The sequence below is a fragment of the Actinocatenispora sera genome, assembly GCF_018324685.1.
Taxonomy (GTDB): Bacteria; Actinomycetota; Actinomycetes; order Mycobacteriales; family Micromonosporaceae; genus Actinocatenispora; species Actinocatenispora sera.
The window spans coordinates 5,749,755-5,806,407 of the sequence record NZ_AP023354.1; the positions used below are offsets into that span (position 1 = coordinate 5,749,755).

At 73.6% G+C, this 56,653-nt stretch carries 54 protein-coding genes, 1 tRNA gene and 3 pseudogenes (1 of these 58 running past the window's edge); 29 read left to right on the plus strand and 29 right to left on the minus strand.

From position 1 onward, the window contains the following. A protein-coding gene (gene ileS / locus Asera_RS27005; protein ID WP_211255467.1) for an isoleucine--tRNA ligase crosses the window boundary here: on the minus strand, positions 1-2,994 show its 5' portion. 132 nt of this gene lie to the left of the window's left edge; only the first 2,994 of its 3,126 coding nucleotides appear in the window; its start codon is at positions 2,992-2,994; its stop codon lies off the left edge, out of view. A 438-nt stretch (positions 2,995-3,432) separates the two neighbouring features. Between ileS and Asera_RS27010 the strand changes: the two genes are divergently transcribed. Together Asera_RS27010 and Asera_RS27015 are read left to right on the plus strand one after the other, a co-directional pair. Beyond that, entirely contained in the window at positions 3,433-4,551 is a 1,119-nt protein-coding gene (locus Asera_RS27010; RefSeq protein ID WP_035295119.1) for a sulfite oxidase, read from the plus strand. Further along, the gene (locus tag Asera_RS27015) at positions 4,548-5,912 is read left to right on the plus strand and encodes an FAD-binding oxidoreductase (RefSeq protein ID WP_030444383.1); all 1,365 of its coding nucleotides are present in this window, start codon (positions 4,548-4,550) and stop codon (positions 5,910-5,912) included. The genes Asera_RS27010 and Asera_RS27015 overlap by 4 nt, the downstream gene beginning before the upstream one ends. A gap of 99 nt (positions 5,913-6,011) precedes the next feature. On the opposite strand, the gene Asera_RS27020 is transcribed toward Asera_RS27015, so the two are convergent. Next, positions 6,012-6,434 carry a phosphatase domain-containing protein gene (locus Asera_RS27020; RefSeq protein ID WP_084130868.1) on the minus strand — a complete coding sequence of 141 codons (423 nt, stop codon included), beginning with the start codon at positions 6,432-6,434 and terminating at the stop codon, positions 6,012-6,014. Then, on the minus strand, positions 6,431-7,357 hold the full coding sequence (locus Asera_RS27025) for a nucleotidyltransferase domain-containing protein (protein ID WP_342344428.1): 927 nt from the start codon (positions 7,355-7,357) through the stop codon (positions 6,431-6,433). Before Asera_RS27025 ends, Asera_RS27020 begins: the two co-directional genes overlap by 4 nt. A gap of 40 nt (positions 7,358-7,397) precedes the next feature. Between Asera_RS27025 and Asera_RS27030 the strand changes: the two genes are divergently transcribed. The 3 genes from Asera_RS27030 (at position 7,398) to Asera_RS27040 (ending at position 9,098) form a co-directional block, all read left to right on the plus strand. Next, positions 7,398-7,682: a hypothetical protein gene (locus Asera_RS27030; protein ID WP_030444380.1), complete on the plus strand. Its 285-nt coding sequence runs from the start codon at positions 7,398-7,400 to the stop codon at positions 7,680-7,682. Beyond that, positions 7,679-7,969, plus strand: a complete 291-nt coding sequence (locus Asera_RS27035; RefSeq protein WP_030444379.1) for a hypothetical protein — start codon at positions 7,679-7,681, stop codon at positions 7,967-7,969. The genes Asera_RS27030 and Asera_RS27035 overlap by 4 nt, the downstream gene beginning before the upstream one ends. Before the next feature lie 280 nt (positions 7,970-8,249). Next, on the plus strand, positions 8,250-9,098 hold the full coding sequence (locus tag Asera_RS27040) for an SMP-30/gluconolactonase/LRE family protein (RefSeq protein WP_030444378.1): 849 nt from the start codon (positions 8,250-8,252) through the stop codon (positions 9,096-9,098). A gap of 63 nt (positions 9,099-9,161) precedes the next feature. Here the strand turns inward: Asera_RS27040 and Asera_RS27045 are convergent, their stop codons facing one another. Then, positions 9,162-10,910 carry a hypothetical protein gene (locus Asera_RS27045; protein ID WP_051801538.1) on the minus strand — a complete coding sequence of 583 codons (1,749 nt, stop codon included), beginning with the start codon at positions 10,908-10,910 and terminating at the stop codon, positions 9,162-9,164. Positions 10,911-11,139: 229 nt separating this feature from the next. Here Asera_RS27045 and Asera_RS27050 point away from each other — a divergent pair, with 229 nt between their 5' ends. Beyond that, on the plus strand, positions 11,140-11,649 hold the full coding sequence (locus Asera_RS27050) for a GNAT family N-acetyltransferase (protein WP_030444376.1): 510 nt from the start codon (positions 11,140-11,142) through the stop codon (positions 11,647-11,649). Positions 11,650-11,707: 58 nt separating this feature from the next. Here the strand turns inward: Asera_RS27050 and Asera_RS27055 are convergent, their stop codons facing one another. From Asera_RS27055 to Asera_RS27090, 8 genes are all read right to left on the minus strand, one after another. Then, positions 11,708-12,640 (minus strand): endonuclease/exonuclease/phosphatase family protein, encoded by a 933-nt coding sequence (locus tag Asera_RS27055; protein ID WP_157034603.1) that lies wholly within the window; start codon positions 12,638-12,640, stop codon positions 11,708-11,710. Positions 12,641-12,713: 73 nt separating this feature from the next. Continuing rightward, entirely contained in the window at positions 12,714-12,944 is a 231-nt protein-coding gene (locus Asera_RS27060; RefSeq protein WP_030444374.1) for a hypothetical protein, read from the minus strand. Between the two features lie 184 nt (positions 12,945-13,128). Beyond that, positions 13,129-13,203, minus strand: a tRNA-Val gene (locus Asera_RS27065). A gap of 39 nt (positions 13,204-13,242) precedes the next feature. Next, positions 13,243-13,704 (minus strand): peroxiredoxin, encoded by a 462-nt coding sequence (locus tag Asera_RS27070; protein ID WP_030444373.1) that lies wholly within the window; start codon positions 13,702-13,704, stop codon positions 13,243-13,245. A gap of 243 nt (positions 13,705-13,947) precedes the next feature. Continuing rightward, positions 13,948-14,382, minus strand: a complete 435-nt coding sequence (locus tag Asera_RS27075; protein WP_030444372.1) for a DUF3052 domain-containing protein — start codon at positions 14,380-14,382, stop codon at positions 13,948-13,950. Between the two features lie 206 nt (positions 14,383-14,588). Beyond that, on the minus strand, positions 14,589-15,383 hold the full coding sequence (locus tag Asera_RS27080) for a hypothetical protein (RefSeq protein ID WP_157034602.1): 795 nt from the start codon (positions 15,381-15,383) through the stop codon (positions 14,589-14,591). 175 nt (positions 15,384-15,558) lie between these two features. After that, the gene (locus Asera_RS27085; RefSeq protein WP_157034601.1) at positions 15,559-16,029 is read right to left on the minus strand and encodes a hypothetical protein; all 471 of its coding nucleotides are present in this window, start codon (positions 16,027-16,029) and stop codon (positions 15,559-15,561) included. A gap of 53 nt (positions 16,030-16,082) precedes the next feature. Then, entirely contained in the window at positions 16,083-16,493 is a 411-nt protein-coding gene (locus Asera_RS27090; RefSeq protein ID WP_030444369.1) for a secondary thiamine-phosphate synthase enzyme YjbQ, read from the minus strand. Between the two features lie 104 nt (positions 16,494-16,597). Between Asera_RS27090 and aceE the strand changes: the two genes are divergently transcribed. Further along, complete coding sequence (aceE, locus tag Asera_RS27095; RefSeq protein WP_030444368.1) at positions 16,598-19,327, plus strand: pyruvate dehydrogenase (acetyl-transferring), homodimeric type; 2,730 nt, start codon at positions 16,598-16,600, stop codon at positions 19,325-19,327. A 113-nt stretch (positions 19,328-19,440) separates the two neighbouring features. Here aceE and Asera_RS27100 read toward each other — a convergent pair whose 3' ends face one another. The 7 genes from Asera_RS27100 to Asera_RS27130 form a co-directional block, all read right to left on the minus strand. Then, positions 19,441-20,316: an NAD-dependent epimerase/dehydratase family protein gene (locus Asera_RS27100; protein WP_030444367.1), complete on the minus strand. Its 876-nt coding sequence runs from the start codon at positions 20,314-20,316 to the stop codon at positions 19,441-19,443. Between the two features lie 154 nt (positions 20,317-20,470). Beyond that, positions 20,471-21,220 (minus strand): SDR family NAD(P)-dependent oxidoreductase, encoded by a 750-nt coding sequence (locus Asera_RS27105; protein ID WP_030444366.1) that lies wholly within the window; start codon positions 21,218-21,220, stop codon positions 20,471-20,473. Positions 21,221-21,232: 12 nt separating this feature from the next. Then, complete coding sequence (locus tag Asera_RS27110; protein WP_169745787.1) at positions 21,233-23,101, minus strand: aldehyde ferredoxin oxidoreductase C-terminal domain-containing protein; 1,869 nt, start codon at positions 23,099-23,101, stop codon at positions 21,233-21,235. A gap of 305 nt (positions 23,102-23,406) precedes the next feature. Beyond that, on the minus strand, positions 23,407-24,702 hold the full coding sequence (locus Asera_RS27115) for an L-fuconate dehydratase (protein ID WP_030444364.1): 1,296 nt from the start codon (positions 24,700-24,702) through the stop codon (positions 23,407-23,409). Between the two features lie 9 nt (positions 24,703-24,711). After that, positions 24,712-25,569 (minus strand): fumarylacetoacetate hydrolase family protein, encoded by an 858-nt coding sequence (locus tag Asera_RS27120; RefSeq protein WP_425305959.1) that lies wholly within the window; start codon positions 25,567-25,569, stop codon positions 24,712-24,714. Then, a complete protein-coding gene (locus Asera_RS27125) occupies positions 25,566-26,417 on the minus strand; it encodes an amidohydrolase family protein (RefSeq protein ID WP_030444362.1) in 852 nt (283 codons plus the stop codon). The genes Asera_RS27120 and Asera_RS27125 overlap by 4 nt, the downstream gene beginning before the upstream one ends. A 47-nt stretch (positions 26,418-26,464) precedes the next feature. Beyond that, on the minus strand, positions 26,465-27,454 hold the full coding sequence (locus Asera_RS27130) for an aldo/keto reductase (protein WP_030444361.1): 990 nt from the start codon (positions 27,452-27,454) through the stop codon (positions 26,465-26,467). 72 nt (positions 27,455-27,526) lie between these two features. Between Asera_RS27130 and Asera_RS27135 the strand changes: the two genes are divergently transcribed. From Asera_RS27135 to Asera_RS27150, 5 genes are all read left to right on the plus strand, one after another. Then, positions 27,527-28,204 carry a GntR family transcriptional regulator gene (locus tag Asera_RS27135; protein ID WP_030444360.1) on the plus strand — a complete coding sequence of 226 codons (678 nt, stop codon included), beginning with the start codon at positions 27,527-27,529 and terminating at the stop codon, positions 28,202-28,204. Between the two features lie 4 nt (positions 28,205-28,208). Next, positions 28,209-28,571, plus strand: coding sequence for a heterodisulfide reductase-related iron-sulfur binding cluster (locus tag Asera_RS34060; RefSeq protein WP_425305960.1), 363 nt, complete (start codon positions 28,209-28,211; stop codon positions 28,569-28,571). Beyond that, on the plus strand, positions 28,529-28,939 hold the full coding sequence (locus Asera_RS34065) for a (Fe-S)-binding protein (RefSeq protein ID WP_425305961.1): 411 nt from the start codon (positions 28,529-28,531) through the stop codon (positions 28,937-28,939). The genes Asera_RS34060 and Asera_RS34065 overlap by 43 nt, the downstream gene beginning before the upstream one ends. 61 nt (positions 28,940-29,000) lie before the next feature. Then, positions 29,001-30,803 (plus strand): LUD domain-containing protein, encoded by a 1,803-nt coding sequence (locus Asera_RS27145; protein WP_084130865.1) that lies wholly within the window; start codon positions 29,001-29,003, stop codon positions 30,801-30,803. Continuing rightward, entirely contained in the window at positions 30,796-31,455 is a 660-nt protein-coding gene (locus Asera_RS27150; protein ID WP_030444357.1) for a LutC/YkgG family protein, read from the plus strand. The genes Asera_RS27145 and Asera_RS27150 overlap by 8 nt, the downstream gene beginning before the upstream one ends. 77 nt (positions 31,456-31,532) lie before the next feature. Here Asera_RS27150 and Asera_RS27155 read toward each other — a convergent pair whose 3' ends face one another. Next, positions 31,533-32,159, minus strand: a complete 627-nt coding sequence (locus tag Asera_RS27155; protein ID WP_030444356.1) for a TetR/AcrR family transcriptional regulator — start codon at positions 32,157-32,159, stop codon at positions 31,533-31,535. 99 nt (positions 32,160-32,258) lie between these two features. On the opposite strand from Asera_RS27155, the gene Asera_RS27160 reads away from it, so the two are divergent. Both Asera_RS27160 and Asera_RS27165 read left to right on the plus strand, forming a co-directional pair. After that, positions 32,259-33,122, plus strand: coding sequence for an ABC transporter ATP-binding protein (locus Asera_RS27160; protein ID WP_030444355.1), 864 nt, complete (start codon positions 32,259-32,261; stop codon positions 33,120-33,122). Beyond that, a complete protein-coding gene (locus Asera_RS27165) occupies positions 33,109-33,873 on the plus strand; it encodes an ABC transporter permease (protein WP_030444354.1) in 765 nt (254 codons plus the stop codon). Before Asera_RS27160 ends, Asera_RS27165 begins: the two co-directional genes overlap by 14 nt. A gap of 47 nt (positions 33,874-33,920) precedes the next feature. Here the strand turns inward: Asera_RS27165 and Asera_RS27170 are convergent, their stop codons facing one another. Next, a complete protein-coding gene (locus tag Asera_RS27170; RefSeq protein ID WP_030444353.1) occupies positions 33,921-34,298 on the minus strand; it encodes a MerR family transcriptional regulator in 378 nt (125 codons plus the stop codon). A gap of 217 nt (positions 34,299-34,515) precedes the next feature. Here Asera_RS27170 and Asera_RS27175 point away from each other — a divergent pair, with 217 nt between their 5' ends. Continuing rightward, positions 34,516-35,034, plus strand: coding sequence for a SigE family RNA polymerase sigma factor (locus Asera_RS27175; protein ID WP_244844042.1), 519 nt, complete (start codon positions 34,516-34,518; stop codon positions 35,032-35,034). Further along, a complete protein-coding gene (locus Asera_RS27180; RefSeq protein ID WP_030444351.1) occupies positions 35,027-35,839 on the plus strand; it encodes a COG1361 family protein in 813 nt (270 codons plus the stop codon). Before Asera_RS27175 ends, Asera_RS27180 begins: the two co-directional genes overlap by 8 nt. A gap of 128 nt (positions 35,840-35,967) precedes the next feature. Here the strand turns inward: Asera_RS27180 and Asera_RS27185 are convergent, their stop codons facing one another. Next, positions 35,968-36,579 (minus strand): alpha/beta fold hydrolase, encoded by a 612-nt coding sequence (locus Asera_RS27185; protein ID WP_030444350.1) that lies wholly within the window; start codon positions 36,577-36,579, stop codon positions 35,968-35,970. A 483-nt stretch (positions 36,580-37,062) separates the two neighbouring features. On the opposite strand from Asera_RS27185, the pseudogene Asera_RS27190 reads away from it, so the two are divergent. The 6 genes and pseudogenes from Asera_RS27190 to Asera_RS27215 all read left to right on the plus strand — a co-directional run. Further along, a pseudogene (locus Asera_RS27190) lies at positions 37,063-38,211 on the plus strand (PucR family transcriptional regulator); the annotation flags it as partial. A gap of 246 nt (positions 38,212-38,457) precedes the next feature. Then, positions 38,458-39,381 (plus strand): annotated as a pseudogene (locus Asera_RS27195) (ACP S-malonyltransferase); the annotation flags it as partial. A gap of 26 nt (positions 39,382-39,407) precedes the next feature. After that, on the plus strand, positions 39,408-40,373 hold the full coding sequence (locus Asera_RS27200; RefSeq protein WP_030444348.1) for a beta-ketoacyl-ACP synthase III: 966 nt from the start codon (positions 39,408-39,410) through the stop codon (positions 40,371-40,373). 108 nt (positions 40,374-40,481) lie between these two features. After that, positions 40,482-40,724, plus strand: a complete 243-nt coding sequence (locus Asera_RS27205; RefSeq protein ID WP_030444347.1) for an acyl carrier protein — start codon at positions 40,482-40,484, stop codon at positions 40,722-40,724. Between the two features lie 194 nt (positions 40,725-40,918). Next, on the plus strand, positions 40,919-42,154 hold the full coding sequence (fabF, locus tag Asera_RS27210) for a beta-ketoacyl-ACP synthase II (protein ID WP_030444346.1): 1,236 nt from the start codon (positions 40,919-40,921) through the stop codon (positions 42,152-42,154). 70 nt (positions 42,155-42,224) lie between these two features. Beyond that, a complete protein-coding gene (locus Asera_RS27215; protein WP_030444345.1) occupies positions 42,225-42,986 on the plus strand; it encodes a class I SAM-dependent methyltransferase in 762 nt (253 codons plus the stop codon). Between the two features lie 56 nt (positions 42,987-43,042). Here Asera_RS27215 and Asera_RS27220 read toward each other — a convergent pair whose 3' ends face one another. Continuing rightward, a complete protein-coding gene (locus Asera_RS27220; protein WP_030444344.1) occupies positions 43,043-44,551 on the minus strand; it encodes a sodium:solute symporter family protein in 1,509 nt (502 codons plus the stop codon). A gap of 161 nt (positions 44,552-44,712) precedes the next feature. Between Asera_RS27220 and Asera_RS27225 the strand changes: the two genes are divergently transcribed. Next, positions 44,713-45,543, plus strand: coding sequence for an IclR family transcriptional regulator (locus Asera_RS27225; RefSeq protein WP_084130863.1), 831 nt, complete (start codon positions 44,713-44,715; stop codon positions 45,541-45,543). A 70-nt stretch (positions 45,544-45,613) separates the two neighbouring features. After that, entirely contained in the window at positions 45,614-46,426 is an 813-nt protein-coding gene (locus tag Asera_RS33330; RefSeq protein WP_030444342.1) for an NAD-dependent epimerase/dehydratase family protein, read from the plus strand. A gap of 35 nt (positions 46,427-46,461) precedes the next feature. Here the strand turns inward: Asera_RS33330 and Asera_RS33335 are convergent. After that, positions 46,462-47,646, minus strand: a pseudogene (locus Asera_RS33335) (LysR family transcriptional regulator); the annotation flags it as partial. 83 nt (positions 47,647-47,729) lie between these two features. On the opposite strand from Asera_RS33335, the gene Asera_RS27240 reads away from it, so the two are divergent. Beyond that, on the plus strand, positions 47,730-48,674 hold the full coding sequence (locus Asera_RS27240; protein WP_030444340.1) for a threonine ammonia-lyase: 945 nt from the start codon (positions 47,730-47,732) through the stop codon (positions 48,672-48,674). Positions 48,675-48,725: 51 nt separating this feature from the next. Here Asera_RS27240 and Asera_RS27245 read toward each other — a convergent pair whose 3' ends face one another. Together Asera_RS27245 and Asera_RS27250 are read right to left on the minus strand one after the other, a co-directional pair. Further along, the gene (locus tag Asera_RS27245) at positions 48,726-50,441 is read right to left on the minus strand and encodes a glycoside hydrolase family 3 protein (RefSeq protein WP_030444339.1); all 1,716 of its coding nucleotides are present in this window, start codon (positions 50,439-50,441) and stop codon (positions 48,726-48,728) included. Between the two features lie 233 nt (positions 50,442-50,674). Continuing rightward, the gene (locus tag Asera_RS27250) at positions 50,675-51,166 is read right to left on the minus strand and encodes a DUF3145 domain-containing protein (RefSeq protein WP_030444338.1); all 492 of its coding nucleotides are present in this window, start codon (positions 51,164-51,166) and stop codon (positions 50,675-50,677) included. A 395-nt stretch (positions 51,167-51,561) separates the two neighbouring features. Here Asera_RS27250 and Asera_RS27255 point away from each other — a divergent pair, with 395 nt between their 5' ends. Both Asera_RS27255 and Asera_RS27260 read left to right on the plus strand, forming a co-directional pair. After that, entirely contained in the window at positions 51,562-51,885 is a 324-nt protein-coding gene (locus Asera_RS27255) for a hypothetical protein (protein WP_030444337.1), read from the plus strand. A gap of 230 nt (positions 51,886-52,115) precedes the next feature. Then, positions 52,116-52,670: a hypothetical protein gene (locus Asera_RS27260; RefSeq protein ID WP_244844044.1), complete on the plus strand. Its 555-nt coding sequence runs from the start codon at positions 52,116-52,118 to the stop codon at positions 52,668-52,670. 130 nt (positions 52,671-52,800) lie between these two features. On the opposite strand, the gene Asera_RS27265 is transcribed toward Asera_RS27260, so the two are convergent. The 3 genes from Asera_RS27265 to Asera_RS27275 all read right to left on the minus strand — a co-directional run bounded on the left by Asera_RS27265 (position 52,801) and on the right by Asera_RS27275 (position 55,345). Further along, complete coding sequence (locus Asera_RS27265) at positions 52,801-53,304, minus strand: hypothetical protein (protein ID WP_030444335.1); 504 nt, start codon at positions 53,302-53,304, stop codon at positions 52,801-52,803. Between the two features lie 182 nt (positions 53,305-53,486). Next, positions 53,487-54,143, minus strand: a complete 657-nt coding sequence (locus Asera_RS27270; protein WP_030444334.1) for a response regulator — start codon at positions 54,141-54,143, stop codon at positions 53,487-53,489. Beyond that, on the minus strand, positions 54,140-55,345 hold the full coding sequence (locus Asera_RS27275) for a sensor histidine kinase (protein WP_030444333.1): 1,206 nt from the start codon (positions 55,343-55,345) through the stop codon (positions 54,140-54,142). Before Asera_RS27275 ends, Asera_RS27270 begins: the two co-directional genes overlap by 4 nt. 121 nt (positions 55,346-55,466) lie before the next feature. On the opposite strand from Asera_RS27275, the gene Asera_RS27280 reads away from it, so the two are divergent. Next, entirely contained in the window at positions 55,467-56,090 is a 624-nt protein-coding gene (locus tag Asera_RS27280) for a hypothetical protein (protein ID WP_244844047.1), read from the plus strand. 210 nt (positions 56,091-56,300) lie between these two features. Further along, positions 56,301-56,567 (plus strand): hypothetical protein, encoded by a 267-nt coding sequence (locus tag Asera_RS27285; protein ID WP_051801633.1) that lies wholly within the window; start codon positions 56,301-56,303, stop codon positions 56,565-56,567. The last annotated feature ends 86 nt before the right edge of the window (positions 56,568-56,653 follow it).

The following is a 56,653-nucleotide window of genomic DNA, read 5'->3' on the forward strand; positions in this document are numbered from 1 at the left end:
GGTCAGCGCGTCGGCGGTCTCCGCCTCCGCCGCGTCCCAGCGCACCGCGATCCGGTCGGACACCTGCAGCCCGCTCGACTTGCGCGCCTCCTGGATCAGCCGGATCGCCTCCCGGGCCAGCCCGGCCCGGCGCAGCTCCGGCGTGACCTCGAGATCCAGCGCGACCGTCGCGCCGGACTCGGCGGCGACCGCCCAGCCCTCCCGCGGGGTCTCGGTGACGACCACCTCGTCGGCGGACAGCTCGATGCGCTCCCCGTCGACCTCGACCGCGGCGGTACCGGCGCGCAGCGCCGCGGACAGCTCCGCCGCGTCGGCCGCCGCGATCGCCGCGGCCACCGGCTGGGTGCGCCTGCCGAACCGCTTGCCCAGGGCACGGAAGTTCGCCTTGGCGGCCACGTCCACCAGCGAGCCGCCGACCGCGGCGAGCGAACCGAGCTCGGTGACGTTCAGCTCGGCACACACCTCCGCCGCCAGCTCGGCCGGCAGCTCGTCGGCACCGGCGGCGGCGACCAGCGCCCGCGACAGCGGCTGGCGGGTCTTCACCTTCGCCTCGGCGCGGGCGCTGCGACCCAGCTCCACCAGCCGGCGAACCAGCGCCATCTGCGCCGACAGCCGCGGGTCGATCAGCGCCTCGTCCGGCTCCGGGAACGACGTGAGGTGCACCGACTGCGGCGCCTCCGGGGTCACCGGCCGGACCAGGTCCTGCCAGACCCGCTCGGTGATGAACGGGACGATCGGCGCGAGCAGCCGGGTCACCGTCTCGATCGCGGTGTGCAGGGTGGCGAGCGCCGCCGGGTCACCCTGCCAGCAGCGACGCCGCGACCGGCGCACGTACCAGTTGGACAGGTCGTCGACGAACGCGGCGAGCAGCCGCCCGGCGCGCTGGGTGTCGAACCCGTCCAGCGCCGCGTCCACGTCCCGGACCAGCGTGTTGAGCTCGGACAGCAGCCACCGGTCGAGCAGCGTGCGCTGCGCCGGCGCCGGATCGGCCGCCGACGGCGACCAGTTCGCCAGCCGCGCGTACAGCGCCTGGAACGACACGGTGTTCCAGTAGGTCAGCAGCGTCTTGCGGACGACCTCCTGGATGGTGCCGTGGCCGACCCGCCGCGCCGCCCACGGCGAACCGCCGGCCGCCATGAACCAGCGCACCGCGTCCGCGCCGTTGGCCTCCAGCAGCTCGATCGGGTCCAGCATGTTGCCCAGGTGCTTGGACATCTTGCGGCCGTCCTCGGCGAGGATGTGCCCCAGGCACACCACCGTCTCGTACGAGGAACGGTCGAACACCAGGGTGCCGACCGCCATCAGCGTGTAGAACCAGCCGCGGGTCTGGTCGATCGCCTCGCAGATGAACTGCGCCGGGTAGGTCGACTCGAACTGCTCGACGTTGCGGTGCGGGTAGCCCCACTGCGCGAACGGCATCGACCCCGAGTCGTACCAGGCGTCGATCACCTCCGGTACCCGCCGGGCCTCGTCGCCGCACTGCGGGCAGGTGATCGTCACCTCGTCGATGTACGGCCGGTGCGGGTCCAGGCCGGTCAGGTCGCGCCCGGCCAGCTCGGCCAGTTCGGCCAGCGACCCGACGCAGGTCAGGTGGTCGGACTCGCAGCGCCAGATCGGCAGCGGCGTGCCCCAGTAGCGGGTCCGGGACAGCGCCCAGTCGATGTTGTTGTCGAGCCAGTCGCCGTAGCGGCCGTGCTTGACCGTCTCCGGGTGCCAGGTGGTGCGCTCGTTCTCCCGCAGCAGCGCGTCCTTGACCTGCGTGGTGCGGATGTACCAGGACGGCTGCGCGTAGTACAGCAGCGGGGTGTGGCAGCGCCAGCAGTGCGGGTAGGAGTGCTCGTAGGCCACGTGCTTGAACAGCAGGCCACGGGCGGCGAGGTCGTTGGTCAGCGCCTCGTCGGCGGTCTTGAAGAACACCCCGCCGACCAGGCCCACCTCCGGCGCGAACGTGCCGTCCGGGCGCACCGGGTTCACCACCGGCAGCCCGTAGCTGCGGGCCACCTGCATGTCCTCGGCGCCGAACGCCGGCGACTGGTGCACCAGGCCGGTGCCGTCCTCGACCGTCACGTAGTCGGCGTTGACCACGTAGTGCGCGTCCGGGATGTCCACCAGCTCGAACGGACGCTGGTAGCTCCAGCGCAGCATCTCGCGGCCGGTGAACCGTTCACCGGTGAGCGTCCAGCCCTCCCCCAGCGCCGAGCCGACCAGCGGCTCGGCCACCACCAGCCGCTCGGTACCGTCGGTCGCCACCACGTAGTCCACCTCGGGGTGCGCGGCGACGGCGGTGTTGGACACCAGCGTCCACGGCGTGGTCGTCCAGACCAGCAGCGCCGCGTTGCCGGCCAGCGGGCCGGAGGTCAGCGGGAACCGGACGTAGACCGACGGGTCGACGACCGTCTCGTACCCCTGCGCCAGCTCGTGGTCGCTGAGCCCGGTGCCGCACCGCGGGCACCAGGGCGCCACCCGGTGGTCCTGGGTCAGCCGGCCGTCGTCGAAGATCTTCTTCAGCGACCACCACACCGACTCGATGTAGCTCGGGTCCATCGTCCAGTAGGCCTCGGACAGGTCGACCCAGTAGCCCATCCGTTCGGTGAGCTTGGTGAACGCGTCCACGTGCCGCCGCACCGAGGCCCGGCACTTCTCGTTGAACTCGGCCACCCCGTACGCCTCGATGTCGGGCTTGCCGCGGAACCCCAGCTCCTTCTCCACCGCCAGCTCGACCGGCAGGCCGTGGCAGTCCCAGCCCGCCCTGCGGCCGACATGGAACCCCTTCATCGTCTTGTACCGCGGGAAGACGTCCTTGAACACCCGCGCCTCGATGTGGTGCGCGCCGGGCATTCCGTTCGCGGTCGGCGGGCCCTCGTAGAACACCCACTCCGGGCGACCCTCGGTGTGCGCCATCGACTGGGCGAAGATCTTGTTGTCCCGCCACAGCGCGAGCACCTCGTGCTCCAGCGCCGGCAGGTCGACCTGCGCGGGCACCTCGTTGTACAGCGGCGTGTCGGTCATCGACGCTTCCTCCGGCGGGCGTGTGTGCGACTCCGTCGAAGGGACGAGGACCAGGCCCCGCGGTACCACCCTCCTTGGCCGCGCCGGGCGCGACCCACTCTTGTGGTGCGATGTCGGTTCTACTCACCGGTGACCGGTTTTCTTCCGACGGCTCCGGGGTGATCTCACCGCGCGCGCACCCACCGGGCTCCCACCGCCCCCGGCTCGCTGGGCCAGCAACGACCCGGACCGCCAGCGCCGCTACCTGTCCCCATCACGGCCGACCACAAGTCTAGCCACCGGCCCGCGCCGGGTCGAACCGGATGAGGCGGGGTGGACCAACGGCCGGCTCGCCCCGTCCGGACGGTCGGTCCGCGCCGCCGTTCGACTCCCTCGGCGCCGGGCCGGCCGCGCGGGCCGTCGCGCTGGTTCACCCTGAGGAGGGTGGACACCGCACCCGGCACGCCGGCCCGAGTGGCCGGGCCGGCCGAGCTGATCGGACTGGACGAACTGCGGTTGGCCGCCCGCAACCACGGGATGCCGCTGGAGGCGCTGCGGTACGACGTGACGCCGCCCGGGCTGCACTACGTGCTCACCCACTACGACATCCCCGACGTCGACCCGCAGCGCTGGGAACTGACCGTCGACGGCGCCGTTGGCCGGCCGCGCCGCTACTCCGCCGCCGACCTGCGGGCCGGTCCCCGCCAGACGGTGCGGGTGACGCTGGAGTGCGCCGGGAACGGGCGGGCCCGCCTCGTTCCGCGGCCGGTGAGCCAGCCCTGGCTGGACGAGGCGGTCGGTACCGCCGACTGGACCGGGACACCGCTCGCCGCGCTGCTGTCCGAGGTGGCGCCGGCGGACGCGGCGGCCACCGTCGTGTTCACCGGCGCCGACCACGGCACCGAACGCGGCGTCGAACAGGACTACCAGCGAGCGCTGCCGCTGGCCGAGGCGATGCGCCCGGAGGTCCTGCTCGCCGACGAGATGAACGGCGCTCCGCTGCCACCGCAGCACGGCTTCCCGCTACGCCTGGTCGTGCCCGGGTGGTACGGGATGGCGCACGTGAAGTGGTTGCGTGCGATCACGGTGCTGACCGGCGGGTTCGACGGCTTCCAGAACACCGTGGCGTACCGGCTGAAGCAGGCCGCCGGCGAGGACGGCGAGCCCGTCACCCGGATCCGGCCGCGCGCCCTGCTGGTGCCGCCCGGCCATCCCGACTTCATGTCCCGCACCCGGTTCCTGCCCGCCGGCGAGCACGTGTTGACCGGGCGCGCCTGGGCGGGGGCGGGCCCGGTACGCCGGGTCGAGTTCTCCGCCGGGGGCGACTGGGTCGACGCCGACCTGGGATCGGCACCCGGGCGCTGGGCATGGCGGCCGTTCACCGTGCGGTGGCGGGCGGCCCCCGGCCGGTACGTGCTGAGCGTGCGGGCCACCGACGCGACCGGCGTGGCCCAACCGGTCGACCCGGCCTGGAACGTGCAGGGCATGGCGAACAACGCGGCCCAGCGAGTACCGGTGGTGGTGACGCCGGTCGGCGAGCCCGGAGAGCAAGGTGCGAGATGACGACGCTGGACGAGCTTCGCGGACAGGTACGTGGAGCGGTGGTGACCGAGCAGGACGACGGGTACGACCAGGCCCGGCGGGTCTACAACGCCATGATCGACCGGCACCCCGCCGTCGTGGTGCGGTGCGCGGACGACACCGACGTGCTGGCCACCGTCGGGTACGCCCGGGACAACGACCTCGACCTCGCCGTGCGGGGCGGCGCGCACAGCGTGCCCGGCTTCGGCACGAACGACGGGGGCGTGGTCTGCGACCTGTCGGCGATGACCGGCGTGTGGGTCGACCCGGCGGGACAGACCGCCTGGGCCCAGGGCGGCAACACGTGGGGCAGCTTCAACCACGCCACCTACGGCTACGGGCTCGCCACCACGGGCGGGATCATCGGCAGTACGGGCATCGGCGGGCTCACCCTCGGCGGCGGGATCGGGTACCTGACCCGCAGGTACGGGCTGACCATCGACAACCTGCTGGCTGCCCGGGTGGTCCTCGCCGACGGGCGGGCGGTGACCGCCAGTGCGGACAGCGAACCCGACCTGTTCTGGGCGCTGCGCGGCGGTGGCGGCAACTTCGGGGTGGTCACCGGGTTCCGGTACCGGATGCATCCGGTGCGCGACATCATGGCCGGGATCTTCTTCTACCCGCTCGACCGGGCCGCCGACGTGCTCGCGGCGTACGACTCCTACATCGCCGACGCGCCCGCCGAACTCGGCGCCTTCCCGGCGTTCCAGATCGCGCCGCCGCTGCCGTTCATCCCGCCACAGGAGCACGGCAAGCCGTTCGTGATCACGGTGGCCTGCTGGTCCGGACCGCCCGAGGACGGCGAGAAGGTGTTCGCGCCGCTGCGCGACGCCGCGCCGATCGTGGCCGAGATGGTCGCCCCGATGCCCTATCCGATGCTCAACTCGCTGTTCGACGAGCTGCTGCCGGCCGGACTCCAGCACTACTGGAAGACGGTGTTCTCGCCGCCGCTGAGCCCGGAGGTGATCGCGGTGCACGCCGAGCACGGACCACGGGTACCGGCGTTGCAGTCCACGATGCACATCTACCCGATCAACGGCGCCAGCCACGACGTCGCCGCCGACGCGACCGCCTTCACCCACCGCGACGCCAAGTACGCCACGGTGATCGCCGGGATGTGGCCGGACGCCGCCGACAACGACGCCAACATCGCCTGGGTACGGGACTACTACGCGGCGCTGCGACCGCTGTCGCAGGCCGGCGAGTACGTCAACTTCATGGCCGGCGACGACCAGGAGAAGCTGCGGGACTCCTACGGCGTCAACTACGACCGCCTCGTCGACGTGAAGCGCCGCTACGACCCCGGGAACCTGTTCCACGACAACCAGAACATCGCGCCGTAGCGTACCGGCGGATCGCCGGCGCGGATGCCGCCGCGCCGGCGCCCCGCGGTGAACTCGCCCTCGGCGGGCCGGGTCAGAAGTCGCCCTCGGCGACCTGGGTCAGAAGTCGCCTTCGGCGACCTGGAAGACGGTGAGGCCGAGCTCGCGCCAGGCGCGTACCACCTGGTCGCGGTCGTCGAGCACGAGCAGCACCTGGTAGCACGGCTCGATGTGCTCGCGGTACAGCTCCGACTTGACGACCCAGTCCTTGCGCCGGTCGCCGGCGCGGCGCATGTGCAGCCCCTCGTGCGCCACCGCGACGTGCTCGCCGAGCCAGCGCTCGGTGGCGGCCCGGCAGCCGTCGGTGCGCCCGGAGCAGAACACGATCCGCTGCCCCGCCGCGTGCAACGCTCGCACCGCCGTGATCACCGGCAGGTTGGGCGTGTCCAGGTGGACCCGGCTCTCGTCGTACGGCGAGCGGTCGCCGCGCAATGCCACCGTCCCGTCCACGTCGACCAGCACCGCGCTCGGCCGCTTCGTCACGCCACGCCCTCCGTCCATCGTGCCGCCCGCACCGATCGCAGCCAGCGCTCCACCGCCGGCTCGTCCGGCCGGTCCGGTAGCGCGCTGCGCGCGGTGTCCAGCGTCTCGCGGGCCCGGTCGACGAGCCGCCGCGCCGCGGCACGGTCGCCGTCGGCCACCCGCTCGCCGAAGGCCCGGACCCCGGCCGGGTCGGCCAGCCGGATCCGCACGGTACCGGTCCGGTACAACTCCTCGCCCTGCGCCACCGGCCGGGCCAGGTGCCGGGCGTGCTTGGCCTCGCGGCGCCGCACCCGCCCGCGGTCGGCGGCCGGCACCGGGCCGGCACCGGACAGCGCCCGCAGCCGGCGGGTCGCATAGCCCAGGTACGCATCGCGCACCCGCGGCGCGGACAGGAACGCGGCGCGGATCGCGATCAGCCGCTCGCCCAGCTCGGTGCGCACCTCGTACAGCTCGGCGGGCAGCCAGAGCAGTTCGGTGGCGGTCGGGTTGGCGTTCAGCGCCAGCCGGCACCACTTCGCCGCCTCGTGCATCGTCACGTCCGGCGCCGTGGTCACCACCGACTCGGTCGGCCGGCGCAGGCCGTGCAGTTCGACCGTCGGTACCGCGAAGACGCCGAGCCGGTCGATGTCGGAGCCGGGGCCGGCCAGGCCGTACGCGGTGGAGCCGACCACACCGGACAGCAGCACGTGCATCGGCTTCTCCTCCCGGTGCCGTTCGAGCGGCAGGCTATGCGGCGGCCGGACCGGGTACAACCGGGTTGCCGGGCGGTTCGGTGGAGACCGGGACGGCCCACCCAGTCGGCCGGAAATGTCACACCCGGCGGCTAGCGTCGGTACCGAATCCCGCACCGGTCCGGCGCGACGGTCGTGCCCCGGCACGAGCGCCGGGTGGCCGGCCCTGTCGTCGGCGACATTCCGGGCCACCGATCGGGTGCCTCGCCGTTTACGTTCGTATACAGTGGAGATGGTCGTGGACGAGACCTACCGGTTCGACGACGAGAGCTACCGCCACCTCGGCGCGGCGGGCGTCGGCTGGCAGTCGGTGCTCGACGTGCTGCACGCCCGGCCGCGGCTGCGACAGCACCTCGGCGGCGTGCTGCGGGTCGCCGCCGCCGACCGGGACGGCCGGTGGCTGACCGTGGCGCTCATCGAGGAGGGCGACGACGGTTACCTGGTGGTCTCGGCCCGCGACCTGTCCGACCCGGAGCAGGCCACGGTGCGCCGGCTGATCGAGGGAGGCTCGGCATGACAGGTAACCGGGACGACGCGATCAAGGCGATGGCGTCCGACGACTGGTCCGGCGCGCAGGTGGAGCGCTCGCCTCGGCGCGCCTCCACGGTGTTCTCGGTGCGGCTGCCGGCCGAGCTGGCCGACTGGCTCGCCGGCGAGGCCGACCACCGGCACGGCACCCCCAGCACGGTGCTGCGCGACCTGGTCGCCGCCGCGGCGCGGGCCGCGCACTCCGACAGCACCGTCACCCTGCGGCTGTCCGACCTGCACCGGGCCATCGACGCGCTCGCCCACCCCGCCGCCTGATCCGGGACCGGGCCCCGCGCGGACCGGGCCCGACGCCCTGTGGCGCGCTCGCCGCCGCCGCACGTGACCGACGGGTACCCGCTCGGCCGGGTCGGCACGCCCGCGGACGTAGCGGGCGGTGCACTACCTTGCCTCGGCGGCCGCCGGGTTCGTCACCGCGCCGTACTGCCGGTGGACGACGGGCTGTCCATCGCCTCCCCGGCCGCGTACCTGCGCCCCGACCCGCGGTCGCGATTTCTGCCAGACTGACGCGGGCGATGGGGCGACGCGGGAGGGCGCGATGGTGGAGCAGCTCGGTGCACCGGTGGCCGGACACGGCGAGGGTCCGTGCTGGGACCCGGCGGCCGGCCTGGTGCGCTGGGTCGACCTGGAGCGGGGCGACCTGCTCGCGACGCCGCCCGGCGGCGGCCCGGTCACCCGGCACCACGTCGGTACCGTCACCGCCGCGCTGCGCCCGCGCGCCGCCGGCGGCCTGGTGGTCGCGGTGGAACGCGGCTTCGCCCTGCTGGACGCGCCGGACGCGCAGCCCCGGCCGCTGCCGGAGCTGTGGACCGACCCGACGGTACGAATGAACGACGGCGGCTGCGACCCCGCCGGCCGGTTCTACTGCGGCTCGATGGGCTACGACAGCCGGCCCGGCGCCGGCGCGCTGCACCGGCTCGACCCGGACGGCAGCACGCACACCGTGCTGACCGGTGTCACCATCTCCAACGGGCTGGCGTTCACCCCGGACGGCGCCACCGCCTACTACGTCGACACGGCGACCGGCCGGATCGACGCCTTCGACGCGCACGACGGCGCGCTCTCGCACCGGCGACCGCTGGCGACCGTACCGCCCGGCGACGGCGCACCGGACGGGCTCACCCTCGACGCGCAGGGGCACCTGTGGGTGGCGCTGTGGGGCGGCGGCGCGATCCGCCGTTACTCCCCCGCCGGCGAGCTGGAGGAGCACGTTGCGGTACCGGTCCGGCACGTCACCGCGTGCACCTTCGGCGGCGCCGACCTTGCCACCCTCTACATCACCACCTCGACCGTGGACGCCACCGACGACGAGCACCGGTACGCCGGCGCGCTGTTCACCCACCGCCCCGCCGTCGGCGGCCTGCCACCCCTCCCGTACGCGGGCTGACCCGGGCTCCAGAGCTTCCCCGAAGTTTCAGAGCTGACCCGGCGTCTCAGGTTGACCAAGGGGTCAGGACTGGCGCGGCTCGGTGTACCAGGAGGGCACGTCTACGACGGCCAGCGGTCGCGCCGCGACGGTCGGCGAGTCACCGAGCCACCAGCCCAGCGCCACCGACGCGGCCAACGAGTCCACGGTGGCGACGCAAGCCAACAGCGACGCGGCGGACAGGTTCACCGGCAGCCCGAGCGACCAGCCGAGGTACGGCAGCGCGTAGCCGGCGCCGACCACGAACGGCACCAGGATCAGCAGCCAGGCACGACGGCGTGGCACCGCGGACTGGCCCAGCACGGCCGCCACCGTCCCAGCAAGGACGAGCACACCCAACGCGATCGTCGGCTGCCACGCCTGCACGAGGTCGCCGGCGACAGCGAACATGACGCCGACCGGTAGGCCCACGACCGCACCCACCGTGACCGCGGAGAACTCGCCATTCGATACCGACCACCAGGCGGCACGGCGGCACCGGACGAACGTCGCCAGTATCGCCGCAACGGCGCCCATGAGTGCCAGCAGCGGCGCCGCGGCCAGCCGACCGGTGACGCCCACCGCGAAGCCCGACAAGGGCAGCGGGGTGATCGCGCTGGTCTCCGGCAGCCGCACCGCGACGCGTCGCCACCGGCCTCCCGGGTCCCGTACCGCGAGCCCCTCCACTCCGTTCGCGACGACGACCTGGTAGCCGCCGGCGACCGGCCGGACCACGATGTCGGTGCTGGCCAGCAGGCCGTCGTCGCGGCCGGGCAGCAGATCGTGCGCCCGCCTCAGGTACTCCCAGCGCCCCGGTGGCAGCCGCCACGCCGGGTGCCAGCTGGCTCCACCGTCGGTACTCTCCTGCACCCACAACGCGGCAGCACCCCACGGAGGTTCGGCGGAGCCGGGATCCTCGACCGCACCGGGGATCCGGAAGCAGTGCCCGGTGACGCCGGGTACGCAGGCGAGCGTGTGCGCGGGCGGCAGTTCGGCGCCGCTGCGGTCGATGCCGAGCCGGCGCGCGTCGGCGCGGTCGAGACGCCGCCACCCACGGTCCGGGGTTCCGATCGCCGGCCGGATCGTGCCGGCCACGACGACCTGGTCCCCGTCGGCGAGCACCCTGGTCACCGCCGGCTGCTGCGGCAACGCCGAGGTGCCGGCCAACGCCACCAGGACGAGGGGCCCGCCCAGCAGAGCGCCGACCCACCGCGCCGCGGGCCGCCCCGAACCGGACCGGCGCCACCGTCCGAACCGGCCGACGCCCCCACCGGAAGACTCCGTGGCACGTCGAACAACCACACCGCCCGTAGCGGCCCGACGAACGACGGCGCTCCCGGTGGTACGGCGGCGGGCGGGCCGGGCAGGCACCGGGCCGGCGGCGAGGGTACGACGGGCGACGGTGCGGCAGACGAGGGCGGCGAGCAGCAGAGCCGGCAGCGCGACCAGATCGGTCGGGTCGCGGACCACCTGGGCGCTCCCCGCCAGCTGCTCCCACCCGGCGACGGCCACCGCGTTGCCCGCCGCGGTCACCTTGGCCAGCACGAAGCCGGTACCGGTCGCCGTCAGCGCCACGCCGCCGACCAGCCGCACCGATCCCTGCGGTACCAGCAGGGCCACCAGCACCGACAGCGCGGCGGGCGCGACGACCAGACCGGCGACATCGCTGGCCTTGCCGGTGACCAGACCCGGCCACAGCGCTTTGCCGACCCGATCGTTGAGCAGCAGGATGTCGGCGGCGGCCACCGTCACCGGATGCGCCACCCACCGCGCCGCGACACCGACGGTTCGCATCCGGTCAGCATCGCGGCGCTCGGTCACGACCGGGCCGCGGAGCGATACCGAGTCCGCCCGGGCTCGCTGTTCTCTCGCCTCCCGCACACCCCGGTCCGGCGCCGCCGGCTGGCTGCGGATCGACCGCCCTGCCACTCCGAGCCGCTGGCGCGAGCCTGTTCGGATACCGCGACCGGGGTCCGACCAATCCCGGGTGCGCGGCGGCGGCGCGGCGTGGTTGGGTCGTCGGATGACGCAGATCAGGGCAGCGGAGGCGGGCGACGTCGGTGCCCTCGCGGAGATCCAGGTCGCCGCGGGCGCGGCGTTTCGTACCGTCGGGCTGGGCTGGATCGCCGACAACCCGGTGCCGACCGACGAGCAGTACCTGGGGTACGTCCGGGACGGCCGCGCGTTCGTCCTCGCCGACGGCGCGGTACCGGTCGGGTTCGTGCTCGTGGACCTGGTCGACGGCGCGGCGCACGTCGAGCAGCTCAGCGTCGCCCCGAGCCACGCCCGGCGCGGGCTCGGCGCCCGGCTGATCGATCACGTGGACGGGTGGGCAGCCGCCCGTCGCCTGCCCGCGCTGACCCTGTGCACCTTCCGCGACGTGCCGTGGAACGCGCCGTACTACGCCCGGCTCGGCTTCGTCGAGATCGGCACGCCCGGTCCCGGCCTCGCGGCGCTGTTGCGCGCCGAGGCGGCCTTCGGCCTCGATCCGGCGACCCGGGTCGCGATGCGCCGCCCGGTCCGCCCGGCCTGACCGGCAGCGACGCACGCCTCGCCCGACCGTGGTCGGTGGTGGGCGGCCCGCGGGCCGGTCAGGTGACGATGAGGGTGGCGAGCACCGCGCGGTGGTCGGTGCCGGCGACCCGGCGCACCTGGTACGCGTGCACGGCAAGGCGGCGGTCGGCCAGCACGTGGTCGAGGGTGACCGCCGGGAACGGGTCGTCCGGCCAGGTCGGCCGCAGCCCGGAGCCGGTGACGTCCGCCGCGTCGCGGTAGCCGGTACCGATCAACCGGCGCAGCGGCGGGTGGTCCAGCGTGGCGTTGAAGTCGCCGAGCAGTACCCGCCGCACGCCGTGCGGGGTCGCCGCGGGTTCCGCCGCGATACCCCGGGACCAGCAGCTCTGGTGGTCGGCGGTGTACGGCGAGCACGGATGCACCGAACGCAGCGCGATCCGGTCACCGCCGGGCAACGTCACCGTCGCCGACGCCTGCACGAACCCGCCGATCCCGGTCGGCGTCCGCTCGCCCGAGAGCGGAAACCGGGAGTACAGCGCCGAACCCGCGGCGTACGGCTCGGGATCGGTGACGTGGTGCGGCAGCCGCCGGTCGAGCCCGGCCCGGGCCAGCCGCTGCTGCGCGGCCGCCGTGTACTCCTGCAGCGCCAGCACGTCGACCCTTCCCGCGTCGACCTGCCGTACCACGTCGGCGGCATCTGCCTCGCCGAGTCGCAGGTTCACCGTCATCACCCGCAGCTGATGGCCGGCGCGCTCCTCGCCGGATCCCCACACCCGCGGGAACACCATCGCGACCAGCGCCAGCATCGCCACCGCGGCCACCAGCCCGCCCCACACGGCCCGCGCGAGCAGGGCGAGCACGCAGGTCACCGCGGCAGCGAGCACCGACCACGGCGTCAGCGCCAGCACCGCGACACCCGGCCACGGCGGCAGCACCCCGGCGACCCGCACCGCCGCCCACGCCAGCACGACGAGCGTCAGCAGCCACAACCCGCCCCGTACCACCCGCACCGCGTCACCCCAACCGGTCAGGCGGCGCCGGCACGGCTCGAGCGGACCGTGCCGGTGGCACCGGGCGATCCGCTCAGTGTTGGGCTCGGCGCTGGACTCGGCGACGCTCGGCACCGGCCATGATGATCATGACCAGCGCGGCCATCAGCGACACCCACGCACCGGCCCGGTTGTGCTGCACCAGCGCGGTGATCACCGCACAGACCAGAGCCACCGCCGTCGAGGCCCAGATGATCGCCTCGCACCCGCTCACCGGCTTCGCCACGACCACTCCCTCGTCCGCCAGTCCCTCGTCCGCCAGCATCCACCACGATTGTGGCATGCCCGCGCACGTGACTCACTCGTAGACGCCCGCCGCAGCCAGCGCCCGCGCGAAGAAGGTCCAGTCACCCGACTCGGGCATCGACTGCCCGACGTTCTCGTACCGATCGGGCACGACTGTGACTCCGCACGTCAAGCGCGGCTCGAAGCTACCGGCAGGGGCCGGGTGGTGGGCGCGGCAGGGTTCGAACCTGCGACCCCTCGCTTGTAAGGCGAGTGCTCTTCCGCTGAGCTACGCGCCCGGGCTGGCGACGAGGGTACCCGTCGCCAGTCGAGGACGATCAGGCAACCTCGACCAGGGCCTTGCGCCAGGCCGTCTGGTCGCGGGCGTCGCCGGGCAGGTTCATCTCGGCGAAGCGCACCACGCCCTGCTTGTCGATCAGGAACGTGCCACGGTTGGCGATGCCGGCCGCGTCGTTGAACACCCCGTACGCGGTGGCCACGGCGCCGTGCGGCCAGAAGTCGGCGAGGATCGGGAAGTCGTAGCCCTCCCGGTCGGCCCACACCTTGTGCGCGTACGGCGAGTCGACGCTGACCGCGAGCACCTGCGCGTCGTCGGTCTGGTACTGCGTCAGGTTCTCCTGCAGCTCGCACAGCTCACCCTGGCAGACGCCGGTGAACGTCAGCGGGTAGAACACCAGCAGGACGTTCTTGTCGCCGCGGAAGTCCGACAGCGCCACGTCCTGGTTGTTCTGGTTCTTCAGCGTGAAATCCGGCGCCTGCGCGCCCACCTCGATCGGCATGTGCTCTCGAACGCTCCTCGTCTGTTGCCCGACGGCGGCCGGCGCGGTGGTGTCGTGCCGGCGCGGGCGCCGACGGTCCGCCGCCACGGCGCCGATGGTCGTGCCCAGCATGCCACCGGGCGGGGCCGACCCGACCGGCAGCCCGCCGGCGGGCAGGACCCAGTCACCGTCGGCGGGCGCGGTGCCCACCGACGGCTGCGCACCCCCGAGACCCGGGCCGCCGGTCAGCGACGGCCCCGACGGTCAGCGCTTGCCGCGACCCGCCTTCGGCGTGACCAGCCGGGCGCCGGACCAGTCCCGCGCCGCGTTGATGTTGCTGGTCTGCTGGAACCCGACCGTGCGCACGGCCTCGGAGATCTCGCTGGGCTCGACATGGCCGTCCCGCCCCGGCTTCGGGGTCAGGAGCCAGATCATCCCGGTGTCGGCCAGTGGGCTCCGGGCGTCCATCAGGGTTTCGACCAGGTCGCCGTCGTCCTCCCGCCACCACAGCAGGACCACGTCGACGACCTCGTCGGTGTCCTCATCGACGATCTCCCCACAACGGTCGATGACCGCCTCGCGGAGTTGTTCATCGACGTCCTCGTCATAGCCGATCTCCGTGACGATGCTGCTCGGCTCGATCCCGAGCCGTTCCGCCACGTTCGTCACGCCGTCGGCCTGACCAGCCGTCGCGCTCACTGTCGAGTGCCTCCTCGTCGTCGCCCCCGTGGCACCCGATCGGGCGCCGCAGCGGATAGTCCCATACGCCACCGCAATGGTGCCGCACCGACCAAGTTACGTTCCCCGAGCCGTCCCGGCGCGGCGAATCCCGGCACCGGGCCGGAGCGGGACACACGGGCTGGCGGGAGACTAACCTGTCTCGGGCCGTCCGGGGAGCCCCACCCTTACCGAGTCGGGTACCCGCCCGGGGACGGCGGGTAACCACCGGCCGGCGGCGCCGCGGTCGGGTCGGCCCGCGGGCCGCCCGGGCCGTACTGACCCGGCGGGGGCGGCGCCCCGTACTGCGGGGGCACCGGCGGTTGACCGTACTGGGGCGCGCCCGGCTGGCTGTACTGGCTGTACTGGCCGTACTGGCCGGGCTGGCCGGCGCTCGGTGGGAATCCACCCGGCGGTCCGTACTGGGGGGCGCCCTGCGCTCCGTACTGCTGCCCGTACGGCGGGGGCGGCGGATACGGGGCCGACGGCTGGCCGAACGGCGGGGGCGGCGGGCCGTACTGGGTGGGCGGGCGGCGGAACCGGGCGAGGCCGCCGACGAACGAGCCACCGCCGGACCGGCGCCGGGCCCTGCGCACCGCGAAGCCGGCGGCGATCGACAGCACCACGCCCAGCGCGGCGACCCCCAGCGGCCAGAGTGCGCCCAGCGTGCTGTCCTCGACGACGTCGTCGCCGAGCGCCCGCAGCTGCACGTCCTTGCCCTCGTCGGAGTAGCTGTCGGCGCCGGGGATCTCTCCGTCGTGCTGGTTGCCGTCGGCGGTCTTCCAGGTGCCGTAGCAGTCCGTCTCGTTGTGGCTGCCGTGGCGCGAGTAGACCCGGTGGGTCTCGCACCGGTCGACGTGCGCGGTGACGGTCTCACCGGAGAAGTAGGTGTGCGCCTGGAAGATGCCGACACCGGTGAAGATGACGGTCATCAGGATGGCGATGACCAGCCAACCGATGGTCCGCACGGGGGTCATGAACACGCCGCCCACTGTAAGTGGCCGTCACAAAATGAACTGTCGGCGCCCACCGGACCGGCCAGCCGACCGACCGCGGCCGGACTTCTGCGACACCGGGGCACGTTTCCGGCGGTACCCCGGAGCGCGGCCACCGGTTGGCCCGCGCCGCTGCGCGCCCGTACCGGCGGCACCGGACCGGTCAGGGTGAGCTGACCGGTCGGACAGTGCCGCCCGGGTCCCGCCGAGACTCCCGCGCCTGTAGCCGGCGCACCCGACGCCGGATGATCAGGATGGCCACGACCGCGGCCAGCCCGCCGAGGGACAGCGCGAACGGCCACAGCGCACCGAACACGTTGTTGGACACCACCCGGTCGCCGAGCGCGCGCAGCGTCACCTGATGGCCCTCGTCGGCCAGCCCGGCGTTGGGGATCTTCCCGTCGTGCCGCGTCCCATCCGCGGTCGCCCAGTGGCCGTAGCAGGTGGTTTCGTCGTGGCGGTCGCCACCCGAGTACTCCTGGTGCGACTCGCAGTAACCGACAGTCCCGGTAACCTTCTCACCGCGGACGTAGGTGCGCGCCTGGAAACCACCGACGATGCCGGAGATGATCACCAGCAGCGCCAGGACGCCGAGCCAGATCGCGAGGATGGGGTTGATCCGGGGCCGGGACACCGGCACACCGTAGGGCATCGTCGCCGGCCAGCGCGGGCGGCCTCGGCGCACGGTCAGGCGGGCAGCAGGGAGAACCGTACGGTACGGACCGGGTTGTCGATGTTGGTGTCGACCAGGCAGATCGACTGCCAGGTGCCGAGCGCGAGCCGGCCGTCCAGCACCGGGACCGTCGCGTACGGGGGAACGAGCGCGGGTAGTACGTGGTCGCGGCCGTGGCCGGGGCTGCCGTGCCGGTGCCGCCAGCGGTCGTCGCGGGGCAGCAACTCGTCGAGGGCGGCGAGCAGGTCGTCGTCGGAGCCGGCGCCGGTCTCCAGGATCGCCACGCCGGCGGTGGCATGCGGGACGAACACGTGCAGCAACCCGTCGACACGCCCGGCACCGGCCAGGAATCGCTGCGCGGAATCGGTCAGGTCGGCGACGGTGGGGCTGTCCCCGGTGCGGACGGTGATCTCCTGGGAGTACATGCGCCGATCCTCGCCCACCGATCGGGCCCGCGTGACGCGACCCGGCGATCCGGGGCAGGATGGCAGCAGTACATCACTCCACGAGAGACGACGAGGGACGACCCGTGGCCACGGAACGCAAGCGCCCGGTGATCAGCGACGGGCTCCCGAGCCAGATTCCGGACATCGACCCGGAGGAAACCACCGAATGGGTCGAGTCGCTGGACGCGGTCGTGGACAACCGCGGCCGGCAGCGTGCGCGCTACGTGATGCTGCGCATGTTGGAGCGGGCTCGGGAGCGCCAGGTGGGTGTTCCCGCGCTGACCAGCACCGACTACATCAACACGATCTCGCCGGAGCAGGAGCCCTGGTTCCCGGGTGACGAGTACATCGAGCGGCGGATCCGGGCGTACATCCGGTGGAACGCGGCGATCCAGGTGCACCGGGCGCAGCGGCCGGGTGTCGAGGTCGGCGGGCACATCTCCACCTACGCCTCGGCGGCCAGCCTGTACGAGGTGGGGTTCAACCACTTCTTCCGCGGCAAGAACCACCCGGGTGGCGGCGACCAGGTCTACTTCCAGGGGCACGCCTCCCCGGGGATGTACGCGCGGGCGTTCCTGGAGGGCCGGCTGAGCGAGCGGCAGCTGGACGGGTTCCGGCAGGAGTTCAGCAGCCCGGGCGGCGGGCTGCCGTCCTACCCGCACCCCCGACTGCTGCCCGACTTCTGGGAGTTCCCGACCGTCTCGATGGGTCTGGGCCCGTTGGGGGCGATCTACCAGGCGCGGTTCAACCGGTACCTGCACAACCGGGGCCTCAGGGACACCAGCCAGCAGCGGGTGTGGGCGTTCCTCGGCGACGGGGAGATGGACGAGCCGGAGACGCTCGGCGCGCTCACCCTCGCCGCCCGGGAGGAGCTGGACAACCTGACCTTCGTGGTCAACTGCAACCTGCAGCGCCTCGACGGTCCGGTGCGCGGCAACGGCAAGATCATCCAGGAGATGGAGAGCCTGTTCCGCGGCGCCGGCTGGAACGTGATCAAGGTGATCTGGGGCCGGGAGTGGGACCCGCTGCTCGCCGCCGACGCGGACGGCGCGCTGGTCAACCTGATGAACTCCACGCCGGACGGTGACTACCAGACCTACAAGGCCGAGGACGGCGCGTACGTCCGGGAGCACTTCTTCGGGCGCGACCCGCGCACCCGCAAGATGGTGGAGAACTACACCGACGACGAGATCTGGAACCTCAAGCGGGGCGGCCACGACTACCGCAAGCTGTACGCGGCGTACCGGGCGGCGACCTCGCACACCGGGCAGCCGACGGTGATCCTGGCCAAGACCATCAAGGGCTGGACGCTGGGCAGCCACTTCGAGGCCCGCAACGCCACCCACCAGATGAAGAAGCTCAAGGCCGACGACCTGAAGAGCTTCCGCGACCGGCTCTACCTCGACATCCCGGACTCGGCGCTGGACCCGGTGCTGCCGCCGTACTTCCACCCCGGCGAGGACTCCGACGAGTGGCAGTACATGATGGAGCGCCGCAAGCAGCTCGGCGGGCCGCTGCCGGAGCGCCGGCACCCGGTGATCGCGATGCCGCAGCCGAAGCCGGAGCGGTACGACATGTTCGCGGCCGGCTCCGGCAAGCAGAAGGTCGCCACCACGATGGCGATCGTGCGGCTGTTCAAGGAGCTGATGAAGGACAAGGAGTTCGGCGCGCACGTGGTGCCGATCATCCCGGACGAGGCGCGCACGTTCGGGATGGACTCGCTGTTTCCGACGGCGAAGATCTACTCGCCGCACGGGCAGACCTACACGCCGGTCGACCGGGAGCTGTTCCTCGCCTACCGGGAGGCGACCAACGGCCAGATCCTGCACGAGGGCATCACCGAGGCCGGCTCGGTCGCCTCGTTCACCGCCGCCGGTACGTCGTACGCGACGCACGGCGTGCCGATGATCCCGCTGTACATCTTCTATTCGATGTTCGGGTTCCAGCGCACCGGCGACGGGTTCTGGGCGGCGTCGGACCAGATGGCGCGCGGGTTCGTGCTCGGCGCGACGGCCGGGCGGACCACGCTCAACGGCGAGGGGCTGCAGCACCAGGACGGCCAGTCGCCGCTGCTGGCGTACGCCAACCCGGCGGTGGTCGGCTACGACCCGGCGTTCGCGTACGAGATCGCGCACCTGGTCAAGGACGGCCTGCGCCGGATGTACGGCGAGCACCCGGAGGACGTCTACTACTACTTCACCGTCTACAACGAGCCGATCGTCCAGCCGGCGCAGCCGGAGAACCTGGACGTGGACGGGCTGCTGCGCGGCATGTACCGGTACTCGCAGGGTGCCGGTGACGGGCCGAAGGTGCAGTTGCTCGCCTCGGGCGTGGCGATGCCGTGGGCCCTGCGGGCGCAGCAGCTGCTCGCCGACGACTGGGGTGTGTCGGCCGACGTGTGGTCGGTGACCTCGTGGACCGAGCTGCGCCGCGACGCCGACCGGGTCGAGGAGCAGAACCTGCTGCATCCCGAGCGGGAGGCGGCCACCCCGTACGTGACGACCAAACTCGCCGGGGCGGCCGGCCCGGCGGTGGCGGTCAGCGATTTCATGCGGGCGGTGCCGGACCTGATCTCGCGGTACGTGCCGACCGACTTCACCGCGCTGGGCACCGACGGGTTCGGCCACTCCGACACCCGCGGCGCGCTGCGCCGGCACTACCACGTCGACGCCGAGTCGATCGCGGTGGCGGCGCTGCGCCAGCTCGCCCGGCGCGGTGAGGTGGATGCGCAGGTACCGGCGCAGGCGTTCAAGAAGTACCAGCTGGACGACGTGAACGCGGCACCGCAGGCCGAGGCCGGCGGCGACAGCTGACGTACTGTCCACAGTGGACGGCCCGGCACCGCTGCGGTGCCGGGCCTTTCCTGGCACCGGCCGCGCGTCGGTGGGCGTCGGGCTGTTCGAGCGGCGGCTGTGACGGGCGCGGGTCAGGTGTGCTCGCCGGTGATGCGGGCGATGTAGTCGGGCAGGTCGACGGTGGGCTGCCAGCCCAGCGCGCGGGCCTTGGAGGTGTCGGCCTGGCCCTGGGTGCGCTCCCCGCGCCGGGCCGGGATCAGCACGTACGGTGCACCGAACATCTGGGCGACCGACAGCAGGCTGCGCTCCTTGCCGTACCCGAGCAGGTAGCCGTCACCGCTGCCGTGCCGGTAGCAGGTGATGATGCCCGAGACGATGTCGTCGACGTGGGTGAAGTCGCGGGTCTGGGTGCCGGGCTCGACCACGGTCAGCGGCTCGCCCTTGGCGTACTGCCGCTCGAAGATCCCGATCACCGTGGCGTAGGGGCCGTCGGTGATCTGACCCGGCCCGTACACGTTGTAGAAGTAGGTGACGACGTAGTCCAGGCCGTACCAGTCGGACACGTTGCGGATGTACTCGACGTTCTTGGCCTTGATCCACGCGTACGGGTTGAGGTTCTCGTCCTGCCCGCCGTTGCCGAACTTCGAGCTGGAGCCCGCGTACACCAGCTTGGCGCCGTGCTCCTGGGCGAGCGCGACGACCTCCTTGGTGCCGTACATGTTGTATTCCCAGACCCGGTCCGGCTCGTCGAACGACTGCGGGATGCGGGAGTACTCACCCAGGTGGAAGACCGCGTCCAGGTCGCCGCCCCGGTCGGCCCACAGCTTGCGCACGTTGACCGTACTGTCGTGCAGGTACTCGACCCGCTCGTCGTCGACGTGGTTGGCGAGGGTTCCGGTGAAGTAGTTGTCCACCGACACGATGTGGATGTCGCCGAACTCGGCCAGCAGCCCGCGGATGAGCCGGCTGCCGACAAACCCGGCACCGCCGGTCACCAACACCTGCATGCGTTCTCTCCTGTCATCGGTGCCGGCGAGCGGCGCTGCGGCGCCCACCCCCGGTACGACCGGGCAACACGCTAGCACGCAGGCCCGATCGTCCCCGGCGCCCAGCGCCGGGCGTCGCCGGGCGGGGCGATCCCGGCGCGGCGGCGCTGCGTGCTCAGGCGCGGGGCAGGCGGAGGCCGACCATGCCGCCGTCGACCGGCAGCGCGGTCGCGGTGGTCGAGCCGGACGCCGGCGAGGCGAGGTAGCGGATCGCCCGCGCCACCTCGTCGGCGGTGACCAGCCGGCCGATCGGCTGCCGGGCCTGCAGCCGGGCCCGCTCCCCCGCCGGGTCGTCGGTACGCGCCAGCAGCCGCGCCACCCACGGCGTGTCCACGGTGCCCGGTTCCACGCAGTTGACCCGGATCCCGTCGGCGACGAAGTCGGCGGCCATCGCCAGCGTCATCGCGTGCACCGCCCCCTTGGTCGCCGAGTACAGCACGCGTTGCGGCAGGCCGGCGGTGGCGGCGATCGAGGACGTGTTGACGATCGCGGCGCGTTCGCTGCGCCGCAGGTACGGCAGCGCGGCCCGGGTGGCGCGGGCCACCCCGACCACGTTGACGTCCAGGTTGCGGTGCCATTCGGCGTCGTCGTTGTCCGCGACGGTGCCGACCGAGCTGATGCCGGCGTTGTTGACCAGGATGTCGATGCCGCCGAAGGCGTCCGCGACCGCCGCCATCGCCGCGTCGAGCGCCGCCCCGTCGGTCACGTCCGCAGCCACCGGCAGCACGCCGTCCGCCGGTGCACCGGGGTGCACGTCGAGCGCGCCGACCCGGGCACCGGCGGCGACGAACGCCTCCGCGCACGCCTTGCCGATGCCGGAGCCGCCGCCGGTGACGACCGCGACGAGCCCGTCCAACTCACCCATGCATTCCTCCGTTCAGGACAGTCCGAGCCTTCTCCGCAGCCGCGTGAGGGCAGCGGCGAAGCTTTCGGGGTCGAGTACCGCGCCGGCATGCGCCCCGGTCGCCACCGGCTCGGCGTGCATCCGGTACGGCAGCCCGTCGGGCTCGGCGACGCCGAGCGCGGCGTTGATCCGGTGCTGCCGGCGCAGCCGCTCGGCACCCAGCTCCAGCAGCGCGGCGGTGTCCGGCCGGTACCCGGTGCCGGCGGCGACCAGCTCGCCGAGCAGCGCCAGGGACAGCGGCCGGGTCGGCGTCGACGCGTACGGGCAGATTCCGTACGCATCCAGCGCGGACCACAGCGCGAGCAGCACCGCGGTGCGGTCGGCCCGACCGGCGTCCAGCCGCTGCGCCGGTTCCGGTGCGGTCAGGCCGAGTTCGCGCAGCTGCGGCCAGCAGTGCGGGGCGCCGTGCACCGGGTCGAAGTCGAGGTCGTGCTCGACCGCGTCGTAGCGCGGCCCGGTCGGCGCGGCGGCGTAGGCGAGCGCGAGGCCGGGCTGCAGCCGCGGGTCGAACGGCGGCAGCTCGACGTCTCGTACGGTCATCGCGGCGTCCGCGACGCCGAGGCGGCGGGCGAGCCGGGCGGCGCCGTCGCGCAGCGCCGTGGCGAACTCGTCGTCGCCGTGCGCGGCGGCGGCGACGAACGGCGCGGGGTCGGTACCGAAGCCGCAGCGCGGCCAGCCGGCCGGGAGCCGACCTCGTTCCGCGGCCTCGTACAGGCAGCCGAGGGTGCCACCGACCGACACCGGGTCCAGACCGGCGTCGAGGCAGGCCGCGACCGCGGCGAGCACCGTGCCGGCGTCGTCGACGCCGAGGTTGGGGCCGAGCGCCGCAACCGCCTCCTGGTGCAGCGCGACCGGCGGGCCGGCCGGCGGCGCGAAGACCTTCAGGCAGTCGGTCGGGCAGTCGGGGCACGGTGCGGCGTCGCGGTAGCGGTCCAGGAACCGCTCCGGGGCGAGGCCGTCGCCGGCCGCGGTGGCGGTGTCGGCGAAGTTGCGGCGCGCGCCGTACCCGGGTGCCGCCTCGTACGGCCAGACGCCGAAGCCGGGCGGCTCGTGCTGCCAGGCGGTGAGCGGGTTGTCCGGCTGCTCGGCCCGGTAGCGCGCGGCGATCGCGGCCAGCCCGGCCGGATCCGGGGCCGGCGGTGGCGTGCCGGGCAGGCACACGATCGCGGTGAGGTTGCGGTCGCCCAGGATCGCACCGAAGCCGAGCCGCGCCAGCGGGAAGTACCGGTCGGTGAGGATCGTCGCGGCCCGGGCGCGGCGCCGGCCGGCCGGACCGATCACCGCGATCCCGGCCCGCACGCCGTACCGGGCCCGCAGCGTCTCGGTGGCCGCGACCGTACCGGCGTCGGCCAGCTCGGCGGCATGCGGTTGGGCGGCCCCGTGCGCTTGGGCGGCCCCGTGGAATTTGGCGGCCTCGTGCGGTTCGGCGGCCCCGTGCAGTTCGGCGGACTCGTGCAGTTCGGCGGAGCCGTTGTGCAGCACCAGGATCGACGGCCGGGCGGCGCGCCCGGTCAGTACCAGGGTGGCGGCGCCGGCCGATCGCAGCGCGGCGCCGAACGGCCCCTCGGCGCGCGTCTCACCGACCGCACCGGACAGCGGGGACAGCCCGATCGCGGCGACCCGCGCGGTACCGGGTGCGCCGCTGCCGGCGAGCGGGCCGGCGGCGAGGATCAGCGGTACGGCGGGGTCGAACGGGTCACGGTGACCGGCGGCGACCGCGTCGGCGAGGATGCGCAGGGCGGCGAGCGGCGCCGGCTCACCCGCCGGGTCAGGGGGCCCGGCAGCGGCTGGACCCGCGGTCCCGGGCGGGCCAGGTAGCGCGGCGATGCCGGGAGCGTCCACCCTGTCCACAGCCCCCCGGGGTTGTCCACAGCCGGCCCGCGATCCGCTGCCACGAACCGAATCGCGGGCTATCGTTGTGCCGGGGTCGCCCCCCGGGAGGGTGGGGGAAGGTGTGTCGCGCGATCCACCCCCGGCCGCCCCACAGGCCGCCGGCGCCGCCTCAACCGGCACACCCGCACCGGCCGTCCCGGCCGACAGCACGACCGACTCGGCCGTCCCGGCCGACAGCACGACCGACTCGGCCGTCCCGGCCGACAGCACGACCGACTCGGCCGTCCCGGCCGACAGGGCGGCCAGGTCGACTCTCAGCGCCACGCCGGCCCGTCCGGGTAGCGGTAGCGGGCGATCGACTCCGGCTTGATCTCGGTGGAGAACCCGGGTACGGCCGGCGGGACGTAACGGCCGCGGTCGATCACGGCGGGATCGACGAAGTGCTCGTGCAGGTGATCGACGTACTCGATGACCCGCCCGGTCAGCGATCCGGACACGGCGACGTAGTCGAACATCGACAGGTGCCGGACCAGCTCGCACAGTCCGACGCCGCCGGCGTGCGGGCAGACGGGTACCTCGAACTTCGCCGCAAGCAGCAGGATCGCCACGTTCTCGTTGACGCCGCCGACCCGGGCGGCGTCGATCTGCACGATGTCGACCGCCTGCGCCTGCAGCAGTTGCTTGAACATCACCCGGTTGTGTACGTGTTCGCCGGTGGCGACGAGCGTCGGTGCCACCGCGCGCCGGATCGCGGCGTGGCCGAGCACGTCGTCGGGGCTGGTCGGTTCCTCGATCCAGTACGGCTTGAACGGCGCGAGGGCCGCCATCCACTCGATCGCGGCGGGTACGTCCCAGCGCTGGTTGGCGTCGACGGCGATGGGCAGGTCGGGGCCGACGGCGGCGCGGGCGGCGGCGAACCGGCGCAGGTCGTCGTCGAGGTCGGCGCCGACCTTCAGCTTGATCTGTCCGAACCCGTCGGCGACCGCCTGCTTCGCCAGCCGGACCACCTTGTCGTCGGAGTAGCCGAGCCAGCCGGGCGAGGTGGTGTAGGCCGGGTACCCGCCGGCAAGCAGCTGGGCGGCCCGTTCCGACCGGCCGGATACCTTGTCCCGCAACAGGTCCAGCGCTTCGTCCGGGGTCAGCGCGTCGGTCAGGTAGCGCCAGTCGACGAGGTCGACGAGCTGTTCGGGGGTCATCTCGGCGAGCAGCCGCCACACCGGCTTGCCGGCACGCTTGCCGGCGAGGTCCCAGGCGGCGTTGAGGATGCCGGCCGCGGCGAGGTGCATGACACCCTTCTCCGGGCCGAGCCAGCGAAACTGCGAGTCGTGCGTCAGCCGCCGGCCGAACTCGCCGAGGTCGGCGCACAGCGCGTCGACGTCGGTACCGATCACCAGCGGCGCCAGCGCACCGATCGCCGCGCACACCACGTCGTTGCCGCGGCCGATGGTGAACGTGAACCCGTGCCCGTCGGGTACCGCCGGATCGTCGGTGCGCAGCACCACGTACGCGGCGGAGTAGTCGGGGTCGGGGTTCATCGCGTCGGAGCCGTCCAGCTCCCGCGAGGTGGGGAACCGGATGTCCACGGTGTCCACCGCGGTGATCGTCGCCATGGTGCCGCCTTACGCGTTGATGAGGAGCTGGCGCTGCTCGCCGAGCCCGTCGATGGACAGCCGCATCGTGTCGCCCGCCGCCAGGTACGGGAAGCGGCCGGACAGCGCGACCCCCTGCGGCGTGCCGGTGTTGATCAGGTCGCCGGGCTCGAGCACCAGGTACTGCGACAGGTGCCAGACGAGGTAGCCGACGGTGAAGATCATGTCCGCGGTGCTGGAGTCCTGCCGCGGCTCGTCGTTGACGTACGAGCGCAGCCCGAGCTGCTGCGGGTCGCCGACCTCGTCGGCGGTGACCAGCCACGGGCCGAGCGGGTTGAACGTGGCGCAGCTCTTGCCCTTGGACCACTGGCCGCCGGACTGCTCGTTCTGGAACGCGCGCTCGGACACGTCGTTGGACACCGCGTACCCGGCGACGCACGCCAGCGCCTGCTCGGGCGAGTCCAGGTAGGACGCCGTGCGCCCGATCACCACGCCGAGCTCGACCTCCCAGTCGGTCTTGACGCTGGTGCGCGGGATCGCCACCTCGTCGTACGGGCCGACGACGGTGTTGCTGCCCTTGTAGAACAGGATCGGCACGCTCGGCGGCGCGGAGCCGGACTCGGCGGCGTGCGCGGCGTAGTTCTGCCCGATACACAGCACCGCGCCGGGCCGGGCGATCGGCGCGCCGACCCGCTGCCCGGCGATGTCCACGTCGGGCAGTTCGCCGGCGGCGTGCGCGGCACGCACCCGCTCGACGCCGCCGCCGGCAAGGAACGCGCCGTCGATGTCGGCGGTGACCGGCGTCAGGTCGAGGTGGCGCTCGTCGTCGGTGCGCAGCACCGGGCGCTCGGCGCCGGGCGCGCCGACCCGCATCAGCTTCACGTTCATGCCTCCAGTCGGTAGGTGGTCCGCGCGGTGGTGCCGAAGATGGCTTCGCGCTCGGTGTCGGTCGTGCCGTCGGGCAGCGCGTCGCGCAGTGCGGCGAGTACCCGGCCGTAGTCGGCGGCGGTGGTGCACACCGGCCAGTCGGAGCCGAACATCAGCCGGTCGGCGCCGAACGCCTCGATCGCGGCGGCCACGTACGGGCGCAGGTCGTCGACGCTCCAGCTGGCCCAGTTGGCCTCGGTGACCAGCCCGGACAGCTTCGCGGTGGCGTTGGGGCAGGCGGCGAGCGGCGCGATCGCGGTACGCCACTGTGCCAAGCCGGCGGCGCCGGCGGTGATGCGCGGTTTGCCCAGGTGGTCGAGTACGAACCGCAGGTCGGGGTGGGCGGTGGCGGCGCGGGCGGCGGCCGGCAGCTGGTCGACCCGGACGACGAGGTCGAAGGCGAGGCCGCTGTCGGCCACGGCGGCGAGGCCGGCGTGCGCGGCGTCGGTGTCCAGGAAGTCGGCGTCGACGCGGCCCTGGACCTGGTCGCGGATGCCGACGAGCTTGGCGGCGCCGGCCAGCGTGCGGTAGCCGGCGAGGGTGCCCGCGAGGTCGGGGTCGGTGAGGTCGGCCCAGGCCACGACGCCGGCGATCTCCGGCGTGGCGGCGGTGATGGCGAGGTGTCGGGGTACCTCCTCGGCCCGGCAGCACCCACCCTCGACCAGCACGGTACGAGAGACGCCGTGTGCGGTGAGTTCCGCGCGCAGGTCGTCGGCGGTGAACGGGCGGCGGATCGGGGCGAGTTCCGGCGCGTCGAGCCAGCCGTACCCCTGGTCGAGATCCCAGAGGTGGTGGTGGGCGTCGATCACGACGTACCCGAACTCTGCCGCAGGGTGATCGGATGTATCGGCCGGCGTCACGGCGTCGGTACCCCTTCCCGCAGCAGATTCTCCGCCTTCAGCTCGGACCATAGCGCGGAAGGGATCGGATGTGTGAACATGGCTGCGTTCTCTTCGATCTCCGCCACACTGCGCGCACCGATCGCCACGGAGGCCACCGCCGGATGCCCGAACGGGAACTGGATCGCCGCGGCGGCAAGCGGCACCTGGTGCCGGGCGCACACCGCGCCGATTCGCCGGGCCCGCGCCACCAGCTCGGCCGACGCCGGCACGTAGTCGAACGTGGCGCCCGGCCGCGGGTCGGCCAGCAGCCCGGAGTTGTACACCCCGCCGGCGATGATCGCGATGCCCTTCGCCGCGGCGACCGGCAGCAGGTCGGCCAGGCCGCCCTGGTCGAGCAGGCTGTAGCGGCCGGCCAGCAGGAAGCAGTCGAAGTCGCCGTCGCGCGCGAAGTCGGTCAGCATCGCCGACTGGTTCATCCCGGCACTGACCGCGCCGATCACCCCCTGCTCGCGCAGGTCGTGCAGGGCCCGGTACGCACCGTCCAGCGCGGCCGGGTAGTGGTCGTCCGGGTCGTGGATGTGTGCGATGTCGATCCGGTCCACGCCGAGCCGGCGCAGGCTGTCGTCGATGCTGCGCAGCGTCGCGTCGTAGGAGAAGTCGAACACCGGCTCCATCCCCGAGTCCTCGACGTAGAAGTCCTGCGCCACGGCGTTGGCAGCGGTACCGCGCGGCACCAGCATCCGGCCGACCTTGGTGGCGAGCACGTACCCGTCGCGGTCGAGCCCGGCGAGTCCGCGACCGAGGCGGCGTTCGGCCAGGCCGGCGCCGTACAGCGGGGCGGTGTCGAACAGCCGCAGGCCCAGGTCGAAGGCCCGGCGGACGGTGTCGACGGCGGCCTCGTCGCCGACCGCGTCGTACAGCCCGCCGAGCGGTGCCGTGCCCAGCCCGAGCCGGGTGACCTGCAGGTTCGTGCGGCCGAGCCGGATGGTGCCGGTCGGGTCCATGCTTTCCTCCTCGTGCCGGTGCCGGCAGATCCTATAGGATTTTGCCGTGACGACCATCCTGGACCGGCCCCGGTGAGCCCGCCGGCGCGGCGCACCACGCTGGTCGACGACGTGTACGAGTCGGTCAAGGCCCAGCTGATGGACCTGGTGATCGAGCCGGGCGCCCGGGTCAACATCGAAGCGCTGGCGCGCGACCTGGCGGTCTCCCCCACCCCGGTCCGCGAGGCGCTGGCGCGGCTGGAGTCCGACGGGCTGGTGCGCAAGCGGGCCATGTCCGGCTACACCGCGAGCCCGTTGCTGACCGCGGCGGAGTTCGAGCAGCTGTGCCAGCTGCGCGCGCTGCTGGAGGTGCCGGCGGCGCGGTTGGCGGCGGACCACCCCCACGCGGCGGCGCGGGCGGCGCTGACCGCGGCGGTGACACCGCCGTCGGCCGAGATCGACCCGAGCAACTACCGCCGGTACGCGCCGTTCACCGCGCACGACGCCGCCTTCCACGACCGGCTCGCCCGGCTGTCCGGCAACCCGATGCTCGCCGATGCCATCGGCCGGCTGCATGCCCACCTGCACCTGCACCGGCTGTACCTGCCGGCCGGGCCGGCCACCGACACGGTCGCCGAGCACCGCGCGGTGGCGGCCGCGATCGCCGCCGGTGAGCCGGCCGCGGCGGCCGCCGCGATGACCGAACACCTGACCGCGACCCGCGCGCGGCATATCGTCGCGTTCAGCACCACCGAGACCGGCAAGGAGTGAGCCAGTGCGGATCGGTCTGTTCGTCACCTGCGTCAACGACCTGATGTACCCGGGCACCGGGCAGGCGGTGGTCTCCATCCTGCGGCGGCTCGGGCACGACGTCGACTTCCCGGCCGCGCAGACCTGCTGCGGCCAGATGCACGCCAACTCCGGCTACCGGGCCGAGACGATGCCGCTGCTGCGCCGGTTCGTCGACGTCTTCGAGCCGTACCAGGCGATCGTCGCGCCGTCCGGCTCGTGCGCGGCGATGGTGCGCGAGTCGTACCCCCGGCTGGCCGCCGACGATCCCGCCCTCGCCGCACGCGTCGCCGCCCTCGCCCCCGGGTGTACGAGCTGTCCGAGCTGCTGGTCGACGTGCTCGGCGTGACCGAGCTGGGCGCCGAGTTCCCGCACCGGGTCACCTACCACCCGACCTGCCACGGGCTGCGGATGCTGGGGCTGGGCGACAAACCGCTGCGGCTGCTGCGCTCGGTGGCCGGCATCCGGCTGGTCGAGCTGGACGCGGCCGAGCAGTGCTGCGGCTTCGGCGGTACGTTCGCGCTGAAGAACCCGGACGTGTCGACCGCGATGCTCGCCGACAAGGCCCGGCACGTGCTCGACACCGACGCCGAGGTCCTCGCCGCCGCCGACAACTCCTGCCTGGCGCACATCGCCGGCGGCCTGACCCGGATGCGCACCGGGGTGCGCGCCATGCACTACGCCGAGATCCTCGCCACCACCGGAGGTACCCGATGAGGCGCACCGGCACGACCAGCACCGCACCGAGGTCCCGCCCGGTACCGAAGGGAGCACGCCGATGAGCGTCGATCCTCGAGGTAGGCGGCTGCTTCCGGTGCTGCCGCACGGATCCGGACACCTGGCGCCGCCGCAACCGTTCCCGCAGCGGGCCCGGGCCGCGGTGGCCGACCCGCAGTTGCGGGCCAACATCCGGCGCGCCACCCGCACCATCCGCGACAAGCGCGCCGCCGCGGTGTCCGAAGTGGACGACTGGGAGCAGTTGCGGGAGGCCGGCCGCACCATCAAACGCCGGGTCGCCCGGCACCTGCCGGAGCTGCTGGAGCGCTTCGAGCAGGCGGCGATCGCGGCCGGCGCCACCGTGCACTGGGCCCGCGACGCCGTCGAGGCCAACCGGATCGTCACCGACCTGGTCCGGGCCACCGGCAGCGACGAGGTGGTCAAGGTCAAGTCGATGGTCACCCAGGAGATCGAGCTCAACGACGCCCTGCAGCGCGCCGGCATCACCGCGTACGAAACGGATCTGGCCGAGCTGATCGTCCAGCTCGACGAGGGCGAGCAGTCGCACATCCTGGTCCCGGCCATCCACTACAACCGGGCCGAGATCCGGGAGATCTTCCGCCGCGAGATGCCCGACGCGCCGGCCGACCTCACCGACGAGCCGGCGGTACTAGCCGAGGCAGCGCGGCGCCACCTGCGGCGCAAGTTCCTGTCCACGAAGGTGGCGATCTCCGGCGCGAACTTCGCGGTCGCCGACACCGGCAGCCTGGTGGTGCTGGAGTCCGAGGGCAACGGCCGGATGTGCCTGACCCTGCCGGAGACGCTGATCAGCGTGGTCGGGATCGAGAAGCTGGTACCCAGCTTCGCCGACCTGGAGGTGTTCCTGCAGCTGCTGCCGCGCAGCTCGACCGCGGAGCGGATGAACCCGTACACCTCGGTGTGGACCGGCAGCACGCCCGGCGACGGGCCGAGCGACGTGCACGTCGTGCTGCTGGACAACGGCCGGTCGGCGACGCTCGCGGACACCGTGGGACGGCAGGCGCTCGCCTGCATCCGCTGTTCGGCCTGCCTCAACGTCTGCCCGGTGTACGAGCGGACCGGTGGGATCGCCTACGGCTCGGTCTATCCCGGCCCGATCGGCGCGATCATCTCGCCGCAGCTGACCGGCGTGGCCGCGAACAAGTCCCTGCCGTACGCCTCGTCGCTGTGCGGCGCCTGCTACGAGGTCTGCCCGGTCAAGATCGACATTCCGGAGGTGCTGGTCCACCTGCGGCAGTCCGGTGTGGACGGTGCCCGGGATCGCCCCTCGGCCGAGCGCACTGCGATGCGCACCCTGTCCTGGGTGATGTCCGACCAGCGCCGGTACGAGAACGCGCTGCGCGCGGCGCGCATCTCCACCGGCCCGATCGCCTCGGTCACCGGCCGCGGCCGGCGCCGGCGCCCGGGCGGCCCCGCCGGCAGCCTCGCGCACCTGCCGTGGCCGCTGTCGGCCTGGACCACCTCCCGGGACGCGCCGCTACCGGCCCGCCAGTCGTTCCGGGACTGGTGGCGCGGCCAGGCCAGCGGACCAGGACGTCCGACACCAGACGCCGCGGGCGCGGCCCGACCGCAGGCGGACCCGGGCATCGACCGCGATCCCGGTGCCGCACGGCCGGGTCCCGGTGCCGCACCGCCTGATTCCGGTGCGGCACGACCGGATCCCGGTGCGGCACCGCCTGATTCCGGTGCGGCACGACCGGATCCCGGTGCGGCACCGCCTGATTCCGGTGCGGCACGACCGGATCCAGGTGCGGCACGGCCGGATTCCGGTGCGGCACGGCCGGATTCCGGTGCGGCACGGCCGAAGGAGGGCGGCGATGAGTGAGGCGCGCGCCGAGATCATGGCCCGGCTGCGGACGGCGCTGCGCGACGTGCCCGCCGACGAAGCGATCGAGGACGCACCGGTGGCCCGCGACTACCGGCGGGACGGCACCGGCGCCGACCCGGCGCGGCTGCGCGACCTGCTCGCCGACCGGGTCGCGGACTACCGCGCCACCGTGCACCGCTGTGGCGCCGACGAGCTGGCAACCACCGTCCGCACGATCCTCGCCGGGCACGAGACCGCGACCCTGCTCGTTCCGCACGACCTGCCGGACGACTGGCACGCCGGGTACACCGGCACGATCTACCGCGACTCGGCGAACTTCCCGTACCCGCTGGCCACCCTCGACGCGACCGACACCGTACTGACCGGCTGCGCGGTGGCGATCGCCGAGACCGGCACGCTGGTGCTGGACGCCGGGATGGCGCAGGGCCGACGCGCGATCACCCTGGTACCCGACCATCACGTCTGCGTGGTCGGCGCCGACCAGGTCGTCGGTACGGTGCCCGAGGCGCTGGCCCGGCTGGATCCGGTGCGGCCGTTGACGTTCGTCGCGGGCCCGTCGGCCACCAGCGACATCGAGTTCGACCGGGTCGAGGGCGTGCACGGGCCTCGCCACCTCGACGTGGTCCTGCTGCACGGAGCCCCGGGCTAGCCCGCGTCGCCGCGAACGCCGGGTCGCCACCGACACCCGGGCGGCGCTGGGCGCCGCCGTCGTACGGTCGTGCCGGCTCAGCGGGGTGCGGCGAGGACGTTCTCGATGAAGGCGATCAGGTCGGCGACGTCGGCGTCGAACTCGGCGTCGAGGTCGAGTGGGCGGTCCAGTTCGGCGCCGAGTTGGTGGTGCGCGGGCAGCTCGTCGGCGGGTAGCTGGGCGCGGCGGGCCGGCAGCGGGAGGCTGCCGCCGGCGAACCGGCCACCCTGCTCGCTGACCGCGAAGCCGAGCACGAACGTCGAGAGCATCCGTTCGGCGCGGGCGATCTCCGCGGGCGGCACCCCGGCGTCGAGCAGCAGCTGGTAGAGGAAGTCGATCACCTGGACCGAGTCGGCGGTGACCGCCGGGCGGTCGAACAGCAGCGCGAACGCGGTCGGGTGGCGCCGGGCACTCTCCCGGGCGGCCTGCGCGAACCCGGCGAACCGCTCCGGCCAGGACAGCCCGCCGGCCGGCATCGGCAGGTCGGTGACCAGCAGCTCGACCAGCCCGTCGAGCATGTCCTGCTTGCTGCCGACGTGTGGGTACAGCGCCATCGGCGTGACGCCGACGCGCTGCGCCACGGCCCGCATGGACACGGCGGCGAGGCCCCGCTCGTCGGCCAGGGCCAGCGCCTCGGTCAGGATCTCGCGCCGTCGATCGGTCATCTCGACACCGTAGATCATCATCTCTTCCCTTCCCGCCGGACTCGCTATACAGTGTAGATCATCGCCTTATACATCGTAGATCATTTACGGGAGACAGCCATGCTGCACGCCACCGGCCTGACCAAGCGGTACGGGTCGACCACCGCCCTGGCCGGCCTCGACCTGACGGTCGGTCCCGGCGAGATCGTCGGCCTGATCGGCCACAACGGGGCCGGCAAGACCACCTTCGTGGAGATCACCGCCGGCCTGACCCGGCCGGACGCCGGCACCGTCGAGATCGCCGGCATCGACGCCGTCCGGCACCCCGCCGCGGCCCGCCGGCACCTGGGTCTCGCCCCGCAGCACCTCGCGCTCTACCCGAGCGCCAGCGTGCGACAGAACCTCACCGTCTTCGGCGGCCTCGCCGGCCTGCGCCGCCGCGCGCTGCGTGCCGCGATCGACGAGGTCGCCACCGCCACCGAACTGACCGACGTGCTCGACCGGCCGGTCGGACTGCTGTCCGGAGGCCAGCAGCGGCGCACCCAGACCGCGACGGCGCTGCTGCACCGCCCCGCCGTGCTGCTGCTCGACGAGCCGACCGTCGGCGCCGACCCGCAAACCCGGCAGGCGATGCTCGCCGTGGTCCGGCAGCGCGCCGACGCCGGCGTCGCCGTCTGCTACACCACTCACTACCTGCCCGAACTCGACGAGCTGGGCGCCACCCTCGCGGTGCTGCGGGCCGGCCGCGTGATCGCCCGCGGCACCCGCGACGAGCTGCTCACCGGGCTGCCGGGCGAGCTGCTGCTCGGCTACACCGACGGCACCGAACGCCGCATCAGCAGTACCGATCCGCGCGCCGAGCTCGCCGCCGCCGTCACCGACCCGACCCGTACCGCCGGGCTGTCCACCGTGGACATCCGGCGCCCCTCGCTGGACGACCTCTACCACGCACTGAGCCAGGAGGCCCACCATGTCGCTGCCTGACCGCACATACCGCGTCGCCGTGCTGCTGCGTCACAACCTCGTCCTGGTCGCCCGCGACCCCGGCCACCTCATCGCCTACCTGGTGATGCCGATGGTGCTGATGGCGGTCCAGGCGCCGCTGTACCAGCGGGCGCTGCGCGGCGTCGCTGGTACCACCCAGGTGGTGTCCGGGATGCTGGTGATGTTCTCGCTGCTCGCGCTGTCGATCGTGGGCAACGCGGTGCTCGCCGAACGCACCTGGCGCACCTGGGACCGGCTGCGCGCCACTCCCGCCGGCGCCGGCGAGCTGATGGTCGGCAAGGCCGCCGCGGTCTTCGCCGTCCTGCTGCTGCAACAGCTGGTACTGCTCGGCTTCGGCGCCGGGGTGCTCCGGCTGCGGCTGGGCCCGCAGCCGGCGCTGCTCGCGGTACCGGTGCTGTGCTGGGGTGCCGCGCTGCTCGCCGGCGGCGCCGCGCTGGCCGTCGTGGTCCGCGGGCACGGGCAGCTGTCCGCGGCGTGTGACGTCGGCGGCCTCCTGCTGGCCGGGCTCGGTGGCGCGCTCGCCCCGCTGTCCGCGATGCCGGGCTGGGCGCGGGCGGTCGCGCCGGTCTCCCCCGGGTACTGGGCAATGGGCGGGCTGCACGCCGCGCTGGCCGGTGACGTCGCCGGCACCGTACGAGACGCCGCGGTACTGCTCGCCCTGGCGGTCGCGGCCGGCGCCGTCGTCGCGGTCCGGATGCGCCGCGGCTGGACCCGCACGGCGCTGCTGTGACGCAGGCGGCGCCGACCGCGGACGGCGGCGACGGGTCCGCGGGCCGCTCAGCCCGCGGACCCGTCGCGCAGCGAGCGGTAGTAGGCGATCTTGCCCTGGATGTGCCGGCGGCGGGCGGTGAGCACCTCGATCCGCTCACCGAGCTGGGCGTCGTGCTCGACCAGCAGGTCGATGCGCTCGTCCACGGTGCCCTCGCCGGCGCGGACCAGGTCGGCGAAGGTGCGCAGGGCGGCGATCGGCATCCCGGTCTCGCGCAGGCAGCGGACCAAGTCGAGCAGCTCGACGTCGGCACTGCGGTACCGCCGGTGCCCGCTCGTCGAGCGCTCGACCACGCCGAGCACGCCGGCGCGTTCGTAGTAGCGGAGGGTGTCGTGGCTGACGTCGAAACGCGCCGCCACCTCGCCGGGTGTCAGGTACTCGCTCACCCGCCGAGGATCCCACCTGGAGTGCACTCCAGGTCAACCCGCAACGCTCCGCGGGCACCGTGTGGCGCAGGCTACGCAACCGGCGATCGGACGGTGGCGTGTTGTGGCAGCAGCACCGCCACCCACACGGGAGCTCTACGGGATGAATGCGCCTGGAATCGCGGTACGTCCGACCTCGGCGTCGGCCGCACTGACGCGCACCCCTAGGCTACGGGTGGTGAGTGCCACGGATTCCGCGTCGAGTGCAGAGCGCAGCTTCGACGAGTTCTACGCGGCCAACGTTCGCGGCATAACGGTGCAGATCTACGCATACTTCGGCAACATCTCCGACGCCCAGGACGTGGTGCAGGAGGCGTTCTGCCGGGCGTACCCGCGCTGGGAGACGCTGCGCGGCTACGACGACCCGGTCGCCTGGGTGCGCCGGGTCGCCTGGAACCTCGCCACCAGCAAGTGGCGACGGATGCGGACCGCGATGAAGTTCGCCCGCAAGCAGCGCGAGGAGCACATCCCCGGCCCGGGCCCGGACCACGTCGCCCTCACCGAGGCGCTGCGTACCCTGCCCGACCGGCAGCGCCGTGCGGTGGTGTTGCATTATCTGGCCGATCAGAGCGTCGCGGAGATCGCCGAACGCGAGGGGGTCGCCCCCGGCACCGTCAAGTCCTGGCTGTACCGGGCCCGCAACGCACTCGCCGAACGACTCACCGACACACCCAGCGGGGAGGTGAACGATGCCTGACACAGACCCGGACGACGACCGCGAGCTGCGCGCCGCGTTCGACAGCCTCCGTACCGCCGCCCTGCACGACCTGCCCGCACCGAGCGCCGACGCGGTCCGGCAGGCGGCCCGACACCGCCGGCAGATGCACCGGGTCGTGGTCGCCGCGACCGCCGGCCTGGTGCTGGTCCTCGGCGGTGGCGGCGCGTTGCTCGCCACCCAGCAGGGCCGCCCTCCACAGCACGTGACCGCGGCGAGCTCGCCGTCGAGCGCGCATCGCACCACCGCCGCTCCCGGCGACACCGCGTCGCCCGGCGACACGACCCGGCCGAGCGAACCCACCGGCAGCACCGGACCCGGCGGTGTCCCCACGCCCGGCGCCGGGTCGATGGCCGTGTCGGTCGGTTCCGGCCCGGTCGCCGTGACCGGACCCGGCCACGACACGCAGGTGACCGTGACCATCCGCAACACCGGCACCGAGCCGATCGCGAACGCGGTCGTGTCGATCCTGCCGCAGGACGGGTGGTCGGTGCACGACGGCGGCGCCTGCACCGTCGACGGCTGCCAGCTCGGCACGCTGCACGACCTGGCCCCCGGCGCCCAGCGCACCGTCACCGGCACCCTGTCGTACCTGCGGACGTTCACCTCGGCGGAGCCGGCCGGCGGCACCGTCACCGTCACCGCGCAGGACGACCGCGGCGGCACGCTCGGTACCGTCTCCCAGCCGTTCCAGGTCGACACCGGCGCCTCGCCGACACCCAGCAGCGGTGTCACGCCGTCCGAGCCGTCCTCCTCCCCCAGCCCCACCCCCACCCCGAACGACTGAACGACCGCTGCGGCCGGAGCATCCTCGACACTGGAACACCCGCCACCGCGGCGCGGACGCCGAGCCGCCGGTGGCTGCATGACGGCAAACGGGTGACCGCCCGCTTCTGACAGTCGGCCGGGACACCGTCAGCCGGTGGGCCAGACGACGGTGTCGAGGAAGTGCTCGATCGCGGTGGCGACCACCGCGTGCGCGGCCAGGCTCGCGGCGAGCGGTCCGGGCAGCAGCATGCCGTGATCGGCGCCCGGGATCTCGGCGACGTGCGGGGTCAGCCGGCGCGCCTCGGCGCCGTCCCAGGCCTCGTCCTCGGTACCGCCGACGAGCAGGAACGGTGCCTCGCTGCGGCCCAGTTCGGCGACCACCCGCGGGGTGTGCAGCAGCGGGGTCAGCCAGATCGCCGGCAGCCCGCGGTCGGCCGCGACGGAGGCGGCACGGGTACCGAGCGACTTGCCGACCAGCACCGTGGCGGCGCCGGGCAGGCTCTTCTCCACCCGGGCGAGGGCGTCGCTGACCTGGCCGCACACCCAGGCCTCGGACTCTGCGCTGGTCAGCCACGCGCGGGTGCCGGCCTGGTCGAGTTCGGGGGCGGTCCAGCGGACCGGCTCCACGTACCCGTCGCGCACCTCGACCGCCTCCTGCGCGAAGTACAGCAGCGGTGACTCGACGGGGTAGCTGCGGCCGGGAACCAGGACAGCGGCCCGGGAAACGCCCCCGGAAGCCGAGTCGGACGTATCAGTCATAACTGGGAACCTATCGCCCGACCGAGCACCGCCGCGACCCCGATCCGCAGCGCACCCCCTCCGCACCGTCACCCAACCAGGGCCATCGCCCCGTTGATCAAGGGAACGCGACACAACGTCCCAGGGCTCCGCGAACCGATCCCTTGATCAACGCGGGCGGGCCTTGATCAACGACACCGGGCCTTGATCAACGACGCCGGGCGGGGCTTGATCGACGCGGGCGGGCGCGTGATCGACGCGGGCGGGCGCGTGATCGACGCGGGCGGGCGCGTGATCGACGCGGGCGGGGCTTGATCGACGCGGGCGGGTGCGTGATCGACAGGACGGGAGGCGGGCTGCGCGGCGGCGGCCTCGGTACGACGTGGCAGGCTGCACGGTGTGAGCAGTACAGCGGACCGGCCAGACGAGGCGCAGCCCCGCGACGGGGACGCCGCCGACCCGCCGACCCGCGCGACCGGCAGGGCGAGGCCAGGCGGCGTCGCGCTGGAGGCGACCCTGCGCCGGATCGAACGGGCGGCCGGCGGGCTCGCCGCCGAGAGCGTCGCCCGGATGGACGCGACGCTGCCGTGGTTCCGCGAGCTCAGCGCCGACCGGCGCAGCTGGGTGATGCTGATCTGCCAGTCCGGCGTCAACTCGTTCGCCGCCTGGACCCGGGATCCGGCCAAGCCGCCGGAGTTCGGCGACGAGGTGTTCGCCGGCGCGCCGCGCGAGCTGGCCCGGTCCATCTCGCTGCAGCACACGGTCGCGCTGATCAAGGTGACCATCGACGTGGTCGAGGAGCGGGTACCGGAGCTCGCCGCGCCGGGCGAGGAGTCGGCGCTGGCCGAGGCGCTGCTGCGGTTCTCCCGCGAGGTCGCGTTCGCCTCCGCCCGGGTGTACGCGCGGGCCGCCGAGTCGCGCGGTGCCTGGGACGCCCGGTTGCAGGCGATGCTGGTCGATGCGCTGCTGCGGGGCGAGGTCGGTGACGCGATGGCCAGCCGGGCCGCCGCGCTGGGCTGGTCGGACGCGACGCCGGTCGCGGTGGCGGTGGGCCGCTCCCCCGCCGGCGACGCCACCTCGGTACTGCACGGGCTGCACCGCACCGCGCGCCGGATCGGCGTCGAGGTGCTGGGTGGGGTACACGGCAACCGGCTGGTCGCCGTGCTCGGTGGCGCGCCGGACCCGGTGGCGGCGACCGCGAAGCTGCTGGAGGACTTCGGCGACGGGCCGGTGGTGGTCGGCCCGGCGGTGCCGTCGCTGGACGAGGCCACCGAGTCGGCGCGGGCCGCGATCGCCGGGTACCGGGCGGCGCACACGTGGCCGGGCGCGCCGCGCCCGGTGTCGGCCGGTGACCTGCTGCCGGAGCGGGCGCTGGCCGGCGACCCGGAGGCGCGCCGGCTGCTGCGCACCGACGTGTACGGGGCGCTGCAGCGGGCCGGTGACCTGCTGGACACGCTGGACGCGTTCTTCGCCGCCGGCGGCGTGCTGGAGTCCACCGCCCGCGCCCTGTACGTGCACCCCAACACCGTCCGGTACCGGCTGCGCCGGATCGCCGATCTGACCGGGTTCACCGCGACGGCGCCGCGGGACTCGTTCGCGCTGCGGGTGGCGCTGGTGGTGGGCCGGTTGGACCAGGCGGCGCCGCGGCCGCCGCTGCCCGCGCCGGCGCTGGCCGACGGCAGTACCGGCGGATCGACACTACCCAGCGCGTCAGAAACCGGCACGGACAGCGACGTACCGGATGGTCAGGCGACACAACTCACAGCGCCGCCGGAGGACCCGCGTACCGCCAATCACGCGGGTTGAACGCTCGTTTTGTTGACTCTCCACAACGTCCGTGGTCGGGTTTGGTTGATCAGAACCGGTCGCGAAGGGCGCGGGATCGGTCAGAGTCGACGCGTGCTCGCGATACTCGCCCCCGGACAGGGGTCGCAAAAGCCCGGCTTCCTGGCGCCGTGGCTCGACGTGGACGGCGTCGAGGCCCGGCTGCGCTGGCTGTCCACCGCCGCCGGCGCCGATCTGGTGCACCTGGGTACCGCGGCCGACGCCGACGAGATCAAGGACACCGCGCGCACCCAGCCGCTGCTGGTCGCCGCCGGGCTGGTCGCCGCCGAGCAGCTGCCGCTGGCGGGTGTCTCGGTCGTCGCCGGGCACTCCATCGGTGAGCTGACCGCCGCCGCCGTCGCCGGTGCGTTGAGCGCCGAGTCGGCGATGCTGTTCGCCGGCGTGCGCGGTCGCGAGATGGCCGCCGCCTGCGCGATCGAGCCGACCGGGATGAGCGCCGTGCTCGGTGGCGAGCCGGACGAGGTCGCCGCCGCGATCGAGGCCGCCGGGCTGACCCCGGCCAACCGCAACGGCGCCGGCCAGATCGTCGCCGCCGGCTCGCTGCCGGAGCTGGAGAAGTTCGCCGCCGAGCCGCCGGCCGGTACCCGGGTGCGGCCGCTCGCGGTCGCCGGCGCGTTCCACACCCGGTACATGGCGCCGGCCGAGGAGGCGCTGCAGCGTCTCGCCGACGGCATCACCGTGCGCGACCCGCAGCGGCGGCTGCTGTCCAATGCCGACGGCACCGCGGTCGGCTCCGGTACCGAGCTGGTTCGCCGGCTGGTCCGCCAGGTCACCAGCTCGGTGCGCTGGGACCTGTGCCTCGCGACGCTGGCCGACCTGGGCGTCACAGCGGTGCTCGAACTGCCGCCGGCCGGCACGCTGTCCGGCCTGGTCAAGCGGGAACTCAAGAGCCGCGGCGTGCCCGAGATCGTCACCCTCAACACCCCGGACGACCTGCCCGCCGCTCGGGACCTGATCGCACGGCACGGCGAGCCGGCCCGCTTCGCCGAGACGGGAGACAACGCATGATCACCCCCGGAGGACCAGCCCGCGGCACCAAGATCGTCGCGATGGGTCACTACCAGCCGGCGAAGGTGCTCACCAACGAGGACCTGACCCGCATCGTGGACACCACCGACGAGTGGATCACCTCGCGGGTGGGTATCAAGGAACGCCGGGTCGCGGAGAACGAGACGGTGGCCGACATGGCCACCGCCGCCGCCGGGAAGGCGCTCGCCAACGCCGGCCTCACCCCGTACGACATCGACCAGGTCATCGTGGCCACCTGCTCGTCGATCGACCGGTGCCCGAACGTGGCCTGCCGGGTGGCGAACAACCTCGGCATCACCGCACCGGCGGCGTTCGACCTCAACACCGGCTGCTCCGGCTTCGAGTACGCGCTCGCCACCGCCGACCACGCGATCCGGGCCGGCGCGGCCCGGCGGGCGCTGGTGATCGGCGCGGAGAAGCTCACCGACGTCACCGACTACACCGACCGCACCTCGTGCATCCTGTTCGGCGACGCTGCGGGGGCCGCGGTGGTCGAGGCGGTCGCCGACGACGAGGAACCCGGCGTCGGCCCGGTGTTGTGGGGTTCGGACCCGAGCAAGGGCTCGGTGCTGACCATCGAGGGGCGCCGCGGCTACATCAAGCAGGACGGGCCGACGGTGTTCCGCTGGACCCAGACCGAGCTGCCCAAGCTCATCGCGGAGACCTGCCGGCGGGCCGGTGTCGAGCCGTCCGAGCTGGGCGGATTCGTCGCGCACCAGGCGAACCTGCGGATCATCGAGCCGCTGGCGAAGAAGCTCGGCGCCACCAACGCGGTGGTCGCCCGCGACATCGTCGAGTCGGGCAACACCTCGGCCGCGTCCGTACCGCTGGCGCTGTCGAAGCTGATCGAGCGCGGCGAGCTCACCTCCGGTGTGCCGGTGCTGCTGTTCGGCTTCGGCGGCGGGCTCACCTACGCGGGGCAGGTCGTGCGCTGCCCGTAACCGAATTTCGCAGCCGTCGCCGACCCGACACCCCGGGTACGGCACCATGAGACGTCGGGTGCGGCGAAAGGCGCCGCGACACCCGGCAGGACAAGGAAGGAACACCGCATGACCCGCGACGAGATTCGCACCGGCCTGGCCGACATCCTGGAAGAGGTGGCCGGCGTGGACAAGTCCGACGTCGCCGACGAGAAGTCGTTCACCGAGGAGCTGGACGTCGACTCGCTGTCGATGGTGGAGGTCGTGGTCGCCGCCGAGGAGAAGTTCGGCGTGAAGATCCCCGACGACGAGGTCCCGAACCTGAAGACCGTCGGCGACGCGGTCACCTACATCGAGAAGAACGCGGCCTGAGAGGCTGTTGGGGAACGTCATGATCGGCTGCGCGGGCCTCGCTCGCTCGCTGGATCCGAGGTCCCCCCGACAGCCGCTACCCGCACCGACAGGATGGCCGGCCGCCGGACCGCCATCCTGTCCGTGTTGCACGGCTGGTACACCGGTCGCACAGGCAGACCGGTGACGATCGAAATGCTGGAGGCGACATCACGATGACGAGCCACTCCACGCCGGAAGTGGTAGTCACCGGGCTCGGCGCGACGACACCCCTCGGCGGGGACGTCGCGTCCACCTGGGAGGCCATGGTCGCCGGCCGCTCCGGCATCCGGGCCCTGGATGCCGACTGGGCGGCCGAGCTGCCGGTGCGCATTGCCGGACTGATGGTCGACGACCCGACCAACCACATCGACCGGGTGAAGGCCCGCCGGATGGACCGTTCCGAGCAGGCGGCGCTGGTCGCCGCGCGGCAGGCCTGGCGCGACGCCGGGCTGGACGAGGACGATCCGGACCGGGAGCGGGTCGCGGTCAGCGTCGGTACCGGCATCGGCGGCGCCCGCACCCTGGTCGATCAGCACGATCGGCTGCTCGCCAAGGGCCCGCGCCTGGTCAGCCCGCACACGGTGCCGATGCTGATGCCGAACGGCCCGGCCGCGTACGTCGGGCTGGAGTTCCACGTGCTCGGCGGGGTGCACTCGGCGGCCAGCGCCTGCGCGACCTCCTCGGAGGCCATCGCGCTGGGGCTGGACATCATCCGGTCCGGCCGGGCCGACGTGGTGCTCGCCGGCGGTACCGAGGCGGTGGCGTTCCCGCTGCCGATCGCCGGGTTCGCGGCGATGCGGGCGATGTCGACCCGCAACGACGAGCCGACCCGGGCGTCCCGCCCGTTCGACAAGGGCCGGGACGGGTTCGTGCTCGGCGAGGGCGCCGGCGTGGTGGTCCTGGAGCGCGCCGACCGGGCCGCCGCCCGTGGCGCCACGGTGTACGCGCGGCTCGCCGGCGCGGCGCTGACCTCCGACGGGTACGACATCGTGCAGCCGGACCCGGAGGGCACCCAGCAGGCCCGGGCGATGCGGCTGGCGATCGCCGACGCGGGCCTGTCGCCGGCCGACATCGCGCACGTCAACGCGCACGCCACCTCGACCCCGATCGGCGACATGGGGGAGATCGCGGCGATCCGCAAGGCGGTCGGCGAGCAGCCGGTGGTCACCTCGACCAAGTCGATGACCGGGCACCTGCTCGGCGCGGCCGGCGCGATCGAGTCGATCGCGACGATCCTCGCGGTACGAGACGGCGTCGTGCCGCCGACGATCAACCTGGACGACCCGGACGACGAGCTGACCCTCGACGTCGCGGCGAACGTCGCCCGCCGGATGGAGGTTCCGGCCGCGCTGAACAACTCGTTCGGCTTCGGCGGGCACAACTGCGCGCTCTGTTTCCAGCGCGTGTAGCTCTCGCGCGAGCACGGCGGCCCCGTCCGGGACAATGGACGGGGCCGCTGTGCGCTACCCGGGAGTCTCGATGAAACGCGTCGACTACGACGGACCCATCCACCGCGACTATCACGCCAGCCGAGCCCTCGGCGAGGAGACGAGCCGGGCGTGGCTGGAGCTGTTCGACACGATCCTGCCCGCCCGCCGGCCGCTGTCCGGGCTGGACCTCGGCTCCGGTACGGGCCGGTTCTCGCCGCTGCTCGCCGAGGCGTTCGGGCCGGTCACCGGGGTCGAGCCGGCGGACGCGATGCGGGCGGTCGCGACGCGCGAGTCGGCCCATCCGCTGGTCCGGTACGTCGCCGGTTCGGCCACCGCGATCCCGGCCGCCGGCGGCGAGTTCGACTACGGGCTGCTGTTTCTGGTGTGGCATCACGTGGCGGACAAGGACGCGGCCGCGCGCGAGATCGCCCGGGTGCTGCGGCCGGGCGGCACGCTGCTGGTACGCGCGCAGTTCAGCGACCGGATGCCGGACATCTGGTGGCTGCGGCACTTCCCGGGCGGGCTGGAGCTCGACGCCCGGATGTACCGGCCGCTGGCCGCCGAGATCGAGACGTTCGAGGCGGCCGGCTTCGCGGCGCGGCCGGACCTGCGGATGGTGCGCGACCCGTCCACGCAGACCAGGGCGCAGCGGCTGGCCCGGCTGCGGCATCGGTCCATGTCGGTGTTCCAGCACATGTCCGAGGAGCAGATCGCGGCCGGCTTCGCGTCGCTGCAACGCGAGGTCGACGCCGACCCGGGTGCCGCCGAGCCGACGGCGGAGGCGACCGTACTCGTCCTGACCCGCAGCTGAGCCCGGGTGGCTGAGCCGCGGTGGCCGTGTCCACGGTGGACGGAGCCACCCTCCGGTCAGCTGCCGGCGGCCGGTGCGGCGGCGGGCTCGGCCGGCTCGTCGGCGTCGTCGTGATCGACCGCGGCGAGCATCTCGTCGGTACCGGGGCTGCGTTCGGAGGCGAGCAGCCCGAGCCCGACGTAGACCACCAGCGAGGTCAGGATCGGCGTGGCGACCACGACCACCTGGCTGGACGGGATCACGTAGTAGACCAGTACGTAGGCAGCCAGGCCAAGGGCCCAGGAGGCGATCGCGGCGCGCGACCCGCTGTGCCGGAACCACGGCAGCATGCCGAGCAGCAGCGGGATGGAGATCGGTCCCATCAGCGCGGCGACCCAGGACACCACGATCGCGAGGACCCCGCCGAGGTTCGCCGACTGGGTGGCGACCAGCATGCTCAGCGCCACGAACACCACGGTGACCACCCGCGCGGTGGTGAGGCTGCCGCGGTGGGCGCGATGTCGCAGCCGGCTGGTGATCACCGGCAGCATGTCGCGGGTGACCACCGACGAGATCGCGTTCGCGTCGGACGAGGCCATCGCCATGGTGTGCGAGAACATCCCCGCCAGGACCAGCCCGATCAGCCCGTGCGGCAGGAACGTGGAGGCCATCACCGCGTACGAGGTGGTCGCGTCGGAGACGTGCACCAGCAGCGGCGAGGCGAACATCGGGAACATCAGCACGATCGGCCACAGCAGGTAGAGCAGCGAGGAGAGACGGGCGGTGCGGCGGGCGGCCGGCGCGCCCTCGGCCGCCATGTACCGCTGCGCCAGGTTCCACATCCCGCCGTTGTACTCGATGGTCTTCTCCAGCACGTACACCAGCAGGAACACGGTGGTGTACTTGGAGGTGGTGGGTGACAGGTGGCCGGCGGGCAGCTGGCCCCACATGGTCCAGATCGCGGAGATGCCGCCGAGCTTGCCGAGCACGACGACGATCATCACGATCGCGGCGATGGCCTGGATGACGAACTGGCCGAAGTCGGTGAGCGCGTCGGCCCACAGCCCGCCGGCGGTGCAGTAGACCAGGGTGATCGCGCCGGTGATCAGGATGCCCCAGGTCAGCGGCACCCCGGCGAACACGTGGAGCACCACCGAGATGGCCGCCCACTTGCTCGCCACGTCGAACACCTTGAGCAGCGCGCCGCTCCAGGCGAGCAGCTGCTGGGTCGTCACGTTGTACCGCCGGGCGAGGAACTCCAGCGGCGAGGCGACCTTGTACCTGCTGCGCAGCCGGTTCCACCGCGGTGCGAACAGCCAGCTGCCGATGCCGACGCCGATCCCGATGGTGGCGAAGCCCCAGAAGTAGATGGTGATGCCGTCGGTGTAGGCGACCCCGGCGTACGCGACGAACAGCACCGCGCTGTAGCCGGACATGTGGTGGGAGATGCCGGCGAGCCACCATGGCATCCGGCCGCCGGCGGTGAAGTAGTCGCTGACGTTGCCGATGCGCCGGTGCGACCACAGTCCGATCAGCACCATGACGCCGAAGTAGCCGGCGAGGACCGTCCAGTCGAGTGCGTGCACGATTCCACCCTCTTCGGGGTTGTCCACATATCTGAACGACGTCTGAGCTGTGAACCAATGTCGTGTACGAGAATCCTGCCGGAGAAGCTAGTGTGGGGTCGCGTGCCTGTCAATGCGCATGTACGCACGATTGCGGGCAGGCCGCCCAGGAGAGGAGCGCCATGGCACGGCAGGTACGGGACACGGCACCGACCCGCGCCGGCAGCACGACGGCCGGCGACACGGTGGATGCCGGCGCGGGGGTCAAGTCGGCCCGGCGGGCGATCGAGCTGCTCGAGACGTTCGCCGCCGACCGCGCCTGGACCTCGCTGTCGGACCTGCACGCCCGCACCGGGGTGCCCCGCTCCAGCCTGCACGGCCTGCTGCGCACCCTGCACGACCTGGGCTGGATCGAGTCCGACGAGGGCGGTACGAGGTTCCGGCTCGGGGTGCGCGCGCTGATCTGCGGCACCGCGTACCTCGACCGCGACCCCGCCCTGCCGTACGTGACCGACGCGCTGGAGCGGCTGCGCGAGCGGTCCGGGTTCACCACGCACTACGCGCGGCGCCGCGGGGACGAGGTGGTGTACCTGGAGACGCGAGAGTCGCGGCACTCGGTGCACCTGATCTCCCGGGTCGGCCGCACGCTGCCGGCGCACGCCACCGCGCTGGGCAAGGCGCTGCTCGCCGAGCTGACCGACGACGAGATCGCCCGGCTGCTACCGGCCCGGCTGCCGGCGCTGACCGAGCACACCGTCACCAGCCGGGACGCGCTGTGCGCCGAGCTCGCCGGCATCCGCGCCCGGGGGTACGCGACCGAGTCCGAGCAGGGCACGCCCGGGGTGGCGTGCGCCGCCGTCGCGATCGGCTACCGCATCCCCGCCACCGACGCGTTGAGCTGCTCGATGCCGGTCGACAAGGCCACCGACGCCACGGTACGGCGGGTCTGCGCGCTACTGCGGGAGATCACCGAGGAACTCGGCGCCCAGCTGCGCCGCGCCGGCATCCGCTGACCCGACCCGCCGCTCGATCCGGCACGAGTCCGCAGAACCCTTGTCCCGCAACCGAAAGGATGCATCTCTCGTGACCGAGACGGTACTTGTCACCGGCGCCGCCGGTACCATCGGCCGGCTGATGCGGCCCCGGCTGGCCCGGCCCGGCCGGGTGCTGCGGCTGCTGGACCGGGTCGAGCAGCCGCCCGCCGGCCCGGACGAGCAGGTCGAGCTCGTCACCGCCTCGGTGACCGATCCGGCCGCGATGACCGCGGCGTGCCGCGGCGTCGCGGCGGTGATCCATCTCGGTGGGATCAGCCGGGAGGCGCCGTGGGAGCAGATCCTCGCGGTCAACATCGACGGGACCCGGACCGTCCTGGAGGCCGCCCGGCTCGCCGGCGTACGGCGGGTGATCCTCGCGTCCAGCAACCACGCGGTCGGGATGCGAGCGGTCGCCGAGGCCGGCGCGGCCGGCGTTCCGGGCGACGCGACGCCGCGGCCGGACACGTACTACGGCGTGAGCAAGGCCGCGATGGAGGCGCTGGGCAGCCTGTACCACGACCGGTTCGGGCTGGACGTGGTGTGCATCCGGATCGGCTCCTGCTTTCCGGAACCGCCGGGCGTCCGCGGCCTCGCGACCTGGCTGTCGCCGGACGACGGGGCCCGGCTGTTCGAGGCGTGCCTGAGCGCACCGAGCCCGGGGTTCCGGGTGGTGTGGGGCGCCTCGGCGAACACCCGCGGGCACTACTCGCTGGCCGAGGCGCGGGCGCTCGGCTACTCCCCGCGCGACGACGCGGAACGCTTCGCCGAGAAGATCCTCGCCGAGTCGTCCCCGGCGCCCGGCGACGAGCTGCTCGGCGGCGGCTTCACCACCACCCCGGTCGGCGAGCCCAACCCGCTCTGACCATCCACAGTGGACAGTTCGGCGGCGGCGGCCAGCGCCGCGAGCAGCGCGGTGACCGCCGGCGGGTCCGGCGGCGCCCCGTAGCTGACCGCCCACACGGTACGCAGCCAGCCCGGCACCGCGACCGCCGACACCGCCGGGTGCCGGTGCGCGGCGAGCGCCAGTCCGGGCAGCGTCGCCACCCCGACGCCCGCCGCGACCAGCCGCTGCACCGCGACGTAGTCGTCGGTGGTGAACGCGATGTCGGGGACGAACCCGGCCACGCCGCACCGGCGCAGCAGGTCGGCGCGACACCGCTCGCAACCGGCGATCCACCGCGCGTTCCGGTAGTCCGTGAGCTGCGTCCCGCCGACTTCCGCCGTGATCAGCCACATCGGCTCGACCAACAGCTCGGTACTGCGCAGGTCCGCGCCACGCAGGTCCCCGTCACCCGGCCCGGCGCGCCCGGCCCGGGACGAACCCGCGGTACCGGCGCCGGCGGTACCACCGGTACGGTGCCGGCGCGGACCGTCGGCCGCGGCGTGCCGCTCGCCGCCCACACCGGAGTCGCCGGGCTCGGCTGGCTCAGCGGGGTAGCTGGGCTCCGCGGACTCAGCGGCGTGGCCGGAGTTGGCGGGGTCGGCGGGGTCGGCGGGCTCGGCAGGGGCCGTGGGATCGGTGGGCTCGGCAGGCACGGCGGGGGCCGCAGAGCCGGCGGGGCCGGCGGGGGCCGCAGAGCCGGCGGGGCCGGCGGGGGCCGCAGAGCCGGCGGGGGCCGCCGGGTCGGCGGGGTAGCCGAAGACGACCGCGACGTCGACCTCGCCGGAGCGCAGCAGCCGCAGCGCCGCCGGCGGCTCGGCCTCGACCAGCGAGACCTCCAGGCCGGGCACGTCGGCCGCGAGCGCGCCGAGCGCGGCCGGCACGAAGGTACCGAGCGCGGACGGGAACGCGGCCAGCCGGACCCGGCCGGCGGCGAGCCCGGTGAGCGCCGCGACCTCGCGTTCGGCGGTGTCGAGCCGGCCCAGGATCTCCTCGGCGCGGGCAGCGAGCAGCCGGCCGGCCTCGGTGAGCCGGATGCCGCGGCCGACCCGCTGGGTCAGTACCGCGCCGGTCTCGGCCTCCAGCCGGGCCAGGTGATGGCTGACCGACGCCTGCGCGTAGTGCAGCGCCTCGGCCGCCGCGGTCACCGACCCGTGGCGTGCCACCGCGGCCAGTACCCGGAGTCGGGGCACGGAGAGCATTGCCGAAATCTATCAACGTCGTCGATGGGTGTGGACGAAAGCTGACATTGGACCGATCGGTGCGTCGTGGCGAGACTGGCGGCATGGATCTCAACGACGTACTGCGAGCCGGCCGGGCGATCGCCGGGCTGCTGCCGCCGACCCCGGCCTGGTCGTACCCGCTGCTGGACGAGGTGACCGGGGCGCGGGTGGTGGTCAAGCACGAGCAGGTCCAGCCGACCGGCGCGTTCAAGGTACGCGGTGGTCTGGCGCTGCTCGCCGGGATGTCGGTCGCCGACCGGGCCCGCGGTGTCGTCACCTACTCGACCGGCAACCACGCCCAGTCGATCGCGTACGCCTGCCGGCGGTTCGGCGCGCCGTGCCGGATCGTGATGCCCGCCGACCCCAACCCGACCAAGCTCGCCGCGGTCGAGGCGCTCGGTGCGCGGGCCGACTGCCACGGCGCGGACCTGACCGCGGCGCAACGGTACGCGGCGGCCACCGCGGACGGTATGCGGCTGGTCGGGCCGGCCCACGAGGAGGATCTGATCGCCGGCGTCGGCACCGCCTACACCGAGCTGTTCACCGCGCACCCCGAGCTCGACGCGCTGCTGGTACCGGTCGGCGGCGGCTCCGGCGCCGCCGCGGCCGGCGTGGTCGCCGCGGCCCTGGCGCCGCACTGCGCGGTGATCGGCGTGCAGTCGGAGGCCTCCCCCGCCGCGCACGACTCGTGGCGCGCCGGCGAGCCGGTCGAGGCGCCGAACCGTACCGCCGCGGAGGGGTTGGCCACCGGCAGCGGGTTCCCCCTGACCCAGCGGCTGCTGCGCGCCCACCTGCGCGACTTCGTCCTGGTCAGCGACGAGCAGCTGCGCGCCGCCCAGCACGTGCTGCTGACCCGGGCGCACACGCTCGCGGAGGCGGCCGGCGCCGCCGGCCTCGCCGCGCTGCTGGCCGACCCGGACCGGTACGCAGGTCGCCGGGTCGGCATCGTCGTCACCGGCGGCAACGCCAGCCCGGCCGAACTGTCCGCCGTCCTCGCCCGTCCGTGAGGCCTCGCGGCGCAGCCTGACCCCGACCGGGCGACGCGTCCACCGGGCGGGTCAGCAGGCGGAGCGGGGCAGGCCGGGCACGTCGACCGGGGAGCGGCCGGGCGCGGCCGCCTTCCCGGCGAGGACGTCGGCGACGGCCCCCATCGACTCCTTCGTGGCACCGAAACTGGCCAGCACGGTCGGCGAGTGCACCTTCGCGGCCAGGTACGGCTCGTCCATCGCCACTGTCACCGCGGCGTCCGGCGCCAGGTCGGCGGTGGTGTCGCCGTACCCGGTCAGGGCGACCTGGGTGCCGCCGGAGTCGCCGACCGACACCCCGTCGGCGCGCAGCGCGGCGGCGAGCCAGGCCCGCTTCTGCTCGGTACCGCCGGTCAGCCGCACCGTGCCGGACACCAGCGGGCCCGAGCAGCGGCCCCGCAGTACGGTCATCGCCGCGGCGGCCACCTGCTGCGCCACCTTCTCGTGCCCGGCGCTGTGCACCGTGGACGCCGCCGGCTGGCCGAACCTCGCCAGCCGCGCCCGCAGCGTCAGTACCCGCCGGGCCGCCTCGACCAGCCGGGAGCGCGGCAGCTGACCGGACTTGAGCGCGGCCAGCAGCCCGTGCTGGGCGGCGGTCAGGTTCGGCGGCTCCAGCAGCAGGTCGTTGCCGGCGAGCAGGGCGTGCACCGCGGCCTGCCCACCGTCGTACCGGTCGGTGATCGGCGCCATGTTGAGCGCATCCGAGACCACCACCCCGTCGTAGTGCAGCTGGCCGCGCAGCACGTCGTGCAGGAGCTTGTGGGACAGCGTGGCGGGCACCCCGGGGTCGATCGACTGCACGTCCAGGTGTCCGGCCATGATCAGCCAGCTGCCGGCCCGGATCGCCGCCTCGAACGGGGGCAGATCCTGCGCGTCGAGCTGCGCCCGGCTCTGCGTCAGCACCGGCATCGCCCGGTGGCTGTCGGTACTGGTGTGGCCGTGGCCCGGGAAGTGCTTGGGGCTGGCCGCGACCCCGGCGCTCTGCAGCCCACCGACCGCGGCGGACACCTGGCCGGCGACGGCGGTCGGGTCCGAGCCGAACGAGCGCGACCCGATCACCGTGTTGCCCGGCCCGCCGAGCACGTCGGCGTCCGGCGCGAAGTCGACGTTGACGCCGAGCGCGGCGAGCTCGGACCCGGCCATCGCCCAGGCCGTACGGGTCAGCTTCGCGTCGTGCGCCGCGCCGACGCCCAACCCGGTCGGCAGAGGGCTGATCCCGGTACCGATCCGCAGCACCGTACCGAACTCCTGGTCGGTACCGATCAGCATCGGCAGCCCGGCGGTGCGGCCCGCCTGCTGCAGCCCGCCGGTCAGCCGCCGCACCTGCCCCGGGGTGGCGATGTTGCTGGTCGGATTGGTCTGCGCGGTCGGGTCGCCGGCGCCGCCGCCCTCGTTGACGAGCATCAACCCGCCCAGGTGGTACCTGCGGACGAGCTGCGCCGGGGTGTCGGCGCCGGCGATGCTCCGGTTGTGCGCGGCGGACTGCTTGGACACCGAGTCGGCCCGGTAGCCGTACGCCACCGGCATCAGCACCTGGCCGACCAGCTCGGCGTCCGACAGGTGCCGGACCAGGTACGCGGCCTGCTCGGCCGGATCGCCGGACGGGGTCGGGGTCGGCGCGGTGGACCGGCCGGGGTGGTCGCCGCCACCGGAACCGCCGTCGGAGCCGCAGCCGGCGGCGCACAGCAGGCCGGCCAGCACGGCGGCGGCCACGGACAACGACCGGGAGGTACGGGAGGGACGGGTCACGGCGGTTAGCACACCAGCCGGACGATCGCGGGATCCCACCGGGGTCGCCGCACCCGATCCGACCTCGGTGGAGACCCCGGCGCGGCGACCGGGCTCGGCCCGGCCCGGCCCGCACCCCGGATCCCCGCGGATCGGATCCGCGGCGGCGGCACCCGGGCGTTGCGGCACGCACGGCGGCCAGACAGCACGGTACGGCCGGCCCACGGCGGGGACCGGCCGTACCGCGAGGTGCCTCAGCCGACCTGGGTCAGCCAGGTGACCGGCGCGCCGTCGCCGGCGTGCCGGTACGGCTCCAGCTCGGTGTCCCAGGATGCACCGAGCAGCCGCTCCAGCCCGTGCGCGAGCGCCTCGGGGCCGGCCGCGGTGGCCAGCAGCGAGCGCAGCCTGTCCTCCGGCACCACGATGTCGCCGTTGGCACTGACCGAGGCGCGGAAGATGCCGCGACCCGGCGCGTACATGATGCGTTCGCCGTCGACGCCGGGGCTCGGCTCCTCGGTCACCTCGAACCGCAGCATCGCCCACTGCCGGAGGGCAGCGGCAAGCTCCGACCCGGTCCCGGCCCGACCGGACCACGAGCACTCCGCCCGCACGGTGGTCGGATCGGCGGGCTGCTGGGTCCACTCCAGTCGAACCGGCGTGCCCAGCACACGCGCGATGGCCCACTCGACGTGCGGGCACACGGCAGGCGGGCTCGAATGGACGTACACGACGCCTCTAGTCGGCACGATCGACCTCCCGGTTGACGAGGTGCGCCTTCCCCCGCGTCCTCGCTCTGCCAGGTGGTCGGAAACATGATGACTTGTGGCACTGGCGTTGCGCCAGCGTTCTGCGGATTTTGATGATGTGGTTGTCTGCCGGCGGGTGGAAACGCTAGCGGAGTCGGGTTCGGCGGGCGGGCCGAATGGTAGCCGGAGTGGTCAAGATGACCCGGCGGTGCCCCATCCCGACCGAGCCGGTGCCGTACCGCATCGGATACGCTGGGATGTGGACGGGGTCGCGCGCCGACGCTGTCCCCATCAGGTTGAGTGTTCAGCCCCCCGGCTCGGCGCTCAGCGACCCGACAGCATCGCCCGGCGGTGATCCGCCGCGTGGCGATCGAGGAGTGCAAGGAGTTCCACGCGTGGCCCAGTCAAAGACCGCACGCGCCTCGGTTCGCGCCGGCCAGGCGTCCGGTGGCGCCCTCAGCGTGCTCGGCGAGTACAAGTACCTGATCCCGCTCAACGGCGGCAAGAACGTCTACGTGCGCAACCTGCTGAACGGCAAGACCACCCGGCTGCGCACCGACTCGGACAAGTTCGTCGACGAGGTCAAGTCGCTGGCCGAGGGCGGGCACGGCACCAAGATCAAGGCCGAGCTCGAGGGCCTGCAGGTCGCCTTCCCCGACCACGGTTGGGACGTGACCACCAAGCGGCTGGTCGACGCCGGCGTCTTCGGTGAAGCCTGATCCACCCGGTCCGCGCCCGACCCGGTCGGCGCTGACGTCGCAAGCCACGATGCCCCGGTGCCCGCACCGGGGCATCGTGGCGTCCGGCCGCGGCGGCACCGTTCGGGTGACCCGCCGGTACCGGAGCGGGTCGCCCCGTGCGGTGCCCGGCGACCGGGCTGCGACGTTCGACGTGAGACGGGCCGACTCGGGCGGTTCCGCCGGTGCGTGCAGTGACTACTGTGATCCGGGTGGACACACCCCTTCCCGAATTCGTCAACTGGCCGACGTTCCCGTTCAGCGGTTCACTCACGGTGCGTCCGCTGGAACCGCCGGCCCTGCCCGAGCCGCCGCGGGACGGCGAGGAGATCGCCAACTGCCGGGCCTGCCAGGCCCACGACGATGCGTACATCTGGGTCGACGAGCGCTGGCGGGTCAAGGCCACCGACCAGCCGCCCGGCCTGCCTCTGGTGCTCTACCTGGAACCGCGCATGCACCTCGACCTGGGCGACCTGCCCAACCTGGAGGCCGCCGAGCTCGGCCTGCTGACGGTACGCATCGAGCGGGCGATGCGCTCGCTGCCGGGCGTGGCCCGGGTGCACGTCAACCGGTGGGGCGACGGCGCCGCACACCTGCACTTCTGCTTCCTGGCCCGGCCGGCCGGTGCGCTGCAGCTGCGCGGCTCGTTCCTGTCGATGTGGGACGACATCCTGCCGCCCATCAGCACGCACGACTGGCGGGAGAACCAGTCGTTCGTGGCGGCCTGGCTGGCCGACCAGGGCGGCACCTCGATGCTCGCCTCCTGACCGCCGGGCCGCCCGCGGCACCGGCGAAGGCACTGCCGGCGGGCCGCATCCGAACACGACGGAGGCGCACCGCGTACCGCGGTGCGCCTCCGGACGGACAGGGGCGCGAGTGCCCGGTGTCGCGGTCGGCTCAGGCGCCGGTCGCGAACGGGTTGGTCGCCCCGTCGGTGGTGTAGTGCACGGTGTCGAACGTGCCGTCGTGGTCGGTGTCGGTCGCCACCGCGTCGACGTGCCCGTCGTGGTCGGTGTCCGCGGCCACCTCGTCGATCTTGCCGTCGTAATTGCTGTCCACGCCGACCTCGTCGACCCGGCCGTCGTAGTTGCTGTCGACCGCCATCTCGTCCGGCGAGCCGTCGCCGTTGGTGTCCACGCTCCAGGTGTCGGCCCGGCCGTCGGCGTTGGTGTCCATCTCGCCGTGGTCGGGCGAGCCGTCACCGTTGGCGTCCCAGTCGACCTGGTCGACCTTGCCGTCGCCGTCGGAGTCGTACTCCCAGGTGTCCGTGCGGCCGTCGCCGTTGGAGTCGAGATCCACCTGGTCGGCGTAACCGTCGTGGTTGGCGTCGATGACGTCGGCGCTGGAACCATCGGTGTACTCGACCTGGATGTCGTCGTGGCCGGTGTCGAAGTCGCTCATCGGGGATCCCCCAGGTTGTCCTATGCGGCGCCCTCGTGCACCGCGTTGGACGTAACCCTAGGTGAGCCGCACAACCACCGGATCACCGATTCGTGCCAGCACCCGTACCGGTCGTTCCGGTGCCGGAGCGCCGGCTCGGTCGGCGCCGGATCACCGGCGCGCTCCGGTGTCGGCCCGCCGGCTCAGCCCGGTGCCGGCCCGTCGGCCAGGCCGAGTTCGCGGGCGAGCACGGCGGCCTGGGCCCGGTTACGCAGCGACAGCTTCGCCAGTACCCGGTGTACGTGCGTCTTCGCGGTGGGCTCGGCGATGCCCAGCGCGGCGGCGAGCTCGGCGTTGGACGCGCCGCGGCCGAGCTGCACCAGTACCTGCCGCTCGCGCGGGGTCAGCTCGGCGAGTTCCGGTGGCGCGGCCGGCGCCGCCGGCCGGGCGGCGAATGCGGCGATCAGCCGCCGGGTCACGCCCGGCGCGACCATCCCGTCGCCGGCGGCCACCACCCGTACCGCGTCCACCAACTGCTGCGGGTCGGCGTCCTTGAGCAGGTAGCCGGCGGCACCGGCGCGCAGCGCGCCGAACACCAGCCGGTCGGTGTCGAACGTGGTCAGCACCAGGACCTCGGTGAGCGCTTCGGCGCTCAGTACCCGGGTGGCCTCGATGCCGTCGACGCCGGGCATCCGGATGTCCATCACCGTCACGTCCGGGCGCAGCTCGCGGGCGAGCGCGATCGCCTCGGCGCCGTCGCCGGCGGCTCCCACGACGGTCAGGTCGGCCTCGGCCGCCAGGATCATCGACAGGCCGGCGCGCACGGTCGGCTGGTCCTCGGCGATCAGGACCCGGATCACGACGCGGCCTCCGGCGCGCGCAGCGGCAGGCTGGCCCGTACCGCCCAGCGGGTGCCGTCCGGGCCGGCGGTCAGGGTGCCGCCGAGCAGGGTCGCCCGCTCGCGCATGCCGATCAGGCCGGCCCCGGAGCCGGGTACCGCCGGGTCCGGGTCGGCGCCGGCCAGCGGACTTTCCACCTGGACGGTGACGGCGGCGGCGGTGCGGCCCAGGCGTACCTCGACGGGACCGGGGCCGGCGTGCTTGAGCGCGTTGGTGAGCGCCTCCTGCACGATCCGGTAGCCGGCCAGATCGACCGCGGTGGGCAGGGCGGTGCGGTCCGCCTCGGTGAGCTGGTCGTGCAGGGTGACGGCGAGGCCGGCGGCGTCGACCAGCTGCGCGACGCCGGCGAGGCCCGGCCGGGTGACCGACGGCTCGTCGGCGCCGGACTCGCGCAGCAGTCCGATCATCGCGCGCATCTCGGTCAGCCCCTGCACGCTGTTGTCCCGGGCCAGCTGTACCGCCTCGCGCAGCGCCGGCGCCGAGTCGCCGGCGACCCGCAGCGCGGCGGCCGAGCCGACCGCGATGGCGGTGAGGTGGCCGGCGATCACGTCGTGCAGTTCTCGGGCCATCGCGGCCCGTTCGGCGGCAACCGCGGCGCGGTGGTCCAGTTCGGTCAGCCGGGCCAGCTGGCGGGCATGTTCGCGATGCTCGGCGAGCTGGTCGCGGTGCACGCGCACGACCGCGCCGGTGGTGGCCGGTAGGACGGTCACCAGGGTGGCGGTCATCCCGATCGCGACGCCGGCCTGCAGCGCGAGCCGCCAGCTCTGTCCGTCGGCCCGCAGTACCGCCAGCAGCACCACCAGCGCCGCGAGCGAGACGACCACGGAGCCGCCGAGCAGCCACCGGCCGGCGCCGCGCGGCCCGTAGACGCAGGCCGCGTAGACGAGGTCGAAGAACACCTGCCAGGTACTGATGGAGCCGCCGAGCAGCAGGTCCGCGGTGACCGCGGCGACCCCGACGGCGAGCGCGAGCAGCGGCGCGGTACTGCGGAGCAGGTCCGCGCCGACGATCGCGCAGAACGGGATCAGCAGCAGGGCCAGTCGGGCGTTCGGCTCGTACAGCCCGACCGCGAACAGTACGGCACCGACCGCGGCGCACGCCGCGGCCGAGCCCACGTCGCGCCGCGGCGGCAGGCGCCGCGGCCACCATCCGGTCACCGCCATCACCACATCTCAACATCACCCGGCCGCGGCGCGGGCGGGCCCCGCCGTACATCGTTCGGATCATGCCGGGTTCGGCTGGTGCGACGATGCGGTACCGGTTCGCGGTCGAGACGCTGGTCTGGTGCTGTTCGCGGTGATCGTGGGATGCGAGATCGGGTTCTGGCTGCTCGTCGGCGCCGGACTGGCCTGCCGGTACCTGCTGCGCCGGCGCCGGGCGAGCACCGTGCTGCTGGCCGCGGTACCGGTGCTGGACCTGGTGCTGCTGATCGCCACCGTGGCCGACCTGCTGGCCAGGCACGCGGTGGCGGGGCCGCAGCACGGCCTGGCCGCGGTGTACCTGGGTGGCACGGTGGTGTTCGGCCGCGGCATGGTGCGGTGGGCGGACCGCTGGTTCGCGTACCGGTTCGCCGGTGGGCCGCGGCCACCGAAGCTGCCGAAGTCCGGCCCGGTGCGCGCCCGGTACGAGTGGCGGGAGTGGGGCAAGGCGGTGCTCGCCGGCGCGATCGCCGCCGCGCTGCTCGGGCTGATGGCCCTGGTACTGGGTGATCTGCACCGATCGGCGGCGCTGCTGTCCTGGTTGCCCCGGATCGGACTGGTGCTGGCGATCTGGCTGATCTGGCCGCTGACGACCGTCCCTGGTGCGCTGCGCGGCGCCGGCGTCCCCGCCGCGGAACCGGACGAGAGGGACGGACGGTCGCAGTCCGCCACGAATCCGGAGCGCGGTGACCGGTCCGGATCGCGCTGAGGCACCCAGGCTGTTCCCAGCTCGCCGGCAGGCTCGCTCCATCCAACCGTCGTAGCCTCGGCCGAGAGGGGCACCGAGCCGGAGCCCCGGACGAACGGGGAGGTCGGGATGGGGTTGCGAGCGCGGCTGCGCCGCCTGTTCGCGCCGTCGGACCCGCGCGGCATCCGGTCGGCCGGACAGATCCGCGCCCACCGCGGCGGATACCAGTCGATGCTCGACCGGGAGGCGACCCCGACCGATCTGGACGAGCTGCGCGAGTTCGTCGCGACCCGCACCGGCGTGGAGTTCTACCTGGAGCCGGAGACGACCGCCACCGACACCACGGTCGCCGCGGTCGCCGCCGACGGCGAGTGGATCCGGCGCCGCGTCGGTTCGGCCCGAGTGGCCAGCCGGCTCGCGACCGAGCTGCACATCCCGCTGTACGACGCGGGCGTGCTCGGCTATCCGGCCGCGATGCGCCGCTACAAGCGCAGCTGACCGCGGTCCCGCGGCCATCCGCCGCCGCGCTGCCGCCGGCCCGCCGGGGCCTCGCCGCGGGCAGAATCCACCTCCGCCACCGGGGC

What these genes read in the sequence shown, in the direction of transcription:
- Asera_RS27070 (WP_030444373.1), bottom strand. Translation starts at nt 13,704, where the DNA reads ATGCCGATCGAGGTGGGCGCGCAGGCGCCGGATTTCACGCTGAAGAAC.
- Asera_RS27240 (WP_030444340.1), top strand. Translation starts at nt 47,730, where the DNA reads ATGGATCTCAACGACGTACTGCGAGCCGGCCGGGCGATCGCCGGGCTG.
- Asera_RS27275 (WP_030444333.1), bottom strand. Translation starts at nt 55,345, where the DNA reads ATGGCGGTGACCGGATGGTGGCCGCGGCGCCTGCCGCCGCGGCGCGAC.
- Asera_RS27130 (WP_030444361.1), bottom strand. Translation starts at nt 27,454, where the DNA reads ATGGACCCGACCGGCACCATCCGGCTCGGCCGCACGAACCTGCAGGTC.
- Asera_RS27015 (WP_030444383.1), top strand. Translation starts at nt 4,548, where the DNA reads ATGACGACGCTGGACGAGCTTCGCGGACAGGTACGTGGAGCGGTGGTG.
- fabF (WP_030444346.1), top strand. Translation starts at nt 40,919, where the DNA reads ATGACGAGCCACTCCACGCCGGAAGTGGTAGTCACCGGGCTCGGCGCG.
- Asera_RS27115 (WP_030444364.1), bottom strand. Translation starts at nt 24,702, where the DNA reads ATGGCGACGATCACCGCGGTGGACACCGTGGACATCCGGTTCCCCACC.
- Asera_RS27215 (WP_030444345.1), top strand. Translation starts at nt 42,225, where the DNA reads ATGAAACGCGTCGACTACGACGGACCCATCCACCGCGACTATCACGCC.
- Asera_RS27225 (WP_084130863.1), top strand. Translation starts at nt 44,713, where the DNA reads ATGGCACGGCAGGTACGGGACACGGCACCGACCCGCGCCGGCAGCACG.
- Asera_RS27205 (WP_030444347.1), top strand. Translation starts at nt 40,482, where the DNA reads ATGACCCGCGACGAGATTCGCACCGGCCTGGCCGACATCCTGGAAGAG.
- Asera_RS27035 (WP_030444379.1), top strand. Translation starts at nt 7,679, where the DNA reads ATGACAGGTAACCGGGACGACGCGATCAAGGCGATGGCGTCCGACGAC.
- Asera_RS27060 (WP_030444374.1), bottom strand. Translation starts at nt 12,944, where the DNA reads ATGCTGGCGGACGAGGGACTGGCGGACGAGGGAGTGGTCGTGGCGAAG.
- Asera_RS27030 (WP_030444380.1), top strand. Translation starts at nt 7,398, where the DNA reads ATGGTCGTGGACGAGACCTACCGGTTCGACGACGAGAGCTACCGCCAC.
- Asera_RS27145 (WP_084130865.1), top strand. Translation starts at nt 29,001, where the DNA reads ATGAGCGTCGATCCTCGAGGTAGGCGGCTGCTTCCGGTGCTGCCGCAC.
- Asera_RS27155 (WP_030444356.1), bottom strand. Translation starts at nt 32,159, where the DNA reads ATGACCGATCGACGGCGCGAGATCCTGACCGAGGCGCTGGCCCTGGCC.
- Asera_RS27090 (WP_030444369.1), bottom strand. Translation starts at nt 16,493, where the DNA reads ATGTACTCCCAGGAGATCACCGTCCGCACCGGGGACAGCCCCACCGTC.
- Asera_RS27285 (WP_051801633.1), top strand. Translation starts at nt 56,301, where the DNA reads ATGCTCGACCGGGAGGCGACCCCGACCGATCTGGACGAGCTGCGCGAG.
- Asera_RS27050 (WP_030444376.1), top strand. Translation starts at nt 11,140, where the DNA reads ATGACGCAGATCAGGGCAGCGGAGGCGGGCGACGTCGGTGCCCTCGCG.
- Asera_RS27165 (WP_030444354.1), top strand. Translation starts at nt 33,109, where the DNA reads ATGTCGCTGCCTGACCGCACATACCGCGTCGCCGTGCTGCTGCGTCAC.
- Asera_RS27185 (WP_030444350.1), bottom strand. Translation starts at nt 36,579, where the DNA reads ATGACTGATACGTCCGACTCGGCTTCCGGGGGCGTTTCCCGGGCCGCT.
- Asera_RS27100 (WP_030444367.1), bottom strand. Translation starts at nt 20,316, where the DNA reads ATGCAGGTGTTGGTGACCGGCGGTGCCGGGTTTGTCGGCAGCCGGCTC.
- Asera_RS27045 (WP_051801538.1), bottom strand. Translation starts at nt 10,910, where the DNA reads ATGCGAACCGTCGGTGTCGCGGCGCGGTGGGTGGCGCATCCGGTGACG.
- Asera_RS27180 (WP_030444351.1), top strand. Translation starts at nt 35,027, where the DNA reads ATGCCTGACACAGACCCGGACGACGACCGCGAGCTGCGCGCCGCGTTC.
- Asera_RS27105 (WP_030444366.1), bottom strand. Translation starts at nt 21,220, where the DNA reads ATGGGTGAGTTGGACGGGCTCGTCGCGGTCGTCACCGGCGGCGGCTCC.
- Asera_RS27160 (WP_030444355.1), top strand. Translation starts at nt 32,259, where the DNA reads ATGCTGCACGCCACCGGCCTGACCAAGCGGTACGGGTCGACCACCGCC.
- Asera_RS27120 (WP_425305959.1), bottom strand. Translation starts at nt 25,569, where the DNA reads ATGAACGTGAAGCTGATGCGGGTCGGCGCGCCCGGCGCCGAGCGCCCG.
- Asera_RS27200 (WP_030444348.1), top strand. Translation starts at nt 39,408, where the DNA reads ATGATCACCCCCGGAGGACCAGCCCGCGGCACCAAGATCGTCGCGATG.
- Asera_RS27265 (WP_030444335.1), bottom strand. Translation starts at nt 53,304, where the DNA reads ATGAGCGACTTCGACACCGGCCACGACGACATCCAGGTCGAGTACACC.
- Asera_RS27150 (WP_030444357.1), top strand. Translation starts at nt 30,796, where the DNA reads ATGAGTGAGGCGCGCGCCGAGATCATGGCCCGGCTGCGGACGGCGCTG.
- Asera_RS27040 (WP_030444378.1), top strand. Translation starts at nt 8,250, where the DNA reads ATGGTGGAGCAGCTCGGTGCACCGGTGGCCGGACACGGCGAGGGTCCG.